Here is a 42,332-nt window from a genome sequence, read left to right as displayed (position 1 = left end):
AGAAGCTACAAAAACATATCTCTGCATAAATCATATTTTTCCGATAGTAAACGTATAAATATGCTAAATATCTTTAACCATATTCAGTTTTCTTATTATAGCTCATGATAATTACTGTTTTAAAGTTATTAGTTTACGGTTAATTTATAAGGGCGTGTAAATTCGATAGTTTCTACATTTCCTGTCTTGTTGTTTTTTAATTTAATATATCCTTTTGCCAAATTTCCTTTCTTATCTGTCAATTGATTTTCAGATATTGCTGAGAACTTAAAATGTCCTTTCCCTTGTTTCACGGTGTCACGATTAGAAACTATAGTTATAGGATTATTAAACTCATTAAGTTGAAGTGACATTTCATTAATAGAGAAATCACTTCCGCCACCAGCCAGCAAATTCATTTCTACTTCATATCCCCAAATTCCTTCATCTTTCTGTTTTACAAAAACATTTACAAATCCCGTAACCTTTATATCGGCCGTATATCCTGAAATATCGAAACGGAATTCATGTTTCATCTTTTTATTGCCTAAATGAAAGACCATTTCAACAGTGTTGGGATCATCAGATTCGCATCCTTTATAATCATACTTTACGGTAAACGATTTGTCAGAGACGTTACGCGATACAGTAAGATTAGTGACATAATCGCTCTTCAACAATGGAAGTTTGGAACATGATATAACCTTGTCCTGAAGAATCAATACACAACTATATTCTCCTGGTGTGTTGTTCAAGGTCTGCACAGTAATCTGACTGTAAAGTTCATTATACTGTTTTATTAGCAGTGCAGTCTCATTTTTTCTTACATCATCAAAGAAATATTCTGCAAGAGCTCTTAATTCAACAATACGACTACCTATTTCTTCTACCGAATTTACATTATTGTATTCAGATTTCAATTTTTCGAGCTGCAGACTCTTTTCTTCATCATTCTTCTCGAATTCGAATATCAGCTTTTTCTTTGTTATTTCCGGATAAGGATATTTCAGATGGAACCTATAGAAATACCTTTTTTCTTTTTTCACGTATATCCTTTCCCAATATGTCTCGGCATCGGACACACTTATACCGGAAATAAACGGAAGACGAGCAGCAATAGTCTTTATTTCAGAAGAATATTCAGTCTTTAGAGCATGATGTTCATTGAATGAAGTCTGCGTTTTAGAACTGAATGACGACGAATTAATATTAACTGCTACACTGTTTACAATTTCCTGTTTGACCAACTCCATACATTTGTTCCTGGCCTCCATCATATCAGGCGCATCTGCTGTTACAATGATTGTTTCAGACATTGTAGTACCAATCCATTTGGGTTTCTTGCCACTGTTTTCTACAACTTTTTCTTGAGCATTTACCGCTATTGATGTAATGTATAATAACATCAATACAATTCTAAAAAGAGAAACCTTCATACTTATACTCCTTTCTTAATCTACATTTTTGCTTTTGCCAGACCATACATTAAAAGTAAAGTCAGGACTACAAAAAGCAGATTGGTTATATAAAACCCTTGATTACCAATATCTGTGATATTAAAGATTACATTCATTATAATAAATATAAAGAATGACAATGAACCTACTACCCTTATAAGAGCTGTAGGACGTGGTTTATCAATAATACTCACTGACATAAAAGAACTGAGATATAACGCAAGAACTATTCCTACCATTACACTCCTTGACACTTCCAAGCCGGAAACACTGAAAGCATATGCTATAATAACCGAAATTATTATAGCAAAGCCCAGTAAAACATAATTTATTCTCATGACCTCTCGATATTAAAATTGTGGCAATGGAGGCGGAAGTTGTTCCAGAGTAGGACGGATATCCTCTACATCCTTTGCTTTCTTCCATTCTTGCAGTCCCGCTTTCCAGATATAAGTTTCCGGTGTTATTTCTCCCGCATTTATACGTTCAAGAATTTCACCCATAGAGAATGGTCCCTGCTGCTTTCCATTAATCATGGCATAAATGTAACGTGGAGGTCCCTGATTATAAGCTGTCTCTATAGCATTAATATTAGCTTTACATGCACTAGCCATAGACTGTGTAAACATTGGCGCCATAGAAAATGCCATTGCTGTTTCAAGCATATTATTTATTGACAAATCATCATTATCCATATCTGTAAGGATTTTTAATGTTTATAATATTTTTCTTTAAAGAGCAGGAGGTACCGGTGGTATTGGTGGCGGAACAGCTCCAAATAGCGACATTAATTCAGGTATCCGTGCTGCCAACTCCCATCCTGGCATTCCTTGTTTCCAAGCATAAGTATTAGGTGTGAGTTGTCCTGTTTGAACAAGCTGCTGAAGCTGTGCCATATTATATGGTCCACTCTGCTGACCATTTATAGCTATGAAATACTGCACAATTGCACCTGTTGGAGGAGGTGGTGGAGTCTGCTGGTTCATTCCATTCATCATATTACCCATCATATTAGCCATATTTCCTCCTATGGCGCCCCCCATCATCATACCTGTCATCATACCCGCCGGGTTCATACCTCCGCCTTCGCCGAATCCCATATTGGCATTCATCATACCTAAACTTTCAGCTGCTGTACGTGCTACATCACCCTGAATATTAAGCTGATGTGCTCCTAGATAAGCTGTTTCTGTTGCCAGTTTCTGGCGTCTCTGTGCTTCTTCACGCTGTATGCGTAGCGCTTCTTCCATATTTTCAGCACCTATTGCCTGCATATCCTCCATATTCTGCATATTGACCTCATATTGTTTCTGTATTGTGGCAGCTTGACTTGCTCCAATAGCCATCAATTCTTGGTAACTATCAGAGTTTTCATCTAACTTAATTTCAGAAAGGTCGAAACGCTTCATGGATACAGAAAAATCATTTTCCAAAGCAGGCTTGACTCTTGATTCGATAAATGTACTTATTAAATCTATACCTCTTTCTATCTGATTAACGGGTATCTTAAGATCATGAGGAGCACCTGTAACCGCCGTCTTAACATATCTGATAGCCATATCACGAATCTGAAGTGCAAGATCTTCAATATCAAAAGAACGCATTCTATAATGATTTACAAAACGCTTATAATCGGAGATGCAGAATGTGATAGAACCCTTTACCTGCACAGGTATAGACAAGTGTGGAAGATTGGGATCAGCAATTTTAAACCAATCAAGGAAGAACTGCGAACGTATACTACCTGCCAGATTAATAAAATAGATCTCAGCTTGAAAAGGTGAATCACCTCCATACGCCATACCAACTATACTTGTCAGTATAGGCAGGTTTGCTGTCTTTATTGTCTGATCAAAAGGACCTTCAATAAAGTCCATCATTTTATCTTCCTGTTTGTATACCAACACTGCTACTTCACCAGCCTTTACCCGCAGACTGCTACCATATCTAATCGCATTTTCCTTACGACTTTTTTCCCCTGTCGGCGACCATTTCCAAACCAAATAATCAGACTCATCACATCTGATTACATCCATCAATCCGCCTTCTTTTTTATTTCCAAATCCAAATAGTCCCATAGCCATTTATTTTAATAGGTTTTCCAACTTTTGTATATCGGACTTATATCTCATTGCTGTACATTTTTTCACAAACGTTTTAGCATTATCCATATCACCATTATTGATATAAGCCATTGCAATAGCTTTAGCACATTCCATATCTCCCATCTTTCCCATAAGATTGTCCAAGAAAAACTTTTCAGCTTCAGACATCTGTCCTGCAGTAATAATTTCATTAACTATAGTAAGACGGTATTCAGGATTGTCCTGCTCCTGTTCTGAGGCAGACAAATAAGCTTTTACATTCTCTTTCCAATCACTATTATCAACGACTTCGGATACTGTATTTTCTTCAACTATTGAAGAAACAGAACAAGTTCCAGTGGTAGATAGAATTATTATAACAGCCAGTATTGCAATCCATATAAAAACATTTTTGCGTATTTCTCTATTCCAGCTTTCTTCAACTTCCGATATCTGAGTAGAAATATCTGCAAGAAGTTTCTTTACTTCTTTATTTTCTCCAAAATCTCTTCTTGCAATTCGTGACATCATTTCATAATTGTTTTTCAACTTCCTAAAGTCACTTTCCGCTATATCTGCTTTAAATGTTCCTTTAAATTTCTTGACTATAACCCATACAGACCATATAAGAGAGAGGAAAAACAATATCCAAAAAAGTCCAGCGCTACTTATCCATGCTATAATAAGCAAGAATATTGATATTATTGGAACTATAAAAACTGAAAGCTTTGACATTCCAGCCCAAAAACCAGGAACCGGAATATCCTTTATGTCATGCAATATTAATTCAAGTGAGTTCGCCATTTCTTCTGCACTCGGTGAATCCTCATTCTCCACTACTGCTCCACATACAGGACATACTTTTGAAAGTAACGGTAGCATCTCGTTACAACGCGGACATCTCTTCATATCAGATTAATTAATTTTATACTTATATTTATTTCAATTTACCAAAAAGCCATGATGAAACTTTATCACTCAAAGACTCTGAACTTTCTTTATTAAGCTTTTCCGCTGCAGTATATGAAGCTTCAAGCTGCATTTTTTTCAACATCACTTCATTGTCTTGGGCTCGTTGTGCCATTTCCATCTTTTGCTCCTGAGCTTTTATACGTGCTTCATATGCAGCCCTATCGTTTGCTTCAACTGTCTGTTGAATCTGGTTTATCATAGATTGAGCATCTTTAGCATGATTACTCATTGGGTCAACATAAAGCAAGCACTCTAAAGCTTCGGGATATTTCTTCAATATCATATTATTTTTTGCCTCCTGAATCGACATAAGAGCATACTTATCAATCATCTGTTGATGGACTGTACGCATCATTTCTGAAACTGTCATATATTCACTGACAGATTCAGGAATTGTAGAAAGAACAGCCAAAGCCTCATCAAACTCACCTTTGTCAGCAAGTTGTTGAGCTTTAGCTATAAGAACAGGAGTTCTGTCAATATAATACTTCTCTATTTTTTCTCGAACAGAAGCCATAAAAGCCTTAACTTCTGGCTTACGTGGATTTATCTGACGAAAAGCTTTTCCCATTGCCATCGGTTCATTCTTAGCCATTGCACTTACTTCTAAAGAGAATTCATCAATTATAATCTGTTCTGCTACCCCAACAGCATATACCGAAACTTCAAGCTTTACCTTTACAGTAGTTGGAACTGTAGGTAAAACTTCTTTTTCCAAAGGAATAATATTGGCAGTAAGTATAAAGTCTCCTGACGATGAGCCAAACCCATTTACAGTAGCCATTTGCAATAGTCTTTGTTTAAGAGTATTAGAAAGACTACTGTTCAAATTCAATTCATCAGGAACAATAGGTGTTATCGAAATTTGACTTTGAGCCCAAACACTCTCTGAAAACAAAAGAATTAATAAAACTATATACGAAAAATATTTCATACAAATTATTTTTATTATCATTTTTCTCCTAAAACCAATATTACTTGACCTTGTCCCCTTATGATTTTCTTAGCAGGGATGTCATATTGTTTCAGGAAATTTACTAGTCCGTTCATATAATTGCTTGTACTCATAGCTCTTTCCTTTCCAGAAAGACTCTTTCCCATCAAAGGCATACGTACATCATTATAAATAATGGATGTTGCACTACGGCTTCTTTCATCGAAACGTCCTTGTACTGTATTGTCCTCAAACCATACATATATAATATCTGCAAGCTCGGCAATCTGACCATTATATTCATATTCTGTTTCTAAATCAAATGCTGCAGACTCGAACAGTTTAAGTTCAACCGTGATATTTCGCCCATTTTCAAACATATCGTCAAAAAAGTTCTGAAGTCCGGTAGTAAAATTATCCATGTAACTCAATACTGCTTCCTCCAGCAATGTAGTTACAGGAGCTGTAGATTCACTACCTACTCCTGTATTTCCAGATATAATATTCTTGGAATACGCATCAATAGCAGTCAGGTTAAACGATATTTGTTTCTTAGGTCCTATACGATTTATCTTATAATCCAAATCAAGAATTATATCTGGTTTTGCTTTTCTATTCAATATGTCAATTTCTGTTTCCTGAACAGGACTTCCACTTTCTTTACTCTGAATCAGAGATATATACGCTTCATCAGTCACCATATCTTTCAATGTTTGTTCAGTTGACTTTATCGGAAATCCCCTTGCAGCCATAATATCTCCCATCTTGGATATTATAACTCTGATTTCACTATTTTCCTGAAAAGCCTTCTGATAATCCATGGCTTTCATACTTACTCCATCCATGTTTACTTCAGAATAGAAACCATTTGCTATACACCAATTATCACTGGGAATAACCATTATTGTAGGCTTTTTGGCCTGACTAAATGCTACTGCTGGCACAAGTAACAATAAAAAGTTTATTATCAATGAATTAAACTTCATAACCATACTATATTTATTAAAAACCACTTGATAAACTCTTAACGATGCCATCTGCTTCTAATTTCTTGCGCAGATTATCGAACATTACCTGTACATAAATAGCTACTTTATAACCTTTTTTCACCTTCAAACGATCCTGTCCAGAAGGAACACCATCAGTTGTCATATTTACAAAACCAATATATGGTCCAGCTGTCTGGAAAAAATTATCAAAATAATCCTGATTGGCACTATATGCATTTACATCCTTACATATAGCAGGTGTTGCATTTGCCGTACTTGATGCAGGCAGTCCACGAAAAATACAAGCATAAACGGCATTCTTCTTTGCCTGAACAATAGCATCATCTACTTTCTTGCCGTACCCCCAGACTTTAACAAATTTTGTTCCCTCTGTTCCGACTTTTACTGTTCTAATCTCGAAATTCTGCATACTTTCAAACAAAGCCTTACGTTCTTTTCTATTTTGAGAAAAGACTAATGGTACTGACAGCATCAACACCAATAAAAATGATAAAAACCTATTCATAATACTGTATATTTTACTATTCCAACATTTTAGAAAATATATTTTAAACCGATATTAAAACCTATACCGCTTTTTCTGCCTAAATCATCAAGTGTCTCATTACGTTGTTCATATACTTCTCCTTGATATAGAAGAGCAGAATAATCCAATGATCCGAACAGCTGGAGTGGATAAGCAATATTCATATTGAATTTCAATCCCAAAGAGCCTGTATAAGCCGACTTTTCACTAAATGAAGAATCATCAGAATCATTATCTTCTTCACCGTTTACATTTATGCCATCAATACCAACCAAAACATAAGGCATAAGTTCAAAATATCTTATAAATGGACGAATACCAACACCATAACCTAACGAAGCATTTACAAAACTTACTCCAGATGAAGTAGAAGTATATAAACCATTATCCTCAAGTTTATTTTCAGAAAGTATGTTAAAACCGATATTAACAAGAGCATACTGAGATATACCTTTGGTATTAATGCTTATAAGTTTGTCAAGATTAAGATAATAACCATTGAAAGAGCCTACTCTATAGCTCAATCCACCACCCAATCCCCAGTCATTCTTTTGTTTCAGGATTGCACCTTCGCTAAGTCTAAAACCAGAAATCTGATAAAATTCACTTTCAGGGGTTTCACCTGATGCATTGATTCTATTATCTGCAACCTTAGTAGCACGAACATATCCTTTAGAAACAGACTTCAAGTTACCATTTTCATCTTCAGTATAAATATATGCTCGATATCTTGCTGCGTTCTTCACTCCTTCTTTCTTACCTATTTTCGCTCTAAGAGGTTTCACATGAGTTATCGCAGAAGCCACACTCCATTTATCTATTTTATTTTCCAACACATGAATAGCAGACTGATAACTTTCTATAGCAGATGTTTCCAATCCTCCATCAGATTCACTTTTAGACACAGAATAATCTCCAGATGCAACAAAATTAAGGCCTACATTCATATTATTCCAAATTTCATTCTTTTGTTGCTTTACAGTTTCATCATCATCATCATAAATCCAAGAATTCATAACTGTATTGTAAACCTCATCTGTATAATTCAATTTATAAACATAGACATTTGCCTGTGACGTCCAACTAACATTGCCTTTATCATCGACATTTTTAGCAACATTTGAATAATCCAAAAAAAGTACATAACTATTTTTAACCAGTTCATATCCTCCATCCTTTAATGCAGAAAGACCAACTTTTGCAACTTGAGCATTGAAATAGTCCTGATCTGTAACATTGTAACGTCCTCTCTGTTCAACAATTTTTGCATCCATCTCCCCATTATCTTTTCTGTTAAACCAATATGAAAGGATCTCTTTACCTATTAATTGAAATTCAGGATTAGAATTTATTTTATCTACAGTAATCTGAGTGTTTCTTGGAACGCTAATATTAAGTTCTTTTGTCTTAATAAAATTAATATCAAATTTACTAACCTTTTCAGAATTCATAAAATTAGTCTTTATGTAATTCTTTAATTGAGAATCATATGCATCCCCCCTTGACAAATAAACAACAGATATGCTACTTCTATTGTATTCATCAGATACAACATCATTGACTTTTTCCTGGCCAACTACATTATAAAAACAGAATAAACTCAGAATTACAAATAAAAAATAATGTTTTTTCATAATTAATATATTTTAAAGTTTTGAATGCAAAGTTAGAAGTTTATATAAAACGGACAAGTAAAATATAATAAAAATAGATACACAAAGTAGCATTTTTTACATTTAAACAAAAAGTACACATTCACATAGATAAAAAAAAGACTTATCTATAAAAGTAAAAAACACGTTTATGTATTTAATCATATTTTTTTCGTATCTTTATACCACAACAAACGTTTTAAAGCCTTAAATTATGAACAACATTTCCGATATTACAATCCTTGTGGCAGTCCTTGCATTAGCATTATGGCCGGCAATAATAGTTTACCTTTCATGGCGAAGGGAAAAGAAGATAATAAGCAGTTTTAAAGAAGGATTTCCCGCTGCCGATACACCTAAAATATCTACAGAGGAACTTATTGTCTCCACACTGAAAAAAATGGGATGTAACCCCGAGAAGAATGAAGACGGCAATATAGGCTTCATGTATCAGGGTGACGATTTCTACCTGTCATTCCAGGATGAAGTACCCTTTGTCATGATATGGTATCCGTGGTGGGGAACAATTAATGCCGACAATCCTGTTCTGCCGTATCTGAAAGAAGTCATCAATGCAGTGAACATAAGCTCGTTCATCACTACGGTTTTCATGGCCGAGAATGAAGGTGACAAAGAAATCGGTATCCACTCGCACTGCCATACATTCTTTACAGAAAGTGTTCTGGAGCCCGAAGAACATCTGAAACTGATACTCGACAGTTTCTTTGACACGAGAAATGCGATAAAAGAGAACATAGACAAACTAGGCTCTGCCATTTCCGAAGAAGACGAAGGAACGAAGAAGGAAAGGGTAATAGTGAAAGGATTCTCAGCTTACAAGGAAAATTCCAAACCGATTGAGAAAAAGGAAATAAAAGAAGAGGAAAAACAGCAATAAAGAACATGTCTTGATTTAGATACAAAATGTCCTTTTTATCCGGTTTTATGTCTCAAAAAAAACGTGCGCACATTTAAGGTAAAACGTGCGCACGCTTTGATTCGAATGGACGCACGCTTTAAGTGAAACGTGCGCACGCCCGAAAGACAGTCATAAAACCTTATTATCCGAAGGCTTACGCATGCTGAATTCACATCCGCAATACTGCTGATTATAAAAATTATATTCCTTTATTATGGCAATACGGCGCTCGCTCAAACCACCCTTACGCCAGTTCTGTTCCCACCAAATGACATCCTGATATGGCTCAACGGCATAGTGTCCGGCCTCGTTTATCTGTTCTAGGCTTTTCCATCGTGATGAAGCCAAAGTTGTGGTTATAACGGTAAACCCGTGTTCGTGTGCATAACGTGCCGTATCACGCAGGCGCATTTTGAAACAGCGAAGGCAGCGTCCTCCCCTCTCAGGCTCATTCTCCATACCTTTTATACATTCCAGCCACTGCGGATGATCATAATCTGCATCTATGATATCGAGCCCTAACGACTTGGCATATCTTGTACATTCATCCTTGCGGATATTATACTCCTCAAGAGGATAAATGTTGGGATTGCAATAATATATGGTAGGACGCACTCCGTGCTGCATCAGACATTCTATTATTGCTGAAGAACATGGAGCACAACAGGTGTGAAGCAGAACCTTGTCCGCTCCTCCCGGCACCTCTATCTGAAACTTGTTTTTCTTCATAACCCGTTATTTATTATTGGTGTTCCTCTGATATGCTATCCGCGGTGTTCCGTTTGCAACATAAATTATTCCGCACCTCACAAAACCATTCTTCTCAAGAAGATGCTGCATTACCTTGTTGTCATGATGAGTATCAACACGCAGACATGGGGAGATTAAAGAACTCCACTCTATACACATTGACGCTATACCCTTGACACTACCGTCCGATGCCAGACGATGTATGACATAATACGGTTCATTGTCAGGCCACTCACCATCTTCTATGTAGGAATATGTAGGATCGGGACCCTTGATAAGACAGAACGTGGCAACTATATTTCCGTTTTCCTTATTTATACAGACGAAACAATGTCCGTCTGCTATTTCCTTAGAGATAAATTCCTCTTGCGGATAACCGTTTATCCACTGATTAGGATTTCCGGAAGATTTCATAAACTCTCTGGCTATGGAAAATATCTGCATCAGTCTGTCAATATCTGCAGTAACGGCTTTTCTTATTTCTATGTTCATTATATCAGGATAAATTACGGATGCAAAATTAGCACTTTAATCTGTTAACCATAAATAATACACACAAAAAATAAACAGTCCCAACCATTAGCAATATGGTCGGGACTGTTCATTATAGAAATATTTTAAACGTTATTCAAGTATCGTTTAAAACTGTATTCAAATCTATTTTTTATTTTCCGCTCAACTGTTTGTCCATTGCAGCAGCAGCACGACGACCGTCGCCCATGGCAAGGATAACTGTAGCACCACCGCGAACGATGTCACCACCTGCGTAAATTGTAGGAATTGAAGACTGCATATCTTCATTTACTGCAATTGTACCTTTACGTCCGAGTTCCAGGCCAGGAATAGAGTTTGGAACAATAGGATTAGGAGATACACCTACGCTGACGATAGCCATATCGATATCTATTGTTTCGATAGCTCCAGGTATGGCAACAGGACTGCGACGACCTGAAGCGTCAGGTTCGCCTAGTTCCATCTTCTGAAGAACAACCTGTTTCACACGACCTTTTTCGTCAGCAATATATTCAATAGGGTTATGCAGTGTAAGGAACTCTACTCCTTCTTCCTTGGCGTGCTTAACCTCTTCAAGACGTGCAGGCATTTCCGCTTCCGAACGGCGATAGATAATCATTGCCTTTTCTGCACCAAGACGGCGTGCTGTACGGACAGAGTCCATAGCAGTGTTACCACCACCGATTACAGCAACTCGCTTACCGAATGTGACAGGAGTATCAGAATCTTCGCTTGCAGCATCCATCAGGTTGACACGTGTCAGGTACTCATTAGATGACATAATATTGATAGAGTTCTCACCCGGAATATTCATAAAGTTAGGCAGACCGGCACCAGATGCAACAAAGACACCTTTGAATCCTTCTTTCTCGAGGTCTTCCACGCTTACAGTCTTACCGATGATACAGTCCTTAACGAATTCCACACCCATCTTAGACAGGTTGTCTATTTCCACGTCAACAATCTTGTTAGGGAGACGGAATTCAGGAATACCGTATTTCAACACACCGCCAATTTCGTGCAAAGCCTCGAACACAGTTACATCGTAACCCATCTTTGCCATATCGCCGGCAAATGAAAGACCTGCAGGACCTGAACCAACAACCGCTACTTTGATTCCTTTCTTTTCAGCTATTTCAGGTACAGAAATCTGTCCGCTTTCGCGTTCATAATCGGCAGCGAAACGTTCAAGATAGCCGATAGCTACAGCTTCGTGTCCCATCTTCAGGTGGATACATTTAGACTCGCACTGTTTTTCCTGTGGACATACACGACCGCAAACAGCCGGAAGTGCGCTAGTCTGTTTCAACACACGTGCAGCTTCAAGGAACTCACCACGTTCTATATTCTTTATAAATGTCGGTATATTGATTCCTACAGGACAGCCTTCCATACATGAAGGATTGGCACAGTCAAGACAACGCTTAGCTTCTGTCAGAGCCTGTTCTTCATTCAAGCCAAGGTTAACTTCTTCCTTACGGCTGTGTGAACGGTATTCAGGATCAAGCTCGTTCATATGTACACGTGGGATAAGAGTACGTTCTTTAGGTTTCATACTCTTACGCAATTCTTCACGCCACTGTGCAGAACGGTCATCAGCCGGTTTTACAGCTTCGCATGTATCCGGTTTAGGATCAAGCTTGTGGATTTCCTCCACTTCAATATCCTTGAATGCCCCCATACGTTTCAACATCTCATCGAAGTCAACCTGATGTCCGTCGAACTCAGGACCATCCACACAAACAAACTTAGTCTTACCCCCTACAGTGATACGGCATGCACCACACATACCTGTACCGTCAACCATGATAGTATTCAAAGATACATCTGTAGGAATTTCGTATTTCTTTGTGAGCAGACAAACGAACTTCATCATGATGGCAGGACCGATGGCAAAACACTTATCTACCTTTTCGCGCTTGATCACTTCTTCGATACCTTCTGTCACCAGACCTTTCTTTCCGTATGAGCCGTCGTCAGTCATTATAATTACTTCGTCAGAACTTGCACGCATCTCGTTTTCCAGAATGATAAGTTCTTTTGAACGTCCGGCCAGTACTGTAATAACCTTGTTTCCGGCAGCCTTCAGAGCCTGAACGATAGGAAGCATAGGAGCAACCCCTACTCCACCTCCGGCACAAACCACAGTACCAAAGTTTTCAATATGTGTAGCTTTACCCAGAGGTCCTACTACGTCTGTGATATAATCTCCTTCGTTCAACTCACAAAGACGAGTTGAAGACAATCCCACTTTCTGAACCACTAATGTAATGGTACCTTTCACAGGATCTGCTTCGGCTATGGTAAGAGGCATACGTTCACCCTTATCGCCAACACGTACGATAACAAAATGACCTGCTTTACGAGATTTTGCAATCAGAGGAGCTTCAATAACAAGCTTAAAAACTTTCTCTGAAAAATGTTCTTTTGAAATAATTTTGTTCATTTTAAACTCTTAAAGTTAGTTATATTTCCGTTTTTCATTCTTTTTGTTTCAACCTCGCAAAGGTATAATAAATAAAAATACTTACAAAAGAAATACATAAAATAACAACAAGACACACTAAAAAAGGATATTTGATGACTATTTATTCTTAAAAAATAGACTTTGATATTAAATAAAATGTATCTTTGCATACGTCTTAACATTTTGTATCTTGATGAATTATATACTGGAGAACATAAAAATAATGATTAATGACGGCCATATAGCCGAAGCCAAGGAAGCCCTGGACAGGATTATAGAACAGAATAATGAGTATGCCGACAGAGCTTATTATCTGAAAGGAAATGCATGCAGAAAACTTGGTGACTGGCAAGGCGCGCTCAACAATTATCAGGAAGCCATAAACATCAATCCGGAAAGTCCGGCAAAAGACGCCAGAGCCATGATGATGGATATCCTGAATTTCTATAATAAAGATATGTTTAATCAATAAAAACTAAATACGTATATTTATGGCTAAAATGAAAGGAGTGGTGGTAGTAAACACCGAGCGATGCAAGGGATGCAACCTTTGTGTGGTAGCCTGCCCGCTTAAAGTATTGGCTCTTACTCCAAAAGTAAATCAAAAAGGATATAATTATGTACAGCAGGTGGTAGAAGACACTTGCAACGGTTGTTCATCATGCGCTATCGTATGCCCTGACGGTTGCCTGACTGTTTACAGGGCTAAATGTGAATAACCATACTATTAAGAATAAACGATAAATAAAGAAAAAATATGGCAGAAGAAGTAGTTCTAATGAAAGGTAACGAAGCCATAGCACACGCCGCAATACGCATCGGCGTGGACGGATACTTCGGTTACCCTATCACTCCGCAATCAGAAGTGCTTGAAACACTGGCTGAACAGAAGCCATGGGAAACAACCGGAATGGTGGTTCTGCAGGCAGAGAGTGAAGTTGCCGCAATAAACATGGTATATGGTGGTGCGGGAACAGGAAAAATGGTAATGACATCATCATCAAGTCCCGGCGTCAGCCTTAAACAGGAAGGTATATCTTATATAGCAGGAGCAGAATTGCCTTGTCTTATCGTGAACGTAATGCGTGGAGGTCCGGGACTGGGAACAATACAGCCAAGTCAGGCGGACTATTTCCAGACTACAAAAGGAGGAGGACACGGAGACTATCGCCTGATAGCACTTGCACCGGCATCAGTTCAGGAAATGGCAGATTTCGTAAAACTAGGTTTTGACCTGGCTTTCAAATACCGCAATCCTGCAATGATACTTGCTGACGGCGTAATAGGTCAGATGATGGAAAAGGTGGTATTGCCTGAGCCACGTCCAAGACGTACAGACGAAGAAATAATCGAACAGTGTCCATGGGCTTCTACAGGCTGCAAAGGACGCAAACCTATCGTAATCACTTCTCTGGAACTTGATCCTGCCGTAATGGAACAGAGAAACTTACATCTGCAGAACAAATATGCTGAAATAGAAGCCAACGAAAGACGTTATGAGGAAATAGAATGCGAAGATGCGGAATACCTGATAGTAGCATTCGGTTCATGCGCACGTATAGCACAAAAGGCAATGGAGCATGCACGCGAGGAAGGTATAAAGGTAGGTCTGTTCCGTCCTATAACATTATGGCCGTTCCCATCTCCGGAAATTGCAGAAAGAGCAAAACAAGTCAAAGGTATATTGGTGGTAGAACTCAACAGCGGACAAATGATTGAAGATGTAAAACTGGCTGTAGAGTGCAACGTACCTGTACACCATTTCGGCCGTTTGGGAGGTATCGTACCTGACCCGGACGAAGTGGTAGATGCTTTGAAAGAAAAACTCATTAAATAACCCCAGTAAGAATAAATAATGGACAACGACAAGATAAGAAACATATTGAACATTCTGTTCATGATTGGAGCACTGGCATCTATTATCCTATATTTCACTTTAGGCGATGACAAAACCGTATTCTTTTATGTATGCGGCGCTTCACTGTTCCTGAAGATGATAGAATTCGTGTTCCGCTTCTTACTATGACAATGACGGAGGAAAATAATATGACAAAAGAAGAAATAATGAAGCCGGAAAATCTGGTTTACCAGAAGCCGAAACTGCTTAATGATAACCCAATGCACTACTGCCCGGGATGTAGCCACGGTGTGGTACACAAGCTTATTGCCGAAGTAATAGAAGAAATGGGAATGAGCGAAAAGGCTATAGGTGTCAGCCCTGTGGGATGTGCTGTATTCATGTATAACTATCTTGACATTGACTGTCAGGAAGCCGCTCACGGACGTGCGCCAGCACTTGCCACTGCAATAAAGAGACTGTGGCCGGACAGACTGGTGTTCACATATCAGGGAGATGGCGACTTGGCATGTATTGGTACAGCAGAAACTATACATGCACTCAACAGAGGTGAAAATATTACCATCATCTTCATTAATAACGCTATATACGGTATGACAGGCGGACAGATGGCTCCTACTACACTGGTGGGAATGAAAACAGCTACTTGTCCTTACGGACGTGACCCTGAAATACACGGTTATCCGCTTAAAATGACTGAAATTGCAGCTACACTGCAAGGCACATGCTACGTTACAAGACAGTCTGTTCAAACTGTTGCAGCCATCCGCAAGGCAAAGAAAGCCATAAGAAAAGCATTCGAAAATTCTATGCAAGGTAAAGGCTCTAACCTGGTGGAAATAGTATCTACATGTAACTCTGGATGGAAAATGTCACCTGAAAAAGCCAACAAATGGATGGAAGAGAACATGTTCCCGTTCTACCCTCTAGGCGACCTGAAGGACACTACTTTATAATATTCAATCACTCTATTATTCAAAAAGAAAATGAAGCATGAAATAATTATAGCCGGATTTGGAGGACAGGGAGTTTTGTCCATGGGTAAAATTCTTGCTTACTCCGGATTGATGGAAAACAAGGAAGTGACCTGGATGCCGGCATACGGACCTGAACAGAGAGGTGGTACAGCAAACGTAACGGTTATTGTGAGCGATGAAAGAATTTCATCACCAATATTGAGCAAATATGACTGCGCCATAATATTGAACCAGCCATCACTGGCAAAATTCGAAAGTAAGGTAAAACCTGGCGGAATACTTATCTACGACGGATATGGAATTATCAATCCTCCTACCAGAAAAGATATAAAAGTTTATCGCATTGATGCTATGGACGAAGCTAATGAACGCAACATGGCAAAGACTTTCAACATGATAGTACTTGGCGGATTGCTGAAACTGATGCCGGTAGTATCAACAGAAAGTGTAGTAAAAGCTTTGCGCAAGACTCTGCCGGAACGTCACCATCATCTTATACCGATGAACGAAGAAGCTATCCGCATCGGTATGGAAATAATAAAAGAAGCATAATAACTCAATAATATACCAAAAAGGAGGAGTAATCTATAATGATTATCCTCCTTTTTTCGTTTTTATATCGTATCTTTGGACAAGATAGGACTCACCCCTGAATTAAAAGCCGAAAACTATGTTTTCGCTTTGTACTTCTATCGTTTTGCACTATCTTTGCCACGATATGAGAAAGATACTTATTACAGCTATATTAATATTAGTGTGCGTCAATACATTCGCACAAAATATGATGCAAAGCCAATACGGCTCATCTGCTTCAGGACTCAGCAGCGACCGTTATGACAGAAACGGAAATCCTATAGACACAACTGCCGTGGTTGATGCAAGTACCGTGCCCATAGGTTTGAGTTCATGGACCATAGACGAACGTTTCGGGACAAAAACTGCAATACCGGTTGACACTCTCCAATTCGGATTTCAAAACACAAACGACAATGGCGGACCGACAGGACATTATACTTATCTTGGTAATCTTGGCTCGCCACGCATATCACATGTTTTCTTCGAAAGGGCAGAAACCACACAGGAGTTTTTCACTGACCCTTATGATTTTGCTCTTGTAACACCGGGAAAAGTCAAATATACAAACACAAAATCTCCGTTCACTAATCTTACTTATTACAAACACGGAGCAGGAAGACGTGCCGAAGAAAGATTTAAAGCCTACTTTGCCGTTAATGCCAACAAAAGGCTTGGTTTCGGTTTCGACATAGACTACATATATGGCAGAGGTAAATATATGAACCAGTCAACAGCACAGTTCAACGGTAACCTGTTTGCATATTATCATGGCGATAAATACGAAATGCACTTCAATTTTATAAACGACAACATAAGAGTTACCGAAAACGGAGGTATAGCAGACGACCGATACGTGACAGCACCTATAGAAATGGCAGACGGTGGAAGAGTGTATAAATCGTATGAAATACAGACTAACCTCGAAGATATCTGGAACAAGAATACAGGATACCACGCGTTCCTGACACACAGATATAATCTGGGATTTTATAAAGATGAAAGTACCGAGAACGATACCATAGCAAAAGAAGTATTTGTTCCGGTAACAAGCTTCATACACACCGTAAAGGTGGATATGAACACACGACAGTATATCTCATACAACGATGAGCAAAACAGGAAATATTTCGAAAACCACTATCTTGGAACCGACTCCACTGACGTGACAAAATACATGTCTGTCAAGAATACGGTTGGAATATCACTTAGAGAAGGGTTCAACAAATGGGCAAAAGCCGGACTGACAGCCTTTTTGAGTTTCGAACACAGAAGATTCTCAATGACAGACAGTATAGAAGGTACTCCTGGACAATATATGAGAGACTACAAGGAGAATGTATTGTCAGTGGGCGGACAATTGACAAAGGCACAAGGAAAAACTTTACACTATGATGTATTGGGTGAAGTTGCGATATTGGGTGAAGATATAGGACAATTCAATATAGAAGGAAGAGGAGACTTGAACTTCCGTCTGTTCAACGACACTGTAAGGCTGGATGTAAACGCATATATAAAGAACCTGAATCCGGCATTCTATTACAGACATTTCCATTCGAAACACTACTGGTGGGACAATGACCTGTCAATGATAACACGCACAAAGATAGAGGGAAGACTAAGTATAGACCGCTGGCGTACGCAACTGCAGGCAGGCGTGGAAAACATCACTAACTATACGTATCTGGACAATGTCTCAGTAGGATACACAGATGCCAACGATGCCAATATAAAGACGTATAAGAACAATGTTACTGTAAGGCAGAACCCAGGAAGCATACAGGTGTTCAGCGCCAAACTAAGGCAAGATTTCAAATTTGGCATCTTACATCTTGACAATGAGATTGTGTATCAGAAAAGCAGTAACAACAGTGTTCTTCCACTGCCGGATCTTGTGCTTTATCACAATCTCTACATCAGAGCAGGACTGGCCAAAAAAGTTCTTACAGTGGAATTGGGAGCAGACGTAAGATATTTTACACAATACTATGCACCTGACTATGCACCGGCAATAGGACAGTTCTATCTGCAGAATCCGGAAACAAAATATAAGCTTGGAGGTTATCCACTGGTAAACGGATACATAAATTTACATCTGAAACGTACTCGCTTTTTCCTGATGATGTATAACCTGGTGCAAGGAACAGGCGAAAGAAGTTATTTCTTTGCTCCACATTATCCGTTAAACCCAAGAGGACTAAAGATAGGCATCTCATGGAACTTCTTTGATTAACTATATAAAATCGGCTGAGTGTATGGCAAAAAAGATTCTGAAATATATAATATCCATAATAGTCGTATCGACTGTTATAATACTATTGTTCTCCAGAAAGAATCCTGAGGAAAAGTTCTATCCCAGAGATTATCAGGGGATTATAGAGTCGGGAGTCATAAAAGCTGTAACAGAATACAATGCCCTAAGTTATTATATATTCAAGGGAGAGACCTACGGGTTTGATTATGAAGTATTAAGTGCTTTTGCAAAAGAAAAAGGTATAAAACTTGAAATAACACCCGAAATGAGTTTTGAGAAAAGAATCAAAGGTGTCATAGAAGGAAGATACGATATGATTGCACTGGGAACTGCAACTACCTCACAACTGAAAGACAGTATCTTATTTACAAATCCATTCGCCATCGGGAAACAGATACTTATTCAAAGAAACGACGAAGACAATCGCATTGACAGCCCTCTAGGACTTGCCGGCAAGACCATACATATAATAAAGGACTCGCCTGCACTGATGAGAATCAATAATCTGATGGACGAGATAGGCGATTCGATATACATAGAAGAAATAACCGACTATGGGCCAGAACAACTATTAGCAATGGTATCGGCAGGAGATATTGATTATGCCGTATGCGATGAAAGAACCGCAAAAATGTATATGAGAAGATTCAAAAATCTTGATCTGAATACAAACATAAGTTTTAATCAGTTCTACTCATGGGGAGTTAACAGAAATGCTCCAATACTGCTTGACAGTATAAACAGCTGGCTGGAGAGATATATCAAGACCAAGGAATACAAAGATTTATATAACGAATACTTTAAGCGAAATTATTAGTCTGTTATGATGAATTTTGATAAGGTAAATTGGGGTTTCATAGGATGCGGAGAAGTGACAGAAAAGAAAAGCGGTCCCGCATTCAATATGGTGGAAGGATCCAGAGTAGTTGCCGTAATGAGCCGCGATGAAGAAAAAGTAAAATCATACGCTCAAAGACACAACATACCTAAATGGTACACTGATGCGCAGGAGCTGATAGGTGATGAAGAAGTAAATGCCATATATATAGCAACACCTCCATCCTCGCATGCCACATTTGCCATCATGGCAATGAAAGCAGGAAAGCCTGTGTATATAGAAAAACCTATGGCGGCATCATACGAAGATTGTGCCAGAATAAACAGAATATCAAAAGAGACAGGAATTCCTTGTTTTGTGGCTTACTACAGGCGGTATCTGCCGTATTTCCAAAAAGTGAAGGAACTTGTAACGTCCGGAGAAATAGGAAACGTAATAAATGTTCAAATAAGGTTTGCACAACCTCCAAGAGCCCTGGACTATAACAGCAAGAACCTTCCGTGGCGCGTGCAGCCAGTTATTGCAGGAGGAGGATATTTCTACGATCTGGCGCCTCATCAGCTGGACTTGCTGCAAGATATGTTCGGATGCATACTCGAAGCTGAAGGATACAAGAACAATCGTGGCGGTTTATACGAAGCTGAAGACACCATAAGCGCATGCTTTAAATTCGATTCGGGTCTCCCCGGTTCCGGCTCATGGTGTTTTGTTGCTCATGAATCTGCAAAAGAAGACAGAATTGAAATAATAGGAGACAAAGGCATGATATGTTTTTCAGTGTTCACTTACGACCCTATAGCTTTACATACGGAAAGAGGACGCGAAGAAATACTTCCACCCAATCCTCCGCATGTGCAGCTACCACTGATAAAGGCCGTAGTGGAACATCTGCAAGGAAAAGCAATCTGTACCTGCGATGGCATCAGCGCCACTCCTACCAACTGGGCTATGGACCGCATACTGAATAAACTTTAATAAAATGTCGGCACGCATTCTTTTAGTTTCAGCAACAATACTGTTCCTCCTCATTCCACGTTTACTGAAAGCACAGAATGAGGAAAAAGAATGTGTGCAGACTGCTATAAGCGATTCGCTGAATTGTTTGTCTGATTTAAAATACGACAATCAAACAAGTCCGTTCAAAAAGTTTTTCAATAGAAGCGTTGAATGGTTTAACGCAACGGACACGAATTATATACAGCCCAATAAATACAACCTGACCATGATGCTTGAACAAAGTACATGGTTTGAACATTATCGCTTGAGCGGAACAGGCGAAAACGGTAATCAATTACTGGGTTTCGCACCAAAAGTAAACACAAAGCTTGGAGTCTATTTCGGATGGAGATGGATTTTCCTGGGCTACTCGTTCGATCTGGCCAGCTTATTCAAGAAAGAGAGGGAAAAGCCAAGAACAGAAATGGTTTTCAACCTTTACAGTGCTAAATTCGGTGTGGATCTGTATTACCGAAAAACAGGAAGCAATTTCAGAATAACCACCTGCAAAAACTTTGATAATGCCGAAAAATATATAGGCACAAATTTCAACGGCTTCAACAGCAAGATTAAAGGACTTAATGCCTACTATATATTCAATAGCGAAAAATATTCATATCCGGCAGCATACAGCCAGTCAACAAACCAAAAGAAAAGCTGCGGATCGCTAATGGCAGGCTTTGCCTTCTCGCAGCATGACATTACTTTCGACCAAAGCAAACTACCACAGGAAATCAAGGATCAGATACGTCCTTCATTAAACTTCAACAAGCTTGCATATACAGACTTTAATTTAAGCCTCGGATACGGCTACAACTGGGTCTTTGCCAAAAACTGTCTTCTTAATATTTCATTACTTCCTGCCATCGGATATAAAAAAGCGAGAATAAACGACACACTTACTACTCCTAATTCTGACTGGACACAGTGGGTGAAGGATATAAACTTCGACCTCATAACCAGAGCCGGAATAACCTGGAACAACAGCAAATACTATGTAGGAGCCACACTAATACTACACACCTACGACTATAGAAAAGATAACTTCTCGATGACAAATTCCTTTGGAAGCCTGAAGATTTATGCCGGATTCAATTTCTGGAAAAGAAAACAATATCGTCGTCCGGAATAAGTCATAAAGACTATAGGTCATTATATTGAATTTTCGAACAACTTTTATTAATTTTGCAACCGATTATACATTTCGTAAAAACAAATAATAATTAGATATAAATCATGGAATTAGCAAGTAAGTACAATCCCGCAGATGTGGAAGGGAAATGGTACCAGTATTGGCTGGACAACAAACTTTTCAGTTCTAAACCGGACGGACGCGAACCATATACCGTCGTAATCCCGCCACCAAACGTGACCGGAGTGCTCCACATGGGACACATGCTTAACAATACTATACAGGACATCCTGGTACGTCGTGCCCGTATGATGGGCAAGAACGCATGCTGGGTTCCGGGTACAGACCACGCATCTATCGCTACAGAAGCCAAGGTGGTAAACAAACTGGCTCAACAGGGAATAAAGAAAACCGACCTCACCAGAGAGGAATTCCTGAAACATGCTTGGGAATGGACTCACGAACACGGAGGCATAATCCTGAAACAGTTGCGCAAACTTGGCGCTTCATGCGACTGGGACCGCACGGCTTTCACTATGGACGAAGAAAGAAGCAAGAGTGTGATAAAGGTATTTGTTGATCTTTACAACAAAGGACTGATCTACCGCGGTGTACGTATGGTGAACTGGGACCCTAAAGCCCTGACAGCACTTTCTGACGAAGAAGTAATCTACAAGGAAGAACACAGCAAACTCTACTACCTGAGATATAAGGTTGAAGGCGATGCTGAAGGACGCTACGCCGTAGTTGCCACTACACGTCCGGAAACTATCATGGGTGATACTGCAATGTGTATAAATCCTAACGACCCTAAAAACGAATGGCTTAAGGGCAAGAAAGTGATTGTTCCATTGGTGAACAGAGTAATCCCTGTTATCGAAGATGACTACGTTGATATCGAATTCGGTACAGGATGCTTGAAAGTTACTCCTGCACACGACGTAAACGACTACATGCTGGGTGAAAAATATAACCTCCAGTCAATAGATATTTTCAATGACAACGGTACTATCAGCGAAGCTGCCGGAATGTATGTAGGCATGGACCGTTTCGACGTTCGCGAACAGATAGAAAAAGATCTTGCAGCAGCAGGCCTTCTTGAAAAAGTTGAAGCTTACAACAACAAGGTCGGTTTCTCTGAACGTACAAACGTTGCCATCGAACCTAAGCTGTCAATGCAGTGGTTCCTCAAGATGAAACACTTTGCAGACATGGCGTTGCCACCTGTAATGAACGATGAACTGAAATTCTATCCTGCAAAATACAAGAACACATACAAGTACTGGATGGAGAACATCAAGGACTGGTGTATCAGCCGTCAGTTATGGTGGGGACACAGAATTCCTGCTTACTTCTTGCCTCAGGGCGGATTCGTAGTGGCAGAAACAGCTGAAGAAGCTTTGAAACTTGCAATCGAGAAAACAGGCAACAAGGACATGAAGATTGAAGACCTCCGTCAGGATGAAGACTGTCTGGACACATGGTTCTCTTCATGGTTGTGGCCTATCTCTCTGTTCGACGGAATCAACAATCCGGGCAACGAGGAAATAAAATACTACTACCCTACTGCCGACCTTGTAACAGGACCGGATATCATCTTCTTCTGGGTAGCACGTATGATTATGGCAGGATATGAATATATGGGCGACATGCCTTTCAAGAATGTATATTTCACAGGTATCGTGCGCGATAAAATCGGTCGTAAGATGTCCAAGTCACTTGGTAACTCGCCTGACCCGCTTGAACTGATTGATAAATATGGTGCCGACGGTGTACGTATGGGTATGATGCTTGCTGCTCCTGCAGGAAACGATATCCTGTTTGATGATGCTCTCTGCGAACAGGGACGTAACTTCAACAACAAGATATGGAACGCATTCCGCCTGGTTAAGGGATGGAACGTAGAAGGAAACGAACAGCCTGAATACGCACGCCTGGCAACTGAATGGTTCGAAGCTATGCTTGCAAAGACTACAGCTGAAGTAAACGACCTGTTCGGCAAATACCGTCTGAGCGAGGCTCTTATGGTAGTTTACAAACTGTTCTGGGACGAATTCTCAAGCTGGTATCTTGAAATGGTGAAACCTGCATACGGACAGCCTATCGACAGCGTGACTTACGAAAAGACTTTAAGTTTCTTCGACACACTGCTCAAGCTTCTGCATCCGTTCATGCCATTCATCACTGAAGAGTTGTGGCAGCACATCTATGACCGCAAGGATGGTGAAAGCATCATGACTCAGACTCTTAATATGACAGAGACTTACGATGAAACTATCATAAACAAATTTGAAGCTGTAAAAGAAGTTATCGGTGGCATCCGTACTATCAGACTTCAGAAGAACATTGCTCAGAAAGAGGCTTTGAATCTTGAAGTGGTTGGAGAAAGCCCTGTAGCAGACTTCAATGCTGTGATAGAGAAGTTATGTAACCTTTCTGAAATAGCACAGGTAGATGCCAAGGCAGAAGGTGCAGCCTCGTTCATGGTTGGTACAACTGAATATGCAGTTCCTCTGGGCAACCTTATCAATGTGGAAGAAGAGCTGAAGAAACTTGAAGCAGACCTGAAATATCAGGAAGGATTCCTCATGAGTGTAATGAAGAAGCTAAGCAACGAGAAGTTTGTAAGCAAGGCTCCGGCTAACGTTATTGAAATGGAACGCAAGAAACAGGCTGACGCAGAAACCAAGATTGCAGCACTGAAAGAAAGTATCGCTGCCTTGAAAAAATAATCAACCGAATATATTTCTATAAACAAAAAATGAACAGTCCGAAAGGCTGTTCATTTTTTGTTTATAGAGGTGTATCCCGTTTTTCCAAGAAAACAGATTCTATCTGATATGATGTAATTTAACCACTTCACCCAATTCAGGAATCATGACATCCATATTCCTTTTTCTGGCCTCAGCAGCAAATACATGAGGCGGATCAAATAAAGGCTCATCTGAAAGGTCGAAAGTGCCGTAATGCATCGGTATAGTCATTCGTGCACCCATCTCGGCAGAAGCCGTAAGAGCATCGTATGGAGATATGTGGTTGGGTTTCATAAACCATCGTGGCTTATATGCACCTATTCCAATCATACAATAGTCAATGTGTGGGAAAATATCAGACAACTCCTTAAAATGGTGAGCGTATCCCGTATCACCGCTATTATAAATAGTTATTCCGTCTGCCTGTATCATAAAAGCTCCCCAAAGGCGTTCACCGCCATCGCTCACTCCTCTTTTGCTCCAGTGCTGTGCCGGAAGGAAGGTCAGACAAAGTCCGTCATCCTTATGCTGCTGATACCATCCGGCTTCGATTACCTCCATTTCAGGAAACCATCCTTTTATCAGTTGTCCGGTACCGATACCACAAAATAACTTCATTCCGGGATTTTCGGAAACCAGACGAGCCACACTCGGTTTGTCAAGATGATCGAAATGGTCATGACTGATAAGCAAATAGTCTATATTCCTGAATATTGAAGGATCGGCAGGAAAAGTACTCCTTCTCTTCACAAAAGGTATGCTTCCGAAAACAGGATCAATCATGAAACGTTTTCCGCCTAACTGAAGAAAAAAAGAATTATGCCCAAGCCATATCAGCGAATTGCCTGTTACCGCATCAAGACTATGGAGATATCTCACATTGGGATTCCACTTTATCCTACGTTTTTCTTTCCTTTGCGGATTAGGCGAGAACCTCCATTTCAAAATACTTCCCATTCCAGGACGCCATCTGTGCTGACGGTTAAAGAATTTACCTTTAACGGAAGGATTACCGCGCCATCTGGGATTCACGGTATGCAACTGTTCGTTTCTTCTAAACAAAATCCTTTCTCCCATAAATCATCATTAAATATAAAACAAAAAACGGGGAAAGGCTATTTATGTAACCTTACCCCGAATTATAACAAAATACTAATTATTTTTCCAAAAGATCCTTCAGAAAGGCATCAAGCTCTTCGTCAAGCCCTTTCAAAAGTTCATCGTTAAGCAATAGGGTGTCGTCGTCATCAATCAACATCAACTCTGCGACAGTCTCCTTATCTTCATCTACCAATACAAATGAGTATGGCTTCAGTAAAGACAACTTTTCAAAATATCCCTGGTCGTTCAATGCTACAATTTCCGAACGTAAGACAGATTCGACTTCAGTCATAAAATCTTCCGAATCGCATTCTATCCATTCATCTATAATAGTACGGGCCAATTCTTCATCATCGTCATTGAATATCAATAGTTCTCCACTATCCTGCTTCGGTTGCAAATGTATATCTGTAACAACAGTATTCTCATCGCCCGAAACATATCTGCATAATGCTTCTCTAATAGATGACGATATAGCTGCACGTGTTTTTTCACTAACATTCATAGGCATAAAATATTTATTACCTCAAAATTACTAAAAATTATAAAGTTTCAAAACAAACGGCTCAGAAATTGTTATTAAAACGTCCCATTTGAATATTCAATTTTCCAAACTCGTCTTTCCTCTTTATAAACTGGGTAATATAATACTTTAAAACCATTTCATCGTCCGAACCTGATTTGACGTAATCGGACGCTTTGTTCAACCATTCTTCAGCCTTATTCATATCGCCTGTCATCTCATACGAAAGCGCTATATTGTATGCAGCCTTGAATTTTGTATCTCCCTTTTTCTGACGATTATAAACTTGAGTCCACAATTCTCGTGCTGCCTCCCAATTTCCTTCATTTACATAAACACCGGCATCACGCATTTCTACTCCTCCACCATTAAAATATAACCTGTTTACCGTCTGCCAGTAAGGAACTATTTTATTGCATATAACTGATGCGGCGTGAGATGTAGCTTCTTGAATAAGCTCTTTTTCAGAAATTCTATATCCCAAATCGAAATACAATGAATCCGTTGCACTAAGTTCGACCAAAGGATTCTGCCTTCCCGGCAAATACAATCTCACCATAGGAGTGACTTGAGCCTGAAGAACAGGTATCGATGCATCCCAGCCCGGATTAATAAATTCCTTTTTCTCGACATTTAGCAATAGTCTCTCGAATGAAATAATCATATCTACTCCAAGCATTGAAGAAAGATTGCTAACTTCATCAACAGAAAGGTTTGTTGAATAATTATCAGAGCGTAGAGCAGAATCGCATATTATAACCTGATTAAAATATTTACTGTCTGCCAAAAGACCAGCCAATGCCTCGGTAGCTTTCTTCCCTTCACCTTCAATTTGACCTAAAGTCAGAATATTCTTTTTAGGTTCAGGACGAGACGGCATGTTATTGACGACGCCAACTACAGATATCTGATACGGGAAATTAACTTCGGCCGGAGACAGCTGATCATAAGTAAGTGTCTGGATAGAACTGCATGATGAAATGACGACACTCACCAGCAAAAAAATATATAAAGCATATTTTCTCATAATATCTTCATTTTTTTATTTGTACAAAAATAATATATTTCTGAATATTATGAAGTTAAAAGGTAATAAAGGTATAATAATAAAGGCCGTCCCTTTGTTAAGAGACGACCTTTTAAACGTGTATTTTATTAAAATTCTTATACTTTTCCGTGACAGTTCTTATATTTCAATCCACTTCCGCATGGACATGGATCGTTTCTGCCAACTGTTTTTTCTGCTTTATAAGGCTCATTTTTAACCTCTCTGGTATCTTTACCGGCAGCACTCTGCTGAGAAGCATCATTGAGGTCAACCTTTTCTTCCTTATACTGCTGTTTTCTTGGAGCTGGTTCCGGAGCTGCCTCACGAACCTGTTCTGGTTCCTGAACCGGTATCTGAGCACGCATCAATACAGAAATTGTATTATTATTGATCTTCGAAACCATATTGTCAAACAGTTTCACAGACTCAAGCTTGAAAATCAACAATGGGTCTTTCTGTTCGTAGCTTGCGTTCTGTACAGAATGTTTGAGTTCATCGAGTTCACGAAGATTTTCTTTCCAAGCCTCATCAATAGTATGAAGAAGTATAGCCTTTTCGAAAGCCTTCACAATCTCTTTTGACTCTGATTCGTATGCAGCCTTCAGGTTTACAGGAATATTATACATACGTTTTCCATCCGTAATAGGAATCATGATGTTTTCATACATCTGTCCCTGGTTCTCATAAACCTGTTTGATTACCGGATTAGCAATCATTGCCATGCGGTCTGTCTTGCGCTTGAAGATTTCCATAGCAGCATCGAATGTCTTTTCAGTAAGTACGTTCTTATCCTTAGATGTGAAATCTTCTTCTGTAAATGGAGTTTCCATTGCAAGTGTCTGAAGAATTTCCATTTTTGCCTCATGATATGTTGCCATATCCAAAGCATTTGCGCAACGTTCCCAAATCATGTTCACGATATCCATACCGATACGTTCGCCCATCAATGCATGGCGACGCTTAGTATAAACTACATTACGCTGCTTGTTCATCACGTCATCATATTCAAGCAGACGCTTACGGATACCAAAGTTGTTTTCCTCAACTTTCTTCTGAGCACGTTCGATAGAATTAGAAATCATCTTGTGTTCTATCATCTCGCCTTCCTTGAATCCCAACTTATCCATTACAGATGCTATACGGTCAGAAGAGAACAGACGCATCAAATCGTCTTCAAGTGAAACGAAGAATACAGAAGAACCCGGGTCTCCCTGACGTCCGGCACGACCACGCAACTGACGGTCAACACGACGAGATTCATGACGTTCAGTACCAATAATAGCCAAACCTCCGGCTGCTTTTACTTCATCGCTTAACTTGATATCGGTACCACGACCGGCCATGTTTGTGGCAATTGTAACGGTACGTCCCAAACCGGCTTTAGCAACGATATCAGCTTCTTTCTGGTGTAATTTGGCATTAAGTACGTTATGTTCAATCTTACGGAGAGTAAGCATCTTGCTCAACATTTCAGAGATTTCTACTGATGTAGTACCGACCAATACAGGACGTCCCATTTCAACCATCTTTTCAATCTCTTCGATTACAGCCTTATATTTTTCACGCTTAGTCTTATAAACACGGTCGTTCATATCCTTACGTGCTATAGGACGGTTAGTAGGAATAGTCACAACATCAAGTTTATAGATATCCCAGAATTCACCTGCTTCTGTTTCTGCTGTACCTGTCATACCAGACAGTTTGTGATACATACGGAAATAGTTCTGAAGAGTGATTGTAGCGAATGTCTGTGTAGCAGCTTCTACCTTTACGCCTTCCTTGGCTTCGACAGCCTGATGCAAACCGTCGCTCCAACGACGACCGTCCATTATACGTCCAGTCTGTTCGTCAACGATTTTAACCTGACCATCCATTACCACATAGTCAGTATCTTTTTCGAACATTGTATATGCCTTAAGCAACTGGTTGATAGTATGAACTCGTTCAGACTTGATAGCGTAGTTAGTCATAAGCTCATCTTTCTTAGCCAGTTTTTCCTCATCAGTCAAAGATGTTTCGTTTTCGAGTTCTGACAGCTGTGCGGCTATATCAGGAAGAACAAACAATGTAGGATCCTGAGATGAACCTGTTATCAGTTCGATACCTTTATCTGTAAGGTCGGCGCTCTTCATTTTTTCATCTATTACGAAATAAAGAGGTTCTACAGCCTCAGGCATACGCTTGTTGTTTGCTTCCATATAGATGGCCTCTGTCTTCAACATACCAGCCTTGATACCCGGTTCGCTGAGGAACTTGATAAGAGGTTTGTTCTTTGGAAGAGCCTTATGGCTACGGAACAAAGAAAGGAATCCTTCTTCCACCTCTTCCTTCTTGTCTGAAGCGATAAGGCGTTTTGCGTCTGCCAGATATTGTGTAGCAAGTTTACGCTGAGCCTCTACCAGACGTTCTACCAACGGACGAAGAACTTCGAACAACTGCTGGTCGCCTTTAGGAACAGGACCTGATATAATAAGAGGTGTACGTGCATCGTCAATCAAAACCGAGTCAACCTCATCGACAATAGCATAGTTATGTTTGCGCTGTACAAGATCCTTAGGGCTGTTTGCCATATTGTCACGCAGATAGTCGAAACCGAATTCGTTGTTTGTACCGAATGTGATATCTGCCATATATGCACGACGACGTGCAGCAGAGTTCGGCTGATGCTTGTCAATACAGTCAACGCTCAATCCATGGAACATATAGAGAGGGCCCATCCATTCAGAGTCACGTTTTGCAAGGTAGTCATTGACTGTAACCACATGCACACCGTTACCCGTCAACGCATTAAGGAATACAGGCAATGTAGCCACAAGAGTCTTACCTTCACCTGTTGCCATTTCCGCAATCTTACCCTGATGAAGAACTACACCACCAAATAGCTGTACATCGTAGTGTATCATGCTCCATTTCATATCGTTACCGCCTGCAACCCAATGGTTTTTCCATATAGCCTTGTCACCTTCAATGCGAACAAAGTCTTTTCCCATTGCTGCCAGTTCGCGGTCGAAATCAGTAGCAGTAACTTCTATCTCTTCGTTCTGAGTGAAACGTCTTGCTGTATCTTTTACTATAGCGAAAGCTACAGGAAGTACATCATTAAGTGCTTTTTCGTATTTGTCAAGAACTTCTTTCTCCAGTTTATCTATCTGTGCGAATATAGGTTCACGCTTTTCGATATCTGTAGTTTCGATTGTAGCTTTAAGCTCTTCAATTTTCTTGTTTTCCTCTACGGCAGAATCCTTGATATATTTTTTCAATTCTTCCGTTTTGGCACGCAACTCATCATTACTCAGCTTCTCTATTTCAGGGTATGCAGCTTTAATCTTTTCTACCCATGGCTGAATTTCCTTCATGTCACGAGAAGCCTTGTTCCCGAACAACTTGCTTATAAATTCATTAAATCCCATTATATATTTTATTTTTTATTTACTGATTAATGCCGTTAAATAAATTCAACGGCGTACAAAGATAATTAAAAACCGTCAAAATGCGGTAATTGCAAAGATTTATTTACGTATTCCTGTCAAAGGAGCTACTACACTGGCGTTAGGAGCCCTTATACGCATGAAATGTGCCAAAGTAGGTGCAACGGCAGACACTTTGACCGGTGAATATAAAATTTCAGGTTTTATGTTATATCCAAAGAAAAATACCGGAACTGAAGAATATGCCTCACGTTCTACCCTTACACTATTAGAGTATTCATCTACCACTTTCCATCCCGGCAATATTTCTATATATAAATCTCCGGAACATTCTCTGGTAAATGAATTTCTGATTTTTTCAATTTTCGGATCCCAAGCACCGAGCAAAAGGCGCTGAGAAGAATAAGCAGAACGTATTCCACTCATCTGAACTATAAATTCAGATGAACGTGTCATTACTTCAGTAATATTTAAGTTCTTATCTTCTATAAGTTTATGATTGAGATAAATCTGATTTCCATAATATGTTTCTACGTACTGGCCTTGACCATATATAGCCATCAGATACATATTAAGCAAAGCAGAGCAACGTTTAAGATGGAATTCGCCCGTAGGAATTCTGTATTCAGGCAAGTCCTCCGACTCCGGCGAGCGATATCCGGTTGAAGTTATAAATATCAAAGTGTTTTTCAATCCCACTTTGCGGTCAAGCATATCAAGCAAATCGCCTATAGTATTATCAAGACGGACATACATATCCTGAATCTGCATAGCATATTCATTGTCCGGTTTTCCGTCATAATTTCCTGCATAATAACCCAACGTCAACAAATCCGGCGTGTCATCCAATCCTGCATTCGTATTATTGAGAAAAACATCTACCAGTTTATTAACCTCATCGTTTACGTATGGACTTGTCTTGAATTTTTTATACTTATACAGACGCTCATCTGTAAAATTATGTTTGAATGTAAGCTGCTTTGTTTCTGTTGTGATATATTTATATGCAGTAACTGGCAGATATGGTCCCCAGGTTATCTGGTCAATTCTGAAATCCAGACCATTACGGTCATTAAAGTTTGTTACCCATTCAGGGAAAGTTCCATAGTATGTAGTTCCGCTCCACTTACCGGTTTCATCATTAATCCAGAACGCTCCTTTAGCCGCATGTCCAGCCCCCATAATAGCCATTTCTTTTGTAGGAGCTATAGAATAGACATGAGCCTGACCGTGAGTGGAAACCATCAGTTCATCAGCCAGATTGGATACCGTAAGATACTTGGGAGAGACATTCTCGGAGGTATAAACCCCCATATATGATTTATCATCAACACTCTTTACTACGCATAAAGAATTTCTGTCCATCCAATTATTGCCGACTACTCCGTTATAATAAGGTGTAGTTCCAGTATATATAGAAGCTACGGAAGACGACTGGTCAGGTTTGATAAAATCATACTCACCATTCATATATACACGTCCTTCCCTGAAAAGACGCTTAAATCCCCTTTCACCATACATGGCAGAAAAGGCTTCTATATAATCTGTACGCAACTGATCTATAGTCAGACCTATAACCAATTTAGGAACAGCCGGAACATTCTGTGCATTGATTCCGGAAATAACTATAGCAGTAATTAAAGATGTTATAAATCGCTCTCTCATTTTTATTTTCTATAAACAATCTGATGGCTCACTGCATTAAACAACAAACCGAGTGCCAAAAGTAATACTGATAAATTAATTTCTTGTGGTATTAACGGCAATATCAATATAAATAATGTTAAATACACAGAATTTATTACATGCCACTTGTCTTTTTTACGTTTTATATCGTTGTAAACCATAAATGGCAAATAAAATAACGGTATCGGGTTGAATAATAAAATCAGCCAATTGGAATCCACAGTAGGATGTGTTGAGAAGAAAAACAGAAAGGCTATTATACATCCCGCCAATCCCTGAGACAAATAAAGAATTAAATCCCAAAACCAGTATATTTTTTTCCTTACTATCTGAACAAATGCAATTACCACATTCAGAAAAAGGAAAAAAGTGGCACAAGCTATAGGGCTAAACGAGAAAGAACTCTCAGCGGCATCTACAGTATCGGCATCCACAATCACTTCTTCTTTTAACACCAAAGGTCTGGTGTTCCCATTTTCGTCTTTAATAAAAGCACCTTCGGCAAAAGAACGCATATAAAAAGGAGAAAACATCTGTTGGCGAATACCTATCGGCTTGTCAGCACCGGCTCCCAGACAAAGGTCTATACCGAATTCCTCCCAATCGAATCCCTTTGTAAACTCATGTATAATGCCTCGAAATGTTTTGTCGGGAACTGAATTTGGATATTCAACATCTCCATCAATGCACTTTTCTATCTGATCACGCGCTCTTGTGGTGCAATTGTCATAGAAATAATTATACCGATATACCCTATTTTGTGGAAGATAGTTTGTAAAAAGCAGATTTTGCAGCTTGAGCTTCTCTTCATAAGTTAAATTCAATATCTGCTGATAAACAGAAGATCCCCTGAACATATATTCAGCTTCGAACGATCTAAAATCGTTCACCCCCAACTGATAGTCAGTCTCACCCTTCACAAAACGATAAATAAAATTAGGAGATGAAAAACTGAACATCCCATAATTAAATACAATATCCTTATTTTGAGTATAATTCTGGTATCTTATTGCAGTGTGACCAAATAAAGAATATATTTCAGTTCCGGGAGAACAGGTGAGCAAACTAAACTGAATGCTGTCACGTTTTTGAGCATAAGATAACATGCTCCCCCATATAATTAACAGCGATAGAAATATTCTTATTTTATTGACAAACATAATTTATTTAAAGTGCACTTTTGTAAATTTGGACACAAAAATAAGACTAATTATCTATAAATATGAAACAAAACATCTATTTTATTGCAATTCTTATCCTTTTTTTCTTTTACTTTGCATGCAATACAAAAATATAGATTGTGAATTTAATAATAGACATAGGAAATACAGTCGCCAAATTGGCAGTTTTCGATGGTGACGAACAGGTAGAAATACTTAGAGGTTCAAACCATTCACTGGACTGTATTAAAATACTTTGTCATAAATACAAAATAGACAAATGTATTATTGCTTCTGTGATAACATTAAGCAATACAATAAAAAGACAATTATCAAACGTAGATTTTCCGATACTGGAGCTAACTCATAAAACGCCTGTACCTATAATAAACAATTACAAAACTCCGGAAACTTTAGGTATGGACCGTCTGGCGGCTGTAGTAGGCGCTAATTATTTGATGCCAAACAGAAACATTCTTGTAATAGATGCCGGAACAGCACTGACATACGAATTTATTGATGCCAATGCCACATATTGGGGAGGCAACATCTCACCCGGAATATACACAAGATTCAAATCGTTAAGCGCCTGCTGTGACAAGCTTCCTTTAATAGAAAAAGGAGGAGACATGCCGGAACTGGGATATAGTACAGAAACAGCTATCAGGGCAGGAGTCATAAAAGGAATTGAATTTGAAATAAAGGGCTATATAGCTCAATTCCAAAAAAAATGCCCCGACCTTTTAGTTTTTTTAACTGGCGGAGACAAATTTTCTTTTGATACAAAATTAAAAAGTATCATCTTTGCAGATAGATTTTTAGTTTTAAAAGGTTTAAACAGAATATTGAATTATAATGTCGAATAAAAAGGTACTTATTAGCGCTATTTTTGCAACAGCATCGGTATTTGCTTTTGCCCAATCCAGCACTAACTCTCCATATACAAGATTCGGGTTAGGAGACTTGTCTGACCAAGTCTTTACCAGTAATGCAGCCATGGGTGGCGTAGGAAATGCACTCAGGTCAAACCGTCATATCAATCCTATAAATCCCGCATCATATACTTCAGTAGATTCTTTGTCGTTTATGTTTGATGTAGGTTTCAGCATGAAAAGCTGCAATTACGAGGAAAACAACATCAGATCGAATGCAAGAAACTCCAGCTTCGACTATCTGGCAATACAGTTCCGTCTTCATCCAAGAGTAGGAATGGCAATTGGATTTACTCCTTTTTCGACAGTAGGTTATAATTTCAATTCCACAAGCTACGCTTCGAACAGCAACACCGTATCAGTAACAAACACATATACAGGTGACGGTGGTACAAATGTTATTTTCGGAGGATTAGGTTTCAAAATTATCGATAACTTGTCAATCGGAGCAAATATAGGTTATCTTTATGGAAAACAAGAATATAGCACCACAGCAACATTAAGCAATGGAGGTGACTATACAATAACATACAGAAACCTGAAAGTCAAGAGCTATAAACTTGATTTAGGATTGCAATACACACAACCTTTTAACAAGAATAACAGTCTCACACTAGGACTTACATACAGCCTGGGACATAATTTAAATTCTACAGAGGTTACAGGAACACAAGTTACAGACGGAAGCAGCTATTCATCGACAACAGAAAATACTGCATATGACGGATATAGCATTCCATCCTCATATGGAATCGGTTTGGCATATCAGTACAAGAATAAATTGACAGTAACGGCTGATTACACTCTTCAAGAATGGTCAAAAGCCAAATTGTCAAGTGCTGCCGGCATGTACTGCAATAGAAACAAGATAGCAGTAGGAGCTGAATACACACCTAATAATATAAGCAAAAACTTCTTTAAAAGAATATCATATAGAGCAGGAGCATTTTATAATTCACCGTATGTGAAAATACCAACAAATACGAATGGTACTTCTTATGCAGACGGGGCAAAAGAAATCGGTGCATCTGCCGGTTTTGGTTTTCCATTATCACTTTTCCAACGCAAGACAGTCCTAAGCATCACCGGACAATATATAAAACTTTCTCCTAGCGTAAGCAATTTGATGTCGGAAGACAGATTTGTCTTGAAAATAGGATTGACACTTAATGAACCTTGGTTTATGAAATGGAGAGTCAATTAATTGAAACCATAGATAGAATATTATAAAGACACAATAAACAATTAAATTAATAATACGATGAGAATGAAGATGTTTACAATGCTGTGTGCCTTAACATTGGGTTCTGCAGCGACTTTTGCTCAAAAAGGAGTAGAAGACGGTTCTAGATTTGGACACGGAGAAGATAGTATCCGCTGCCTTCAGAACATCAGTATTTATACTGAATATGTAAAAACAGACAATTTCAAGGATGCATACAAACCTTGGAAAGCAGTATTCACTGAAGCTCCTCTTGCACAGGTAGGTACATACACCAATGGTGCTAAAATCCTTCGTGGATTGATACAAAGTACAAAGGATGCAGCTCAACAGAAAGCTTACCTTGATGAATTGATGGCAGTACATGACCAGCGTATCAAATATCTTGATAAACTTAATAAGTTGGTTAGAAGCAAATCAACAGAAGGTTCTATCATTGGTATGAAAGTTCATGACTACATTGTTTTCTCTGGAAAGAATCTTGATCTGAACAAAGCATACGACTGGGCAAAACAGGCAATCAACATGGAAAAAGAGAAATCTGATTATTTCATGTTCCTTGACATGATGGATATGTCTTCACGTAAACTCAAAACAGACGAAAACCACAAAGAACAGTTCATACAGGATTATCTGACTGTATCAGGTTATGCTGACGCTGCATACAAAGCAGAAAAGAAAGAAAAGATGAAAGAGTTGCTCAAGACAACTAAAGATAATGTTGATGCATATTTCATAAACAGTGGTGCTGCTTCTTGCGAAAACCTTCACGCTATCTATGGTCCTAAAGTTGCACAGAACAAAACTAACCTTGACTATTTGAAGCAGGTTATTACAGTTATGCAATTATTGAAATGTACAGAAGAAGAAGCTTATTTCGAAGCATCTGAAGCTGCACACGCAATTGAACCGACTGCAGCTACAGCAGCAGGTTGCGGATATATGTATTACAAAAAAGGTGACCTTGGCAAGAGTATCGGTTACTTCGACCAGGCTATCGAACTTGAACAGGATCCTATGAAGAAAGCTGAATACTGCTACAATGCAGCTGTAATACTGTTCAGCAAAAAGCAGTTGAGCCGTGCAAAACAATATTGTAACAAGGCAATCTCTTTCAACAACAATTATGGCGATGCATATATCCTTATCGCACAGATGTATGCTTCAAGCCCTAACTGGAGTGACGAGTCTGCATTGAACAAATGTACATTCTTTGCTGTTATAGACAAACTGCAGCGTGCAAAGAGTGTTGATCCAAGCGTTACAGATAAAGCCAACGAACTTATCAGAACATATTCTGCTTATACTCCGAAAGATGAAGACTTGTTCTTCCTTGGTTTAAGCAAGGGACATACAGTTACAATCGGAGGATGGATTGGCGAAACAACAACTATCAGATAATAAAGTATGTCATATAGACACAAGATTTTTAATACAAGATTTTTCATAAGCATAACAGTTGCCGTTTGGGCAACTGTTATGTTTCTTTTTTTCCCGTCATGTAGCGGAAAGGGTAAAAAATTAGCATCAGCTATCGATGAAAAAGATTCCCTACCCGACATGCAAAGTACCGGTGTAGTATCGTATGTATCAGATTCCGGTATGATAAGATATAAAATCATAACAGATGAATGGTTGGTATTCAGTAAGAAAAACCCACCATATTGGGCTTTTGAAAAAGGCTTGTACCTTGAAAAGTTTGATACACTTTTCCGAGTTGATGCAAGTATAAAAGCCGACACAGCCTATTATCACGAAAAAAAAGAAATCTGGGAACTAAGAGGTAACGTACACATACAAAATCAGCTCGGCGATAAATTTGACACAGAACTGCTATTTTGGGACCAATCGAAAAAACGTATATACTCTGACAGATTTATCAAGATAGAACAGTCAGACAAAATTCTGACCGGTTATGGTTTCGATTCAAACCAGGAGATGACCGAATATGAGATATTCACTCCTACAGGTATTTTTACAGTAGAAGACACAGCTCCATCAGACACAGTAAGTACAAAACAAAATACCAATAACCGATAAAAGCAAAAACACATAAGCCTAAAAATAACACAAATGGGTATTATCATCGAATTACTAATCACAATGGCATTTTCTGCATTCTTTTCCGGAATGGAGATAGCTTTCGTGTCCTCAAATAAGTTAAGGTTTGAGATGGAAAAATCCAATAATTTCTCCACAAAGATACTTACCGTCTTCTATAATAACCCTAACAATTTTATCTCTACTATGTTGGTTGGCAACAACATAGCCTTAGTCATATATGGTATCCTCATGGCAGAGATAATAGAAAACAAACTGTTATCAGGACTAATAACCAACGAGGCACTGCTAGTTGTCATTCAAACAATCATTTCAACATTAATAATACTTATAACAGGGGAATTCCTTCCAAAAACAATATTCAAGATAAACCCTAACCTCACATTGAAATATCTCTGTATTCCAACATATATATGTTATCTGGTACTATACCCTATCAGTAAATTCTCTGCCATGCTGTCAACTTCCATACTGACAATTACAGGTAAAAAAATAAAGAAAGAAGATAGAGAAAAAGCATTCTCAAAGGTTGATTTGGATTATCTTATAGAAAGTAGCTACGACGATACCAGCAACGAAAAGGAAATAGATACTGAAATACAGATCTTCCGCAATGCTTTGGACTTTTCAAGCATTAAGGTAAAGGATTGTATGATTCCAAGAACAGAAATAGTAGCTGTCGAGACCGGTACTCCTAAAAAAGAAATCATGAGAGTATTTGTTGACAGTGGATTAAGTAAGATAATAGTATATCGTGACAATATAGACAATATAATAGGCTATATCCATTCTTCCGAAATGTTCAATACACAGGATGACTGGGAACAAAACATCAAATCTATCCCGGTAATACCGGAAAGCATGGGAGCCAACAAGCTTATGCAACTGCTCATGCAACAGAAAAAGTCCCTAGCCGTTGTTGTAGATGAATTCGGTGGAACATCGGGCGTTATCGCACTTGAAGACTTGGTAGAGGAACTTCTTGGCGATATAGAAGATGAGCATGACAATAAAAACACAATAGCCAAAACTATAAGTGAAAACGAATACATTTTATCAGGCCGACTTGAAATAGAAGATATTAACGAAAAATTTGGTATAGGTCTTCCGGAAAGCGATGAATATCAGACATTAGGCGGACTAATAATAAATGAATACCAAAGAATTCCAAAGCCTCATGAAAATATAGTGATAGACAAATTCCAGTTCAATATTATCAAGGCCACCAATACAAAAATAGAGCTGGTTAAACTGAAAATACAGAAATAAGCATTTTTTTGTATAGAAAATAGCAACTCATAAACATTTTTCGTATCTTCGTGCGCTAATTACAGAAAAACAATAAACAAAAAATAATAAATTTAAATGGCAACTTTACAAACTATTAGAAGCAAAGGACCATTATTGGTCATTGTTATCGGTATTGCCCTCTTCGCTTTCATAGCAGGCGACGCTTGGAAAATATTCCAGCCACATCAGGGAAGGCAAGACATCGGAGAAATTAATGGAGAAAAAATCTCCGCTCAGGATTATCAAAAGCTAGTTGACGAATACACTGAAGTGATCAAACTGACAAATGGTTTGGCATCACTTAACGAGACTCAATTGGCAAGTGTAAAAGACCAGGTATGGCAATCATACGTAAACAACAAACTTATTGCTGAACAGGCTGAAAAGTTGGGACTTACAGTAACTGATGCTGAAATCCAGGCTATCATTGACGAAGGTACACACCCTCTGTTGATGAACACTCCGTTCCGTAACCCACAGACAGGTGCTTTCGATAAGGATATGTTGAAGAAGTTCCTCGTTGACTATTCAAACTTGAGCACAAGCCAGATGCCTTCACAGTATGTTGAATACTATCAGACTATGGGTAATTTCTGGAACTTTGTTGAAAAGACACTCAGACAGTCTGCTTTAGCTGAAAAATACCAGAATCTGATTTCTAAATCACTTATCGCTAACCCTACTTCTGCAGAAGATGCTTTCAAAGCACGTACTGAACAGAGTGACCTGCTTATGGCTGCTGTTCCATATTCAGCTATAAACGACTCTTTGGTTAAAATTTCTGACGATGAAATCAGAAGCTTGTACAATGAAAGAAAGGAACAGTTCAAACAGCTGGCTGAAACTCGCGACATCCGCTTTGTAGATATCCAGGTATTACCTTCGGATGCTGACAGAAAAGCAGTTTTGGACGAAGTGACTGAATATAGCGAACAGCTTAACAATACAACAGCTGATTACGCTGCATTTATCCGTTCAACAGGATCAAGCGTATCATACTCTGATATTCCTGTCAACAAGTCAGTACTTCCATCGGATGTTGTTGCACGCCTTGACTCAATTGGTATGAACGAAGTTTTCGGCCCATACTACAGTCAGGCTGACGATTCATACAATGCATTCAAGATCATAGCTAAAGTTAATGCTCCTGACTCTATACAGTTCCGCCAGATTCAGGTTTATGCCGATACTGAAGAAAAGACAAAGACTCTTACAGACAGTATATATGACGCTTTGAAAGGTGGAGCAAACTTCGAAGAAATTGCGAAAGTTTATGGTCAGACAGGCGAATCTACATGGGTTAGAGCCAATACTTGGGAAGGTTCTCAGCTTAACTCTGAAAATGAAGAATTCATTAAGACACTTTTAAGCCAGCCTGTTAAAGAAATTGCAAAACTAAACATCGGTCAGGCAAACATCATCCTACAGGTAATGAACAAGAAAAGCATGCAGGATAAATACAAAGTGGCTGTGATCAAACGTAATGTAGAATTCAGCAATGATACATATAATGAAGCATACAACAAGTTCAGCCAGTTCGTTGCACAGAGCAACAGCATAGAAGAACTTGAAAAGAATGCAGAAGAATACGGTTACACAGTTATTCCACGTTCTGATTTTTCATCTGCAGAACACTATGTAGGTGGTGTACCATCAACAAAAGAAGTTATACGTTGGATATTCGGTGCTAAAGAAGGCGCTGTATCTCCTCTTTTCGAATGTGGAAACAACGACCACATCATGGTAGCAGCACTTGACAGAATTAACCCAGTAGGTTACCGTAATATCAACTCTGTAGCAGACATGTTGCGTGCTGAAATCCGTCGCGACAAAAAGGCAGAAATGATTATGGCAGACATGAAGTCATGCACTTCAATAGATCAGGCAAAAGCCGTAAAGAACGCTGTCAGCGATACAGTAAAACATGTAACATTCTCTGCACCTGCTTATATATCATTGACTAGAGGAAGCGAACCTGTTATAGGTGCCGTAGCTTCTAAAACAGCCGTTAACGCAACAAGTGCTCCTGTAAAAGGTAATGCCGGTGTTTATATGGTACAAGTATTAAGCAAAGAAAACGGAAAAGAAACTTTTGATGTAAAATCTGAAGAATCTACATTATCAAACATGTATTACAGATTCGCAACTCAGTTCATCAATGATCTTTACCAGAAATCAAAAGTTGTTGACAACAGATACTTGTATTTCTAATATCTAAACGGAATACATAAAAATATACGAAGATATGCCTATTTCGATAATAGGCATATCTTTTTTTATACCCCTGCACCTGAATTAAAAGCCCAAAGCCGATTACTAATAAAACAGAAATCACTTACAAACAATAAATTATCTTCAAAAACTGGACAAAAATAACCAAGAAAAAAATTGTTTATATAAAGTATTTAGAGTATCTTTGCAGCCGATTTTAGTCCGACAAGGTAAAAAAGTGACTGCAAGAACCGGTCCACCTTACGGAAGAAACCCGTTTAATATTTATTTAAAATGTACGTAATTGTAGAAATTAACGGTCAGCAGTTCAAAGCTGAAGAAGGCAAAAAACTGTTTGTACACCACATTCAGAACGCTGAAAACGGCGCAACTGTTGAATTTGACAAAGTTTTGTTGGTTGACAACAATGGTAACGTAACTGTAGGTGCTCCTACTGTAGAAGGTGCTAAAGTGGTATGTGAAGTAAAATCTAGCCTTGTTAAAGGTGACAAAGTACTTGTATTCCACAAGAAGAGAAGAAAAGGTTACAGAAAACTGAACGGTCACCGTCAGCAGTTTACTGAATTGACAATCAAACAAGTTATTGCTTAATCATTAAAAACGTAGAAGAAAATGGCACATAAAAAAGGTGTAGGTAGTTCTAAGAACGGTCGTGAATCAGAAAGCAAGAGATTAGGCGTAAAGATATTCGGTGGTTCAGCTTGTAAGGCTGGTAACATCATTGTTCGTCAAAGAGGAACAGTTCACAATCCAGGTAAAAACGTAGGTATGGGAAGTGATCACACTCTTTACGCATTGGTAGATGGTACTGTATGTTTCAAGAAAGGACGTGAAAACAAGAGCTTTGTTTCTGTAGTTCCTTGCGCTGAAGCATAATTACTTTATTAAAAGCATACAGAGGGTGTGTCAAAATGCATGCCCTCTTTTTTTTATGACAAAGCCTCGACTTTCCCAAGCCGAGGCTTTGTTATGTCCTAAAGATTTTGTATCTTTAAGCATAATCAA

38 protein-coding genes are annotated in these 42,332 nt (G+C 38.8%); 20 read left to right on the top strand and 18 right to left on the bottom strand.

What is annotated here, in order from left to right:
• Positions 1-128 precede the first annotated feature (128 nt).
• Genes H6A61_RS10770 through H6A61_RS10730 form a run of 9 tightly spaced genes read right to left on the bottom strand, consistent with a single transcriptional unit; the run spans position 129 to position 8,596 of the window.
• Positions 129-1,385 (bottom strand): hypothetical protein, encoded by a 1,257-nt coding sequence (locus H6A61_RS10770; RefSeq protein ID WP_204393535.1) that lies wholly within the window; start codon positions 1,383-1,385, stop codon positions 129-131.
• Positions 1,386-1,435: 50 nt separating this feature from the next.
• A complete protein-coding gene (locus H6A61_RS10765; RefSeq protein WP_204393533.1) occupies positions 1,436-1,774 on the bottom strand; it encodes a hypothetical protein in 339 nt (112 codons plus the stop codon).
• A gap of 12 nt (positions 1,775-1,786) precedes the next feature.
• A complete protein-coding gene (locus H6A61_RS10760) occupies positions 1,787-2,131 on the bottom strand; it encodes a DUF4339 domain-containing protein (RefSeq protein WP_204393531.1) in 345 nt (114 codons plus the stop codon).
• Between the two features lie 36 nt (positions 2,132-2,167).
• Complete coding sequence (locus H6A61_RS10755) at positions 2,168-3,514, bottom strand: SPFH domain-containing protein (RefSeq protein ID WP_204393528.1); 1,347 nt, start codon at positions 3,512-3,514, stop codon at positions 2,168-2,170.
• A 6-nt stretch (positions 3,515-3,520) separates the two neighbouring features.
• Positions 3,521-4,429 carry a zinc ribbon domain-containing protein gene (locus H6A61_RS10750; RefSeq protein ID WP_204393526.1) on the bottom strand — a complete coding sequence of 303 codons (909 nt, stop codon included), beginning with the start codon at positions 4,427-4,429 and terminating at the stop codon, positions 3,521-3,523.
• A gap of 28 nt (positions 4,430-4,457) precedes the next feature.
• The gene (locus H6A61_RS10745) at positions 4,458-5,426 is read right to left on the bottom strand and encodes a hypothetical protein (protein WP_204393524.1); all 969 of its coding nucleotides are present in this window, start codon (positions 5,424-5,426) and stop codon (positions 4,458-4,460) included.
• Positions 5,427-5,443: 17 nt separating this feature from the next.
• A complete protein-coding gene (locus tag H6A61_RS10740) occupies positions 5,444-6,412 on the bottom strand; it encodes a DUF6175 family protein (RefSeq protein ID WP_204393522.1) in 969 nt (322 codons plus the stop codon).
• A 16-nt stretch (positions 6,413-6,428) separates the two neighbouring features.
• Positions 6,429-6,941, bottom strand: coding sequence for a hypothetical protein (locus H6A61_RS10735; RefSeq protein ID WP_204393520.1), 513 nt, complete (start codon positions 6,939-6,941; stop codon positions 6,429-6,431).
• 29 nt (positions 6,942-6,970) lie between these two features.
• Positions 6,971-8,596 carry a hypothetical protein gene (locus tag H6A61_RS10730; protein WP_204393518.1) on the bottom strand — a complete coding sequence of 542 codons (1,626 nt, stop codon included), beginning with the start codon at positions 8,594-8,596 and terminating at the stop codon, positions 6,971-6,973.
• Between the two features lie 241 nt (positions 8,597-8,837).
• On the opposite strand from H6A61_RS10730, the gene H6A61_RS10725 reads away from it, so the two are divergent.
• A complete protein-coding gene (locus H6A61_RS10725; protein ID WP_204393539.1) occupies positions 8,838-9,512 on the top strand; it encodes a hypothetical protein in 675 nt (224 codons plus the stop codon).
• Between the two features lie 150 nt (positions 9,513-9,662).
• Here the strand turns inward: H6A61_RS10725 and H6A61_RS10720 are convergent, their stop codons facing one another.
• The 3 genes from H6A61_RS10720 to H6A61_RS10710 form a co-directional block, all read right to left on the bottom strand.
• Positions 9,663-10,262 (bottom strand): epoxyqueuosine reductase QueH, encoded by a 600-nt coding sequence (locus H6A61_RS10720; protein WP_204393516.1) that lies wholly within the window; start codon positions 10,260-10,262, stop codon positions 9,663-9,665.
• 6 nt (positions 10,263-10,268) lie between these two features.
• Positions 10,269-10,775, bottom strand: a complete 507-nt coding sequence (locus H6A61_RS10715; RefSeq protein WP_204393514.1) for a GNAT family N-acetyltransferase — start codon at positions 10,773-10,775, stop codon at positions 10,269-10,271.
• Positions 10,776-10,947: 172 nt separating this feature from the next.
• Positions 10,948-13,242 carry a bifunctional dihydroorotate dehydrogenase B NAD binding subunit/NADPH-dependent glutamate synthase gene (locus tag H6A61_RS10710; protein ID WP_204393512.1) on the bottom strand — a complete coding sequence of 765 codons (2,295 nt, stop codon included), beginning with the start codon at positions 13,240-13,242 and terminating at the stop codon, positions 10,948-10,950.
• 214 nt (positions 13,243-13,456) lie between these two features.
• On the opposite strand from H6A61_RS10710, the gene H6A61_RS10705 reads away from it, so the two are divergent.
• The 11 genes from H6A61_RS10705 to H6A61_RS10655 all read left to right on the top strand — a co-directional run bounded on the left by H6A61_RS10705 (position 13,457) and on the right by H6A61_RS10655 (position 24,623).
• Positions 13,457-13,735 carry a tetratricopeptide repeat protein gene (locus H6A61_RS10705; RefSeq protein WP_204393537.1) on the top strand — a complete coding sequence of 93 codons (279 nt, stop codon included), beginning with the start codon at positions 13,457-13,459 and terminating at the stop codon, positions 13,733-13,735.
• A gap of 19 nt (positions 13,736-13,754) precedes the next feature.
• Positions 13,755-13,982 carry a 4Fe-4S binding protein gene (locus tag H6A61_RS10700; protein ID WP_154044972.1) on the top strand — a complete coding sequence of 76 codons (228 nt, stop codon included), beginning with the start codon at positions 13,755-13,757 and terminating at the stop codon, positions 13,980-13,982.
• 38 nt (positions 13,983-14,020) lie between these two features.
• A complete protein-coding gene (locus H6A61_RS10695; RefSeq protein ID WP_204393510.1) occupies positions 14,021-15,100 on the top strand; it encodes a 3-methyl-2-oxobutanoate dehydrogenase subunit VorB in 1,080 nt (359 codons plus the stop codon).
• 18 nt (positions 15,101-15,118) lie between these two features.
• On the top strand, positions 15,119-15,289 hold the full coding sequence (locus tag H6A61_RS10690) for a hypothetical protein (RefSeq protein ID WP_204393508.1): 171 nt from the start codon (positions 15,119-15,121) through the stop codon (positions 15,287-15,289).
• A 20-nt stretch (positions 15,290-15,309) separates the two neighbouring features.
• Positions 15,310-16,077, top strand: a complete 768-nt coding sequence (locus H6A61_RS10685) for a thiamine pyrophosphate-dependent enzyme (protein ID WP_204393506.1) — start codon at positions 15,310-15,312, stop codon at positions 16,075-16,077.
• 30 nt (positions 16,078-16,107) lie between these two features.
• Positions 16,108-16,650 carry a 2-oxoacid:acceptor oxidoreductase family protein gene (locus H6A61_RS10680; protein WP_154044975.1) on the top strand — a complete coding sequence of 181 codons (543 nt, stop codon included), beginning with the start codon at positions 16,108-16,110 and terminating at the stop codon, positions 16,648-16,650.
• Between the two features lie 166 nt (positions 16,651-16,816).
• Positions 16,817-18,904 carry a putative porin gene (locus H6A61_RS10675; protein WP_204393504.1) on the top strand — a complete coding sequence of 696 codons (2,088 nt, stop codon included), beginning with the start codon at positions 16,817-16,819 and terminating at the stop codon, positions 18,902-18,904.
• A 22-nt stretch (positions 18,905-18,926) separates the two neighbouring features.
• Positions 18,927-19,742, top strand: coding sequence for a transporter substrate-binding domain-containing protein (locus tag H6A61_RS10670; protein ID WP_204393502.1), 816 nt, complete (start codon positions 18,927-18,929; stop codon positions 19,740-19,742).
• A 6-nt stretch (positions 19,743-19,748) separates the two neighbouring features.
• Entirely contained in the window at positions 19,749-20,738 is a 990-nt protein-coding gene (locus H6A61_RS10665; RefSeq protein WP_375338158.1) for a Gfo/Idh/MocA family protein, read from the top strand.
• A 4-nt stretch (positions 20,739-20,742) separates the two neighbouring features.
• Positions 20,743-21,891, top strand: coding sequence for a DUF4421 domain-containing protein (locus tag H6A61_RS10660; RefSeq protein ID WP_204393500.1), 1,149 nt, complete (start codon positions 20,743-20,745; stop codon positions 21,889-21,891).
• A 104-nt stretch (positions 21,892-21,995) separates the two neighbouring features.
• Positions 21,996-24,623 carry a valine--tRNA ligase gene (locus H6A61_RS10655; RefSeq protein ID WP_154045035.1) on the top strand — a complete coding sequence of 876 codons (2,628 nt, stop codon included), beginning with the start codon at positions 21,996-21,998 and terminating at the stop codon, positions 24,621-24,623.
• A gap of 99 nt (positions 24,624-24,722) precedes the next feature.
• Here H6A61_RS10655 and H6A61_RS10650 read toward each other — a convergent pair whose 3' ends face one another.
• The 6 genes from H6A61_RS10650 to H6A61_RS10625 all read right to left on the bottom strand — a co-directional run bounded on the left by H6A61_RS10650 (position 24,723) and on the right by H6A61_RS10625 (position 33,590).
• The gene (locus tag H6A61_RS10650) at positions 24,723-25,721 is read right to left on the bottom strand and encodes an MBL fold metallo-hydrolase (RefSeq protein WP_204393498.1); all 999 of its coding nucleotides are present in this window, start codon (positions 25,719-25,721) and stop codon (positions 24,723-24,725) included.
• 79 nt (positions 25,722-25,800) lie between these two features.
• Positions 25,801-26,250: a hypothetical protein gene (locus tag H6A61_RS10645; RefSeq protein WP_154045040.1), complete on the bottom strand. Its 450-nt coding sequence runs from the start codon at positions 26,248-26,250 to the stop codon at positions 25,801-25,803.
• Positions 26,251-26,311: 61 nt separating this feature from the next.
• Positions 26,312-27,295, bottom strand: coding sequence for a DUF6340 family protein (locus H6A61_RS10640; protein ID WP_204393496.1), 984 nt, complete (start codon positions 27,293-27,295; stop codon positions 26,312-26,314).
• A 137-nt stretch (positions 27,296-27,432) separates the two neighbouring features.
• Positions 27,433-30,726 (bottom strand): preprotein translocase subunit SecA, encoded by a 3,294-nt coding sequence (secA, locus tag H6A61_RS10635; RefSeq protein WP_154045042.1) that lies wholly within the window; start codon positions 30,724-30,726, stop codon positions 27,433-27,435.
• Positions 30,727-30,825: 99 nt separating this feature from the next.
• On the bottom strand, positions 30,826-32,409 hold the full coding sequence (locus tag H6A61_RS10630) for an alkaline phosphatase family protein (RefSeq protein WP_154045043.1): 1,584 nt from the start codon (positions 32,407-32,409) through the stop codon (positions 30,826-30,828).
• Between the two features lie 2 nt (positions 32,410-32,411).
• Positions 32,412-33,590 (bottom strand): DUF4105 domain-containing protein, encoded by a 1,179-nt coding sequence (locus tag H6A61_RS10625; protein ID WP_204393494.1) that lies wholly within the window; start codon positions 33,588-33,590, stop codon positions 32,412-32,414.
• 140 nt (positions 33,591-33,730) lie between these two features.
• Between H6A61_RS10625 and H6A61_RS10620 the strand changes: the two genes are divergently transcribed.
• The 8 genes from H6A61_RS10620 to rpmA all read left to right on the top strand — a co-directional run bounded on the left by H6A61_RS10620 (position 33,731) and on the right by rpmA (position 42,203).
• A complete protein-coding gene (locus tag H6A61_RS10620; protein WP_204393492.1) occupies positions 33,731-34,456 on the top strand; it encodes a type III pantothenate kinase in 726 nt (241 codons plus the stop codon).
• Positions 34,446-35,726 (top strand): hypothetical protein, encoded by a 1,281-nt coding sequence (locus H6A61_RS10615; protein WP_204393490.1) that lies wholly within the window; start codon positions 34,446-34,448, stop codon positions 35,724-35,726. The genes H6A61_RS10620 and H6A61_RS10615 overlap by 11 nt, the downstream gene beginning before the upstream one ends.
• A 57-nt stretch (positions 35,727-35,783) precedes the next feature.
• Positions 35,784-37,145 (top strand): tetratricopeptide repeat protein, encoded by a 1,362-nt coding sequence (locus H6A61_RS10610; RefSeq protein WP_204393488.1) that lies wholly within the window; start codon positions 35,784-35,786, stop codon positions 37,143-37,145.
• A gap of 6 nt (positions 37,146-37,151) precedes the next feature.
• The gene (gene lptC / locus H6A61_RS10605; RefSeq protein ID WP_154045048.1) at positions 37,152-37,784 is read left to right on the top strand and encodes an LPS export ABC transporter periplasmic protein LptC; all 633 of its coding nucleotides are present in this window, start codon (positions 37,152-37,154) and stop codon (positions 37,782-37,784) included.
• 33 nt (positions 37,785-37,817) lie between these two features.
• Positions 37,818-39,074 (top strand): hemolysin family protein, encoded by a 1,257-nt coding sequence (locus H6A61_RS10600; RefSeq protein ID WP_204393486.1) that lies wholly within the window; start codon positions 37,818-37,820, stop codon positions 39,072-39,074.
• A gap of 96 nt (positions 39,075-39,170) precedes the next feature.
• Positions 39,171-41,306 carry a peptidylprolyl isomerase gene (locus H6A61_RS10595; protein ID WP_154045050.1) on the top strand — a complete coding sequence of 712 codons (2,136 nt, stop codon included), beginning with the start codon at positions 39,171-39,173 and terminating at the stop codon, positions 41,304-41,306.
• A 294-nt stretch (positions 41,307-41,600) separates the two neighbouring features.
• Positions 41,601-41,918 carry a 50S ribosomal protein L21 gene (gene rplU, locus H6A61_RS10590; RefSeq protein ID WP_154045051.1) on the top strand — a complete coding sequence of 106 codons (318 nt, stop codon included), beginning with the start codon at positions 41,601-41,603 and terminating at the stop codon, positions 41,916-41,918.
• 21 nt (positions 41,919-41,939) lie between these two features.
• A complete protein-coding gene (rpmA, locus tag H6A61_RS10585; protein ID WP_154045052.1) occupies positions 41,940-42,203 on the top strand; it encodes a 50S ribosomal protein L27 in 264 nt (87 codons plus the stop codon).
• Positions 42,204-42,332: the final 129 nt, after the last annotated feature.

It is taken from the genome of Bacteroides caecigallinarum, assembly GCF_016901995.1.
GTDB classification, from domain to species: Bacteria; Bacteroidota; Bacteroidia; order Bacteroidales; family Bacteroidaceae; genus Phocaeicola; species Phocaeicola cellulolyticus.
This window is presented reverse-complemented; position numbering and strand designations above follow the sequence as displayed.

What these genes read in the sequence shown, in the direction of transcription:
- H6A61_RS10770 (WP_204393535.1), bottom strand. Translation starts at nt 1,385, where the DNA reads ATGTTATTATACATTACATCAATAGCGGTAAATGCTCAAGAAAAAGTT.
- H6A61_RS10765 (WP_204393533.1), bottom strand. Translation starts at nt 1,774, where the DNA reads ATGAGAATAAATTATGTTTTACTGGGCTTTGCTATAATAATTTCGGTT.
- H6A61_RS10760 (WP_204393531.1), bottom strand. Translation starts at nt 2,131, where the DNA reads ATGGATAATGATGATTTGTCAATAAATAATATGCTTGAAACAGCAATG.
- H6A61_RS10755 (WP_204393528.1), bottom strand. Translation starts at nt 3,514, where the DNA reads ATGGGACTATTTGGATTTGGAAATAAAAAAGAAGGCGGATTGATGGAT.
- H6A61_RS10750 (WP_204393526.1), bottom strand. Translation starts at nt 4,429, where the DNA reads ATGAAGAGATGTCCGCGTTGTAACGAGATGCTACCGTTACTTTCAAAA.
- H6A61_RS10745 (WP_204393524.1), bottom strand. Translation starts at nt 5,426, where the DNA reads ATGAAATATTTTTCGTATATAGTTTTATTAATTCTTTTGTTTTCAGAG.
- H6A61_RS10740 (WP_204393522.1), bottom strand. Translation starts at nt 6,412, where the DNA reads ATGAAGTTTAATTCATTGATAATAAACTTTTTATTGTTACTTGTGCCA.
- H6A61_RS10735 (WP_204393520.1), bottom strand. Translation starts at nt 6,941, where the DNA reads ATGAATAGGTTTTTATCATTTTTATTGGTGTTGATGCTGTCAGTACCA.
- H6A61_RS10730 (WP_204393518.1), bottom strand. Translation starts at nt 8,596, where the DNA reads ATGAAAAAACATTATTTTTTATTTGTAATTCTGAGTTTATTCTGTTTT.
- H6A61_RS10720 (WP_204393516.1), bottom strand. Translation starts at nt 10,262, where the DNA reads ATGAAGAAAAACAAGTTTCAGATAGAGGTGCCGGGAGGAGCGGACAAG.
- H6A61_RS10715 (WP_204393514.1), bottom strand. Translation starts at nt 10,775, where the DNA reads ATGAACATAGAAATAAGAAAAGCCGTTACTGCAGATATTGACAGACTG.
- H6A61_RS10710 (WP_204393512.1), bottom strand. Translation starts at nt 13,242, where the DNA reads ATGAACAAAATTATTTCAAAAGAACATTTTTCAGAGAAAGTTTTTAAG.
- H6A61_RS10705 (WP_204393537.1), top strand. Translation starts at nt 13,457, where the DNA reads ATGAATTATATACTGGAGAACATAAAAATAATGATTAATGACGGCCAT.
- H6A61_RS10700 (WP_154044972.1), top strand. Translation starts at nt 13,755, where the DNA reads ATGGCTAAAATGAAAGGAGTGGTGGTAGTAAACACCGAGCGATGCAAG.
- H6A61_RS10695 (WP_204393510.1), top strand. Translation starts at nt 14,021, where the DNA reads ATGGCAGAAGAAGTAGTTCTAATGAAAGGTAACGAAGCCATAGCACAC.
- H6A61_RS10690 (WP_204393508.1), top strand. Translation starts at nt 15,119, where the DNA reads ATGGACAACGACAAGATAAGAAACATATTGAACATTCTGTTCATGATT.
- H6A61_RS10685 (WP_204393506.1), top strand. Translation starts at nt 15,310, where the DNA reads ATGACAAAAGAAGAAATAATGAAGCCGGAAAATCTGGTTTACCAGAAG.
- H6A61_RS10680 (WP_154044975.1), top strand. Translation starts at nt 16,108, where the DNA reads ATGAAGCATGAAATAATTATAGCCGGATTTGGAGGACAGGGAGTTTTG.
- H6A61_RS10675 (WP_204393504.1), top strand. Translation starts at nt 16,817, where the DNA reads ATGAGAAAGATACTTATTACAGCTATATTAATATTAGTGTGCGTCAAT.
- H6A61_RS10670 (WP_204393502.1), top strand. Translation starts at nt 18,927, where the DNA reads ATGGCAAAAAAGATTCTGAAATATATAATATCCATAATAGTCGTATCG.
- H6A61_RS10665 (WP_375338158.1), top strand. Translation starts at nt 19,749, where the DNA reads ATGATGAATTTTGATAAGGTAAATTGGGGTTTCATAGGATGCGGAGAA.
- H6A61_RS10660 (WP_204393500.1), top strand. Translation starts at nt 20,743, where the DNA reads ATGTCGGCACGCATTCTTTTAGTTTCAGCAACAATACTGTTCCTCCTC.
- H6A61_RS10655 (WP_154045035.1), top strand. Translation starts at nt 21,996, where the DNA reads ATGGAATTAGCAAGTAAGTACAATCCCGCAGATGTGGAAGGGAAATGG.
- H6A61_RS10650 (WP_204393498.1), bottom strand. Translation starts at nt 25,721, where the DNA reads ATGGGAGAAAGGATTTTGTTTAGAAGAAACGAACAGTTGCATACCGTG.
- H6A61_RS10645 (WP_154045040.1), bottom strand. Translation starts at nt 26,250, where the DNA reads ATGAATGTTAGTGAAAAAACACGTGCAGCTATATCGTCATCTATTAGA.
- H6A61_RS10640 (WP_204393496.1), bottom strand. Translation starts at nt 27,295, where the DNA reads ATGAGAAAATATGCTTTATATATTTTTTTGCTGGTGAGTGTCGTCATT.
- secA (WP_154045042.1), bottom strand. Translation starts at nt 30,726, where the DNA reads ATGGGATTTAATGAATTTATAAGCAAGTTGTTCGGGAACAAGGCTTCT.
- H6A61_RS10630 (WP_154045043.1), bottom strand. Translation starts at nt 32,409, where the DNA reads ATGAGAGAGCGATTTATAACATCTTTAATTACTGCTATAGTTATTTCC.
- H6A61_RS10625 (WP_204393494.1), bottom strand. Translation starts at nt 33,590, where the DNA reads ATGTTTGTCAATAAAATAAGAATATTTCTATCGCTGTTAATTATATGG.
- H6A61_RS10615 (WP_204393490.1), top strand. Translation starts at nt 34,446, where the DNA reads ATGTCGAATAAAAAGGTACTTATTAGCGCTATTTTTGCAACAGCATCG.
- H6A61_RS10610 (WP_204393488.1), top strand. Translation starts at nt 35,784, where the DNA reads ATGAGAATGAAGATGTTTACAATGCTGTGTGCCTTAACATTGGGTTCT.
- lptC (WP_154045048.1), top strand. Translation starts at nt 37,152, where the DNA reads ATGTCATATAGACACAAGATTTTTAATACAAGATTTTTCATAAGCATA.
- H6A61_RS10600 (WP_204393486.1), top strand. Translation starts at nt 37,818, where the DNA reads ATGGGTATTATCATCGAATTACTAATCACAATGGCATTTTCTGCATTC.
- H6A61_RS10595 (WP_154045050.1), top strand. Translation starts at nt 39,171, where the DNA reads ATGGCAACTTTACAAACTATTAGAAGCAAAGGACCATTATTGGTCATT.
- rplU (WP_154045051.1), top strand. Translation starts at nt 41,601, where the DNA reads ATGTACGTAATTGTAGAAATTAACGGTCAGCAGTTCAAAGCTGAAGAA.
- rpmA (WP_154045052.1), top strand. Translation starts at nt 41,940, where the DNA reads ATGGCACATAAAAAAGGTGTAGGTAGTTCTAAGAACGGTCGTGAATCA.